At 48.7% G+C, this 57,671-nt stretch carries 53 protein-coding genes (2 of these 53 running past the window's edge); 29 read left to right on the top strand and 24 right to left on the bottom strand.

The genetic code is table 11. The features are described 5' to 3' along the window. From BUF15_RS08325 to BUF15_RS08295, 7 genes are all read right to left on the bottom strand, one after another. Positions 1 to 826, bottom strand: the 5' portion of a protein-coding gene (locus BUF15_RS08325; protein WP_073613003.1) for a bifunctional ADP-dependent NAD(P)H-hydrate dehydratase/NAD(P)H-hydrate epimerase. The gene continues 824 nt to the left of window position 1, outside the view; the window shows 826 of its 1,650 coding nt (coding positions 1–826); its start codon is at positions 824 to 826; its stop codon lies off the left edge, out of view. A 273-nt stretch (positions 827 to 1,099) separates the two neighbouring features. Beyond that, the gene (locus BUF15_RS08320) at positions 1,100 to 2,560 is read right to left on the bottom strand and encodes an LptF/LptG family permease (protein WP_073613002.1); all 1,461 of its coding nucleotides are present in this window, start codon (positions 2,558 to 2,560) and stop codon (positions 1,100 to 1,102) included. Positions 2,561 to 2,632: 72 nt separating this feature from the next. Further along, positions 2,633 to 4,012, bottom strand: a complete 1,380-nt coding sequence (locus BUF15_RS08315) for a M23 family metallopeptidase (RefSeq protein ID WP_073613001.1) — start codon at positions 4,010 to 4,012, stop codon at positions 2,633 to 2,635. A 43-nt stretch (positions 4,013 to 4,055) separates the two neighbouring features. Then, entirely contained in the window at positions 4,056 to 5,588 is a 1,533-nt protein-coding gene (locus BUF15_RS08310) for an Rne/Rng family ribonuclease (protein ID WP_073613000.1), read from the bottom strand. Positions 5,589 to 6,105: 517 nt separating this feature from the next. Further along, positions 6,106 to 7,590, bottom strand: a complete 1,485-nt coding sequence (locus BUF15_RS08305; RefSeq protein WP_073612999.1) for an ArnT family glycosyltransferase — start codon at positions 7,588 to 7,590, stop codon at positions 6,106 to 6,108. Continuing rightward, complete coding sequence (locus tag BUF15_RS08300) at positions 7,587 to 8,231, bottom strand: lipid-A-disaccharide synthase N-terminal domain-containing protein (RefSeq protein WP_073612998.1); 645 nt, start codon at positions 8,229 to 8,231, stop codon at positions 7,587 to 7,589. Before BUF15_RS08300 ends, BUF15_RS08305 begins: the two co-directional genes overlap by 4 nt. Next, positions 8,228 to 8,944 carry a glycosyltransferase family 2 protein gene (locus tag BUF15_RS08295; RefSeq protein WP_073612997.1) on the bottom strand — a complete coding sequence of 239 codons (717 nt, stop codon included), beginning with the start codon at positions 8,942 to 8,944 and terminating at the stop codon, positions 8,228 to 8,230. Before BUF15_RS08295 ends, BUF15_RS08300 begins: the two co-directional genes overlap by 4 nt. A gap of 431 nt (positions 8,945 to 9,375) precedes the next feature. Between BUF15_RS08295 and BUF15_RS08290 the strand changes: the two genes are divergently transcribed. The 12 genes from BUF15_RS08290 (at position 9,376) to der (ending at position 21,498) form a co-directional block, all read left to right on the top strand. Continuing rightward, the gene (locus BUF15_RS08290) at positions 9,376 to 10,242 is read left to right on the top strand and encodes a glycosyltransferase family 2 protein (protein WP_073612996.1); all 867 of its coding nucleotides are present in this window, start codon (positions 9,376 to 9,378) and stop codon (positions 10,240 to 10,242) included. Further along, entirely contained in the window at positions 10,239 to 11,372 is a 1,134-nt protein-coding gene (locus BUF15_RS08285) for an SPL family radical SAM protein (protein ID WP_073612995.1), read from the top strand. The genes BUF15_RS08290 and BUF15_RS08285 overlap by 4 nt, the downstream gene beginning before the upstream one ends. A gap of 135 nt (positions 11,373 to 11,507) precedes the next feature. Next, positions 11,508 to 11,939, top strand: coding sequence for a single-stranded DNA-binding protein (locus BUF15_RS08280; RefSeq protein WP_073612994.1), 432 nt, complete (start codon positions 11,508 to 11,510; stop codon positions 11,937 to 11,939). A gap of 313 nt (positions 11,940 to 12,252) precedes the next feature. Further along, complete coding sequence (locus tag BUF15_RS08275; RefSeq protein WP_073612993.1) at positions 12,253 to 13,191, top strand: DnaJ C-terminal domain-containing protein; 939 nt, start codon at positions 12,253 to 12,255, stop codon at positions 13,189 to 13,191. 202 nt (positions 13,192 to 13,393) lie between these two features. After that, positions 13,394 to 14,563: an exo-beta-N-acetylmuramidase NamZ family protein gene (locus BUF15_RS08270; protein WP_073612992.1), complete on the top strand. Its 1,170-nt coding sequence runs from the start codon at positions 13,394 to 13,396 to the stop codon at positions 14,561 to 14,563. 36 nt (positions 14,564 to 14,599) lie between these two features. Continuing rightward, the gene (gene lpxD, locus BUF15_RS08265; protein ID WP_073612991.1) at positions 14,600 to 15,673 is read left to right on the top strand and encodes a UDP-3-O-(3-hydroxymyristoyl)glucosamine N-acyltransferase; all 1,074 of its coding nucleotides are present in this window, start codon (positions 14,600 to 14,602) and stop codon (positions 15,671 to 15,673) included. Continuing rightward, on the top strand, positions 15,666 to 16,118 hold the full coding sequence (gene fabZ, locus BUF15_RS08260; RefSeq protein WP_073612990.1) for a 3-hydroxyacyl-ACP dehydratase FabZ: 453 nt from the start codon (positions 15,666 to 15,668) through the stop codon (positions 16,116 to 16,118). Before lpxD ends, fabZ begins: the two co-directional genes overlap by 8 nt. 227 nt (positions 16,119 to 16,345) lie before the next feature. Continuing rightward, positions 16,346 to 17,143: an acyl-ACP--UDP-N-acetylglucosamine O-acyltransferase gene (gene lpxA, locus BUF15_RS08255; RefSeq protein ID WP_073612989.1), complete on the top strand. Its 798-nt coding sequence runs from the start codon at positions 16,346 to 16,348 to the stop codon at positions 17,141 to 17,143. A 7-nt stretch (positions 17,144 to 17,150) separates the two neighbouring features. Then, entirely contained in the window at positions 17,151 to 17,993 is an 843-nt protein-coding gene (locus BUF15_RS08250) for an LpxI family protein (protein ID WP_073612988.1), read from the top strand. A 39-nt stretch (positions 17,994 to 18,032) separates the two neighbouring features. Continuing rightward, entirely contained in the window at positions 18,033 to 18,974 is a 942-nt protein-coding gene (locus BUF15_RS08245; protein WP_159441254.1) for a nucleotidyltransferase family protein, read from the top strand. 2 nt (positions 18,975 to 18,976) lie between these two features. Then, positions 18,977 to 20,053 carry an aminoglycoside phosphotransferase family protein gene (locus BUF15_RS08240; RefSeq protein ID WP_084553742.1) on the top strand — a complete coding sequence of 359 codons (1,077 nt, stop codon included), beginning with the start codon at positions 18,977 to 18,979 and terminating at the stop codon, positions 20,051 to 20,053. A 101-nt stretch (positions 20,054 to 20,154) separates the two neighbouring features. After that, positions 20,155 to 21,498: a ribosome biogenesis GTPase Der gene (gene der, locus BUF15_RS08235; protein WP_073612986.1), complete on the top strand. Its 1,344-nt coding sequence runs from the start codon at positions 20,155 to 20,157 to the stop codon at positions 21,496 to 21,498. 55 nt (positions 21,499 to 21,553) lie between these two features. On the opposite strand, the gene BUF15_RS08230 is transcribed toward der, so the two are convergent. The 3 genes from BUF15_RS08230 to ftsY form a co-directional block, all read right to left on the bottom strand. Continuing rightward, on the bottom strand, positions 21,554 to 22,744 hold the full coding sequence (locus BUF15_RS08230; RefSeq protein WP_073612985.1) for a pyridoxal phosphate-dependent aminotransferase: 1,191 nt from the start codon (positions 22,742 to 22,744) through the stop codon (positions 21,554 to 21,556). A gap of 101 nt (positions 22,745 to 22,845) precedes the next feature. Beyond that, positions 22,846 to 23,673, bottom strand: a complete 828-nt coding sequence (locus BUF15_RS28220) for a DnaJ domain-containing protein (protein WP_073612984.1) — start codon at positions 23,671 to 23,673, stop codon at positions 22,846 to 22,848. 12 nt (positions 23,674 to 23,685) lie between these two features. After that, positions 23,686 to 25,410, bottom strand: a complete 1,725-nt coding sequence (gene ftsY / locus BUF15_RS08220; protein ID WP_073612983.1) for a signal recognition particle-docking protein FtsY — start codon at positions 25,408 to 25,410, stop codon at positions 23,686 to 23,688. A gap of 437 nt (positions 25,411 to 25,847) precedes the next feature. On the opposite strand from ftsY, the gene BUF15_RS08215 reads away from it, so the two are divergent. From BUF15_RS08215 to selB, 3 genes are all read left to right on the top strand, one after another. Continuing rightward, positions 25,848 to 26,789, top strand: a complete 942-nt coding sequence (locus tag BUF15_RS08215) for an Mrp/NBP35 family ATP-binding protein (RefSeq protein WP_073612982.1) — start codon at positions 25,848 to 25,850, stop codon at positions 26,787 to 26,789. A gap of 112 nt (positions 26,790 to 26,901) precedes the next feature. After that, a complete protein-coding gene (locus tag BUF15_RS08210; protein ID WP_327021857.1) occupies positions 26,902 to 27,531 on the top strand; it encodes an MBL fold metallo-hydrolase in 630 nt (209 codons plus the stop codon). Positions 27,532 to 27,559: 28 nt separating this feature from the next. After that, complete coding sequence (gene selB, locus BUF15_RS08205) at positions 27,560 to 29,491, top strand: selenocysteine-specific translation elongation factor (protein ID WP_073612981.1); 1,932 nt, start codon at positions 27,560 to 27,562, stop codon at positions 29,489 to 29,491. Positions 29,492 to 29,494: 3 nt separating this feature from the next. On the opposite strand, the gene tilS is transcribed toward selB, so the two are convergent. Continuing rightward, on the bottom strand, positions 29,495 to 30,940 hold the full coding sequence (tilS, locus tag BUF15_RS08200) for a tRNA lysidine(34) synthetase TilS (RefSeq protein WP_073612980.1): 1,446 nt from the start codon (positions 30,938 to 30,940) through the stop codon (positions 29,495 to 29,497). 224 nt (positions 30,941 to 31,164) lie between these two features. On the opposite strand from tilS, the gene BUF15_RS08195 reads away from it, so the two are divergent. Together BUF15_RS08195 and BUF15_RS08190 are read left to right on the top strand one after the other, a co-directional pair. Then, positions 31,165 to 31,575, top strand: coding sequence for a response regulator (locus tag BUF15_RS08195; protein ID WP_159441253.1), 411 nt, complete (start codon positions 31,165 to 31,167; stop codon positions 31,573 to 31,575). Positions 31,576 to 31,627: 52 nt separating this feature from the next. Further along, positions 31,628 to 31,966: an Hpt domain-containing protein gene (locus BUF15_RS08190; RefSeq protein WP_073612979.1), complete on the top strand. Its 339-nt coding sequence runs from the start codon at positions 31,628 to 31,630 to the stop codon at positions 31,964 to 31,966. 112 nt (positions 31,967 to 32,078) lie between these two features. Here the strand turns inward: BUF15_RS08190 and mpl are convergent, their stop codons facing one another. Together mpl and BUF15_RS08180 are read right to left on the bottom strand one after the other, a co-directional pair. Further along, the gene (gene mpl / locus BUF15_RS08185; protein ID WP_073612978.1) at positions 32,079 to 33,533 is read right to left on the bottom strand and encodes a UDP-N-acetylmuramate:L-alanyl-gamma-D-glutamyl-meso-diaminopimelate ligase; all 1,455 of its coding nucleotides are present in this window, start codon (positions 33,531 to 33,533) and stop codon (positions 32,079 to 32,081) included. Further along, on the bottom strand, positions 33,530 to 33,724 hold the full coding sequence (locus tag BUF15_RS08180; RefSeq protein ID WP_073612977.1) for a hypothetical protein: 195 nt from the start codon (positions 33,722 to 33,724) through the stop codon (positions 33,530 to 33,532). The genes mpl and BUF15_RS08180 overlap by 4 nt, the downstream gene beginning before the upstream one ends. Before the next feature lie 473 nt (positions 33,725 to 34,197). Here BUF15_RS08180 and BUF15_RS08175 point away from each other — a divergent pair, with 473 nt between their 5' ends. Then, positions 34,198 to 35,565 carry a methyl-accepting chemotaxis protein gene (locus tag BUF15_RS08175; RefSeq protein ID WP_073612976.1) on the top strand — a complete coding sequence of 456 codons (1,368 nt, stop codon included), beginning with the start codon at positions 34,198 to 34,200 and terminating at the stop codon, positions 35,563 to 35,565. Positions 35,566 to 35,577: 12 nt separating this feature from the next. Here BUF15_RS08175 and BUF15_RS08170 read toward each other — a convergent pair whose 3' ends face one another. After that, entirely contained in the window at positions 35,578 to 36,264 is a 687-nt protein-coding gene (locus BUF15_RS08170) for an MliC family protein (RefSeq protein ID WP_073612975.1), read from the bottom strand. Between the two features lie 92 nt (positions 36,265 to 36,356). Between BUF15_RS08170 and BUF15_RS08165 the strand changes: the two genes are divergently transcribed. Next, complete coding sequence (locus BUF15_RS08165; protein WP_073612974.1) at positions 36,357 to 36,755, top strand: hypothetical protein; 399 nt, start codon at positions 36,357 to 36,359, stop codon at positions 36,753 to 36,755. A 20-nt stretch (positions 36,756 to 36,775) separates the two neighbouring features. On the opposite strand, the gene BUF15_RS08160 is transcribed toward BUF15_RS08165, so the two are convergent. Further along, positions 36,776 to 37,681 (bottom strand): HesA/MoeB/ThiF family protein, encoded by a 906-nt coding sequence (locus BUF15_RS08160; RefSeq protein ID WP_084553736.1) that lies wholly within the window; start codon positions 37,679 to 37,681, stop codon positions 36,776 to 36,778. Positions 37,682 to 37,741: 60 nt separating this feature from the next. Then, the gene (locus tag BUF15_RS08155) at positions 37,742 to 38,305 is read right to left on the bottom strand and encodes a YajG family lipoprotein (protein WP_073612973.1); all 564 of its coding nucleotides are present in this window, start codon (positions 38,303 to 38,305) and stop codon (positions 37,742 to 37,744) included. 338 nt (positions 38,306 to 38,643) lie between these two features. Between BUF15_RS08155 and BUF15_RS08150 the strand changes: the two genes are divergently transcribed. The 10 genes from BUF15_RS08150 (at position 38,644) to BUF15_RS08100 (ending at position 48,124) form a co-directional block, all read left to right on the top strand. After that, entirely contained in the window at positions 38,644 to 39,603 is a 960-nt protein-coding gene (locus BUF15_RS08150) for a DnaJ C-terminal domain-containing protein (protein WP_073612972.1), read from the top strand. A gap of 2 nt (positions 39,604 to 39,605) precedes the next feature. Beyond that, the gene (locus tag BUF15_RS08145; protein ID WP_073612971.1) at positions 39,606 to 39,908 is read left to right on the top strand and encodes a chaperone modulator CbpM; all 303 of its coding nucleotides are present in this window, start codon (positions 39,606 to 39,608) and stop codon (positions 39,906 to 39,908) included. Between the two features lie 1,082 nt (positions 39,909 to 40,990). Then, a complete protein-coding gene (locus tag BUF15_RS08140; RefSeq protein ID WP_073612970.1) occupies positions 40,991 to 41,293 on the top strand; it encodes a YciI family protein in 303 nt (100 codons plus the stop codon). 646 nt (positions 41,294 to 41,939) lie between these two features. Further along, positions 41,940 to 42,272 carry an antibiotic biosynthesis monooxygenase family protein gene (locus BUF15_RS08135; RefSeq protein WP_073612969.1) on the top strand — a complete coding sequence of 111 codons (333 nt, stop codon included), beginning with the start codon at positions 41,940 to 41,942 and terminating at the stop codon, positions 42,270 to 42,272. A 36-nt stretch (positions 42,273 to 42,308) separates the two neighbouring features. After that, positions 42,309 to 42,836, top strand: coding sequence for a hypothetical protein (locus BUF15_RS08130; protein WP_143170662.1), 528 nt, complete (start codon positions 42,309 to 42,311; stop codon positions 42,834 to 42,836). A gap of 142 nt (positions 42,837 to 42,978) precedes the next feature. After that, on the top strand, positions 42,979 to 43,593 hold the full coding sequence (locus BUF15_RS08125) for a GNAT family N-acetyltransferase (RefSeq protein ID WP_073612967.1): 615 nt from the start codon (positions 42,979 to 42,981) through the stop codon (positions 43,591 to 43,593). Positions 43,594 to 44,084: 491 nt separating this feature from the next. Next, on the top strand, positions 44,085 to 44,579 hold the full coding sequence (locus BUF15_RS08115) for a DinB family protein (RefSeq protein WP_200802351.1): 495 nt from the start codon (positions 44,085 to 44,087) through the stop codon (positions 44,577 to 44,579). 219 nt (positions 44,580 to 44,798) lie between these two features. Then, positions 44,799 to 45,671, top strand: coding sequence for an epoxyqueuosine reductase (locus tag BUF15_RS08110; protein WP_073612964.1), 873 nt, complete (start codon positions 44,799 to 44,801; stop codon positions 45,669 to 45,671). 127 nt (positions 45,672 to 45,798) lie between these two features. Further along, positions 45,799 to 46,734 (top strand): DMT family transporter, encoded by a 936-nt coding sequence (locus BUF15_RS08105; RefSeq protein ID WP_073612963.1) that lies wholly within the window; start codon positions 45,799 to 45,801, stop codon positions 46,732 to 46,734. A gap of 301 nt (positions 46,735 to 47,035) precedes the next feature. Then, on the top strand, positions 47,036 to 48,124 hold the full coding sequence (locus BUF15_RS08100) for a transglycosylase SLT domain-containing protein (protein ID WP_073612962.1): 1,089 nt from the start codon (positions 47,036 to 47,038) through the stop codon (positions 48,122 to 48,124). Positions 48,125 to 48,145: 21 nt separating this feature from the next. Here BUF15_RS08100 and BUF15_RS08095 read toward each other — a convergent pair whose 3' ends face one another. The 8 genes from BUF15_RS08095 to BUF15_RS08055 form a co-directional block, all read right to left on the bottom strand. Beyond that, positions 48,146 to 48,727, bottom strand: a complete 582-nt coding sequence (locus tag BUF15_RS08095) for a 5-formyltetrahydrofolate cyclo-ligase (protein ID WP_073612961.1) — start codon at positions 48,725 to 48,727, stop codon at positions 48,146 to 48,148. Between the two features lie 76 nt (positions 48,728 to 48,803). Further along, entirely contained in the window at positions 48,804 to 50,078 is a 1,275-nt protein-coding gene (locus BUF15_RS08090) for a radical SAM protein (RefSeq protein WP_073612960.1), read from the bottom strand. A 590-nt stretch (positions 50,079 to 50,668) separates the two neighbouring features. Further along, positions 50,669 to 51,439, bottom strand: a complete 771-nt coding sequence (locus tag BUF15_RS08080) for a hypothetical protein (RefSeq protein ID WP_073612958.1) — start codon at positions 51,437 to 51,439, stop codon at positions 50,669 to 50,671. A gap of 105 nt (positions 51,440 to 51,544) precedes the next feature. Next, positions 51,545 to 52,498, bottom strand: coding sequence for a calcium/sodium antiporter (locus BUF15_RS08075; protein ID WP_073612957.1), 954 nt, complete (start codon positions 52,496 to 52,498; stop codon positions 51,545 to 51,547). Between the two features lie 87 nt (positions 52,499 to 52,585). Further along, positions 52,586 to 53,119 (bottom strand): ferritin, encoded by a 534-nt coding sequence (locus tag BUF15_RS08070; RefSeq protein ID WP_073612956.1) that lies wholly within the window; start codon positions 53,117 to 53,119, stop codon positions 52,586 to 52,588. Between the two features lie 225 nt (positions 53,120 to 53,344). Beyond that, on the bottom strand, positions 53,345 to 55,615 hold the full coding sequence (locus BUF15_RS08065; protein WP_073612955.1) for a mechanosensitive ion channel domain-containing protein: 2,271 nt from the start codon (positions 55,613 to 55,615) through the stop codon (positions 53,345 to 53,347). A 245-nt stretch (positions 55,616 to 55,860) separates the two neighbouring features. Beyond that, positions 55,861 to 56,535, bottom strand: a complete 675-nt coding sequence (locus BUF15_RS08060; protein ID WP_234981140.1) for a DUF2179 domain-containing protein — start codon at positions 56,533 to 56,535, stop codon at positions 55,861 to 55,863. 98 nt (positions 56,536 to 56,633) lie between these two features. Next, positions 56,634 to 57,671, bottom strand: partial view of an alpha-amylase family glycosyl hydrolase gene (locus BUF15_RS08055; protein WP_084553734.1) — the 3' portion only. 1,017 nt of this gene lie beyond the right edge of the window; only the last 1,038 of its 2,055 coding nucleotides appear in the window; its start codon lies off the right edge, out of view; the stop codon is at positions 56,634 to 56,636.

Genomic DNA, 57,671 nt, shown 5'->3' with positions numbered 1-57,671 from the left:
TTCCAGTTGAGCCGGCGGCAATTAGCAGATGACCGTGATCACCCTTGTGGGAGGAGTGTTTACGCCTAAGAACCGGAGTGAGGTGCTCGATAAGACCCTGATCGAGGAGTTCACAGGAGATTGAAATGCGTTCCTGGGCCTCAAGAGGAATACCAATTTCTATCACCTCGAGTTTGCCGGTGAGTTCACGACTGTCGTGGAGATAGTGGCCAGGTTTGGCGAGTCCATAGGTGGCGGTGAAATCAGCTTTCAGGCAGATACCCATGCTCTTACCGGTATCCGCGTCCATGCCGGATGGACAGTCAACAGCGACTACCGGGACACCGTGGGCAAAATTGCGACGGTTGACGGTTTCAATGGCAGCGGCGAAATGCCCTTCTACTTCACGCTTCAATCCAATGCCGAAGATGGCATCGACAATGGCGTAGCATGGGAGTCCCTGTGATTCGATTTGCTTGAAGAGGACAGGGACTGTCGAGACCCGAACCTCAGAATCGATTACGTGGAATGGCAACTTCAGGTTTTTGATAATGTTCATGTTGACTGCTGCGTCGCCCGTCAGTTTGTCAGGATGAACAAGAAGGAAAAAGAAGGGACGGCACCCTAACTGGTAGAGATGTCTGCCGATCACCAAACCATCTCCTCCATTGTTGCCTGGACCGACAAGGATGCAGGCAAAGGTGTTTATGCAGGGACCGAGTTGCCGCTCCATCATTCTGACAGTCCCGCTTCCGGCATTTTCCATTAATACGACACCCGGGATGCCGAAATCCTTAATTGCGCATCTGTCTAGTGCCTGCATTTCCTGAGCTGTAGGCAGCTTCATGGTATCTCCTTTGGACGCGTGAAAAGAAAATTCCTTTTTCTAGAATACTACTAAGGTAATGCATTCGTAAAGAAAACCCAGTCCGAATAGATCATTAACGATTTTTTTGAACTGGAAAGAACAGTTTATTTAGTGCCCTGATATTATTTGAATAGGGAAAAACCGTAAAACGAAACAAACAATATATGTTAATGGCAAAAAGGATAAGCTGCATGAAATGGTTTTCATGGCTGTAGTCTTAATGCAAAAGAAACGCCTCGATGGAGGCGGGACCTACACACCTTCAGTCTTTTTGCTTGTCCTTCGCAATTGATCAACCAACGTGATGCAATAGTCACATGGCTGAAAACCGGACTCCTGTGCCTCTTTGATAGAGTCGAATATTACTGTAGCGGTTGTACTGTCGCTTTTCTGACAATTTGGAAGGTGAAATAGATTTTTTACAGGATCGGCCACGACGTGTTGTTGGGCTTGATCGTCCGAAGCGGATGGTTTTGCTGGTATCATGCGACGGGACACAGCTTTGGAAATTGATGCATACAGCAGTCCGATTTTTTGAAATAGTGGGGCAAATACTACCAGGTGTGTGCGGCGGGCAAACTCGTGAAAAAATTCCGGAAGGATCGGCTGCTCTTCTGCGACCCGACGGATTGAGTAGATCGCGCCGATGAGAAACATGGTATTGGGCAACCACATTAAGAGTAAAATGGAACCAGCACCTTCTTCGGCCATATTTTTGAAAGTGCTAAAGAGAACGTAATAGAGAATGAATGTGGCAAGGCCAAGAGGAATGCCGATAGCTTTTTTTCCAGGTCCGGCGAGGAGGCCAAGTGGTAAGCCCAGAAGTGACATAATCAGGCAGCCAAACGGCAGGACAAGACGCTTGTGGAATTCGACAAGCATATTCCTGCCTTTTTCGGTATTAGGCCCATATTTTTGGGTGGCAACAAGCAGTTCTGAGAGGGTGTAGGTGTTTTTCTCGTTGACTTTGGCCCTGGCAGGTAGTTGCAGTGGTATGTTGATAACGTATTTTTCGAAATTGACAATTTGGGCATTGGGGCCGTCTGGTCGATGCAGGCTACCGTTTCGCAGCAGGATTGTGACGTTCATTTGACGTATATCACTGACCATGCTTCCTGACGATGCCATGGTAACGGCAGGTGTTTTTTGGCCGCGCATATCTGAAACCCAGACATTTTTCCACTCGCCGGTGGCACGGTCTATTTCACCCACGTGGACGACCAGATCGCCGAGTGCTTCCGTAAATTGGCCTTCTCTGATCCCCCTGTCCATTTTCTCCTTGAGCAGCTGATAGGTGAGCTGTTTCAAAGATGTTTCGCTCTTGGCGATGAGTGAGATTGAGACGTAGGAGGTGGCAATGGCAATTGTAAAGGCGACGATAATCACAGAAGGAAGGATCTGGTAGATACTGATACCGCCTGCCTTTAAAGCAAGTATCTCTGTGTCGTTCGAGAGACGGGAAAAACAGATGATAGTGCCCATCATTGCTGCCATTGGAACGGTGTAGAGCAGCATGTTTGGCAGCATATAGGAAAAAAGCCTGATAAAATCTGCAAATCCAATCCCAAAATCGAGGGCAAAATTGAGAAAGGGGATGAGCTTGACCAGGAAAAAAACCCCGTTCATGATCAGAAAAGCGGCAAAGAACGGGGCTAGCATCTCAGTTGCGAGATAGCTATAGAGGATAAGGGGACTGCGTGAAAATACGTTCATATAAAACGAGGCTCGAAGGTGGGGCCGGTAGCTGATGGCTTAGTCAGGCAGATTGTATAGTATCTGCCTGAATCACTTTGCGTTCAAGGCGGCCAGAGGTCGTTCAATCGTCACCTCAATCCAGTGGGGATCCCACCATTCGAGCGGTGTGGTGAACACGCCGTTGACCAGCATGGAAAAGTGCAGATGATCGCCCCCGGCCATGCCGGAGGTGCCGGACAGGCCGAGAGTGTCGTTGATCGTCACCATATCTCCCACTTTTACATTGATCTGGCTAAGATGGGAATAGAGGCTGAAAACTCCCTGCCCGTGATCGATCATTACCATATTCCCATAGATTCCAAGGTAATCGGCATAAACTACTTTTCCCTTATTGGCGGCGGTGACATTTGCCTGTTGGGTCGAGGCGATATCCATACCGAGATGGACCTGCTTGTCGATTGGCTGATCGTTATAGTAATAGGTGCGGTGATCTGCAAAACCTGCACGATTACTTCCGGGCATACGATGGAAGCGGCCTTCCCAGTACCGTTCATCGGCTGAGCTACTGCACAGTTCCTCTATCTTCTTATTATTTTTGTCGCGGACCGTCGAGTTGGAGTACAAATATTTTTCCACGGAATTTCCTGACATCTCGGGATAGTGCTGCTCGAATTCAGGGATTTTGGCGTTTAGAAAACCGTCGGTAATGTTAATTCTGTCGTGTTTCTGTTGTACTTTCTTGAAGTTGGTGGAAAAGGGCAGCATGGAGCTGTTGCCGGCAACATCCGTTGCCTGTATATACGATTCTGTTAAACTTTCAGCATCAAATGGCAGTGCAAAATAGGCAATATAGCTGTCATGATGGTTCCCACCCAGAGGGTGGCCTGGATTGAATCGGCCGTTAATCATTACTCCATGGCTGCTTTTGACATCATCCACCGCGTAGACCACAATGCCGGCTCCTCCTGGGGAGATATACTGCTCACTGTGCAGAATTTTTATGACAGGCGGTTTGGTGTCGAGGGTGACGTTGATTATGGTCGTTGCGGAATTTCCCTTTAAAAATCCCATCATGGAATAGTCACGAGCAGTGACGGTGATGCTGACCGGTCCCTCGGTAAAACCAAGTTTGTTGGCATCAAAAGTTACTGTCTGTCGGTCGCTCAGCGGACCGATCTGGCCTGTGTAGCCAGTTCGTGGATTGGTTACGTTGTAGAGTTCTTTAGTAACGGTACCCTGAGTGACGTTAACTGTAACCTGGCGAAGGCCACTCCCTGTATCGGTGACCTCAATTTCAAGGGGCTGCGTCTTGCCTATAAATTGAGAAATTTTGGAAACGTTAATGACAGGCTTGCTTCTTTCAAAGAAGAGAAAAAAGCCGGTAGCAACGAGACCGATAAGGATCAGTAGGAAAAGTTTGGATAAGAGATTGCCGAACGAAAATGATCTGCGTCTTCTGGAGAGTGTCATATCTGCAGTTTAACAATAAAAGAGCGGCAGCGGACCGAGAAGGCTATCGCTGCCAGATGATTTCGTATTTTTCTATATGCATGTCTTTGGCAGGCGCAATGACCATGCGTTTGCCTGTATCATGCTCGAGCTGGGCCATTGTCAGCTCTTCTTCCTTCGAGAGCATATCGGCGATGCGGGGATGCACTCTGAGGGTCACCGTATTGCCGCCTGCGGCTTGGGCGTTACGATGGATGTTACGAAAAATTTCGTAGCAGATGGTACGACGGGATTTGAGCATTCCTTCCCCTACACAGTAATGGCAGGGTTCACACATGAGCTGATACAGACTTTCACTGTTACGTTTCCTGGTCATCTGGACAAGGCCGAACTCAGAAAGCTTCAGGATGTTGATGCGGCTCTTATCTTTTTTGACAGCAGCTTTGAAGGTTGCAAAAAGCTCTTCGCGGTGGTTCTCATCTTCCATGTCAATGAAATCGATAATGATGATCCCGCCGATATTCCGCAGACGAAGCTGATAGGCAATCTCAACGGCAGCTTCCATGTTGGTCTTGAAAATGGTTTCGTTGAGATTGTTTTTGCCGACGAAGCGGCCGGTGTTGACATCGATGACCGATAGCGCCTCGGTGCTTTCGATGATGATGTAACCGCCTGACCTGAGCCAGACCTTTTTCTCTATTGCCCTGTTTATTTCAACCTCAATACCGTGGGCTTCAAAGAGGGGGAGATCGCCACGGTACAGGGATAACTTGCTTTGTAGTTCAGGGGCAAAGGTTTTGACGAATTTTTCAATCTTGCGAAAGGATTTTTCTTCATCAATGGTCAGGCGGTCTACGTCTGCGGTGAAAAGATCACGAACGGACCTAAGAGTAATATCCAAGTCTTCGTAAACAAGCGCCGGAACAGGAACGCCTTTTTCAAGGTCCTGGATTTCCTCCCAGAGATGAAGGAGGAACTCCATGTCGGCTTCAAGTTCTTCTAAACGGGCATTTTCCGCTACTGTGCGAACGATGAAGCCAGCTCCTTTAGGCCGGATTGATTCGATCTTCTCCTTCAGCCGGTTGCGTATCTCCTCATCCTCTATTTTCCTGGAAACACCAATATGATCGGTGAGAGGGATATAGACAAGGTTGCGACAGGGCAGAGTGATGTGGCAGGTAAGCCGGGCTCCTTTGGTTCCAATCGGGTCTTTGCTGACCTGGACAAGAATATTCTGCCCTTCTTTAAGCAAATCCTCGATTTGGAAGTTGTGGTTGCGGCGGGAAACCTTTTCATTGATCTCTTTTTCAGGATCACAGGAGTGAACCGGTGGGGATGCCTCTATGGTGTCAACGTCCGGGAGAGATTCCTCAATATAAATGTCGTCTACATAGAGAAAACCTGTACGCTCCAGGCCAATATCCACAAAGGCTGCCTGCATACCTGGCAGGACGCGGACAACCTTTCCCTTGTATATGTTGCCCATGAGCCCTTTTTCAGTGGGGCGCTGAAGATGGTACTCGCTGAGTACGCCATTCTCTACAAGCGCCAGGCGCACTTCATAGCTCCTGGAATTAATAAGAATTTCAGTGGTCATGTTATCTTAAGTAAAACAAATATATGGTGGACTTGTAAGGAAGTCCGAAACCTGTGAAAAATCATATCAATGCAGCAGGATATCACGATTGATGCTGGTTGTCGTGATGAAGTTTGTTTAACCTGCAGAGTATCATTGAAAAAACGATAAAAGTCGATAACTCTTCCCGGTAAGACGTGAGATTACCACATGCGTCGTTTTCTTTCTGGAATTGTTTATGATGATGCCATGGCCTGTGTGTTCCAGAATATGGGGAAGAATGAACTGTCGAAACATTTAATATACAGTAACCATAGGTGAAAAAGCCATACGTAATAATGAATTTCGCCAATAATGTTATTGGAAAGCATCTTCGGGGTTTGGTGACTTTACCGTGGATGGGCCTGGCTTGGCTGGAAGTTGGTCTTGCTGAATACGGCTCCGGCACTACCAGTTTTCGGAACGTTGAGGAATGACAATGAATGAGAAAGAGCGTGATATTTTTTAAAAGCCAATGCTGGCGAGCAATTCCTGCGAGCTATGGCTTCTCAGTCGGTAAATCGAATATCAACGCTCCCAGTGTGATAGTGCTCTTTGTGGCATACAGATAGGGATGTTCGAAATATTGGGCCTGACTCGTTGTTAAATCCAGATTGTATTTCTCCAGGAAAAAGGTCGTCAATTCTTTTGGTGGTTGTTTGGTGCGGTTTGCCAACCAGATAATAGCTGCCTTAGTGGGTGTAGCACCATTTTTTTCAAAGTTATAACCGGGAATTATGGCAGTGCTGTCAGGAAAGGCAAAACTGAAATTGCCGGCGAGAAACCTGTCGTCACTCACGATCAGGCCATGAGTAAAGCCTGAACGGGCGATATCGTTGGCAAAGGAAGAAATAGGATAGTTAAGGCGGCAGAATTTGTCCATTTTTTCTGCAGCAACGGCGCGTAATGTAAAGGCCAGATAGATAGTCAGGGCGGCGGTGCCGACAATGGTGGAATACATCTTAAATCGACGGGTTGTCAGTTCCGTCTCTGCCAGCCTGGAGAAAAGAAAGATGGGGAAGGCAAAAAGTAGAGGCTGCAGCCATCTGTCTTTCACATAGGTGACCTGGAAGAGTAGCACCGTCAGTAAAACTGTAATAAAAACGATTATGATATAGCGGCCAATGAAACGCTGATGAAAATCATGAATGTCTTTCCTGCGATTTTGGAAAATTGTCGGGAAAATGGCCAAAAAAATCACAAGGAGCGGAGCGAGAAAGAGGAAGCTGCTGCGGACCAGACTGAGAGGCCCGAGGAGGTAAAACTGTTCACGACCCTGTTTGAACTTATGGGTAGTGGAAAAAAGAATTTCCTGATGATTGTACATCCACACCAGGTATGGGCTGGTCAAAAGAAGGGTCACTGCCAGCGTCAACAAACTTTTCCGGGAGAACACGACCTTCCTTCCTTCAGGAAAGGTGGCAAGTGTAATCGACAAAATAGCAGCAAATAGCAGGAAATTGGTCTTCGCGAGAATGCCGACGGAGAAGATGATACCGAGAAAGATATACTGCAACCAGCTATTGCGCTGAAGTAGCTTTAATCCCTGCCAGAGCGCAGCTGACGAAGCGCAAACCACGAGCAGGGTGTGGGTCATATCTCGTTGCGATTCCCATCCGATCTGAGGGATGAGCAGGATTGAGGCTGTGGCAAGAATGGCAGACCGATTGTTTTTCAGAATTATCTGAGCTGCCAGGAAGACAAAGAAGTACGTGAGAAAGAGCAGAAGATTTTTCAAGACACTGACAGCCAGAACGTTCCTACCTATAAGTTGAAACAGACCATGCTGTAGCCAGGTGTAAAGGGGCGGTTGTTCGGTGTAGCCGGGCAGCAGCCACTGTGCCAACATTGCTTGTTCGGCTTCGTCGTAATCCAGGGAATTGGAGATAACGACCCTCAGCACTATATGCAGTCCAAAGTAGAGGGCGAGGATGATGAGAAAGATGAAAGCTTGTCTTTTCTGGTTTTCTGTTGCCCTTGTCACTGGTCAGCTTCTCCGGAGATTCTGGCTTGTCGGCGGAGCAGAAGGATATTCCGTGCATAGACGACGCAGCCGAACAACTGACCGATAAAGAGCACAGGATCTCTGCGAATAACTGCATAACTGAGTACCATCAGGGAACCGCTGATACTGAGCAGCCAGAAACCAAGTGGCAGGATCGATTCATGCTTCTTTTCGGCGACAAGGAGCTGATAGATAAACCGGAAGGTGAACACGCACTGGCCCAACAAACCCCAGACCATGAGGGCTGTGGAGATATCGGGATTGTTTAATACCGTATAGAGATTATTACCGGAACCGCAGGCGAGCCAAATGGCGGCAAAGAGTGGGAAGATAATCGCCATGATACGAAGAGGCCAGGGGATGGTTTTCCAGTGACCATGAAAATGGAGATTGCGGATGTAAATGGCGTAGGTGATTGACTGACTGAGGATGATAGCCAGATCGTCACGCATAATTCCATAAACCATCAGCAGAAAAGAGGCGAAAACACTCAACTGCCAGAAGATGAGCGGCGACAGGGTGCGTCCGGCCTTCTCGGAAAGGATCCATTGGGTCAGGAGCCGGGCTGAGAAAAGGATCTGGGCGGAAAAGCCGATTCCGTAAACGAGATAATGATTCATCTATTCCTCTCCGCCACACGATAGCGGATATAACGACTCCGCATCCAGCGGAAAGCGAGTGTATCAAAGAACGGGCCAATGAGGCGGTTCAGCAGATGGTATTTGCTGGTGCCGGCATGACGTGGATAATGGGTGATAGGGACCTGTTTGACTTGCCCCCCCTGTAATTGCACAAGCGCCGGCATAAAACGGTGCATGCCGGTGAAAAACGGCATCTTCCGGGCATACTCGGTCTTCATGATTTTTAAAGGACAGCAGGTGTCGGTGATGCCATCATTGATCATGAATCTGCGATAGGCGTTGGCAAATTTGGAGCTGAGCTTTTTGACAATGCTGTCCTGGCGTTTGCTTCTGATGCCGTTGACCATGTCGTATTCCGGAAAATACGGCAGGTATAGCTGAAAATCTGATGGATGGGTCTGCAGATCGGCATCGATATAGCCAACGAGTGAGGTGGTGCAATGATCAAATCCTGCCTTAATGGCAGCCGAGAGACCATAATTTCGGTCAAACGAGATGTAATCATAGGCGGGAGAATTTGCACATTTCTCCTTGATCATGGCAAGGCTGGTATCACGCGAGCCGTCATTGACCAGCAGTCCCTTGAGTGGCATTTCCGAGGTGGAAATGAGCCGGTCAAATTCCTCAAAGAAAGCAGGAAGGCTCTCTTCTTCGTTGTAGACGGGTATGATGACTGTCAGTTCTTCGTTCATCTATTGGCCTGCTGTTTTTTTTGGGGCTACTGGTGGAAAAAATGCAGGTGGTGACTTTGTCGCGAAGTTCGCCAGAATGCATGATACACAGTCAGGACCCAGGAGTAACGACAGTTGCGTTGTGGCTGGGCTCTTTGTCTCTCTGTGTTGCCAGAAAAACCTTATATTAATACCAGATCTCATGACTGATCTCAAGAAGGAGTTTTTGCCAGGGCCGGTACGGCCTTTGGCAACGACGACATTATCGCTTTTTAGAGAATAAAGAGAGCCGTTTCAAGACAGATCAGTCGGGGCGGCAACAATCCCTGAGCTTCCGTGCCAAGGGTTGAGGGATATCCTTTGGAAAGGTATAGTGTTGCAGATCAATCACCAGTACCTGTTCAAATGAACAGCAGGTCTTAATCAAATGTCTGAAACTCAATTTTCACAGCATGCAGAACTATCCGGTATCCGTCATTATACCCACCTATAATCGTGAGAAGTTTCTTTCGGAATCGATTCAATCCGTTTTAAGCCAGAGTTGCCTTCCAGCAGAAATTATCATCATCGATGATGGTTCTACAGATGCGACCAGGGAATGTGTCCTGTCATTTGTCGAGAGTTCTCCTGTTTCCTTGTCCTATGTTTATCAAGAGAACAGAGGGCCGGCAGCAGCCAGAAATCTCGGTATCATGAATGCGACCCATGATCATATTGCATTTCTCGACTCCGATGATCTCTGGCACCCGAATAAACTGCAAAAACAATATGGATTGATGTTGCAGAATCCGCACTTTAAAATCAGTCATACCCGGGAAAAATGGCTTCGTCGTGGCGAACATCTCAATCAGAAAAAGAAACATTTGCCTCGACATGGAGATATTTATAAGCACTGTCTCAAGCTTTGTGCGGTAGGCATGTCCACTGTCATGATGAAAAAGGAACTCTTTTCCGAAGTGGGGCTTTTAGATGAAACGTTTCTCTGCTGTGAGGACTATGAGTTGTGGTTACGGGTGGCTGCGAGATATCCATTTCTACTGGTAGATGAGCCGATGACGATTAAGCAGGGTGGCCGTGAGGATCAGCTCTCTTTTCTCTATCGTATCGGCATGGACCGGTATCGCATCAAAGCTTTGGAAAAATTATTAACTGAAGTGCCCCTCACTGGTGAGCAGCGAGTGGCTGCCCAAAAAGAGCTGATGAAAAAGCTGACCATATATGGTAACGGCTGTCTCCGGCATGACAAGGCCGAGGAGGGGCAGCGTTGTCTCGACCGGGCAAAAGAACTTCAACAGGTGACCACAGTGAGGCAAAGATGACAGGACGTTCATGGCGGGATCCATCCAAATATATTCAAAAGATCCACGTCGATGCGAGCTGTGTGGATGATCCCTACACTCGAGAGATTCTTGAGCGGGCCAATCTGCCCTGGGATGTTGTCAATGAAGGTGAGCAACCAGTGCTGCTTGACCGGCCATATCCGGAGAGCATGACTGAAGGGAAACGCCATCTGTATCTCACACGTAATCGTGGGCATTTTTTCAAGCCTTGTCCGGCGACCCGTGAGTACCGATGCTGTGACTACCATGTACTGAACACCGGTATGAATTGTCCCATGGACTGTGTCTACTGCATCCTCCAGGCTTACCTCAATAACCCATGGCTTTCGTTCTATGTTAATGTCGATGACTTGCTGTCGGAAATCGGCAATGTTCTCCGCACCAATCCGGACACGCGTTACCGTATTGGCACTGGGGAGTTTACCGATTCATTGGCTATTGACCGGTTGACCCGGCTGAGTACCTATCTTGTGCCATATATGGCGAAGCAGGAAAACGCCATGCTGGAGCTGAAGACCAAGTCTGCGGTGATTGAAAATCTTGAGCATCTCGAACATCGAGGGAGAACCGTTATTTCCTGGTCGCTGAACAGTAGTCAGGCTTTGCAGCAGGAGGAGTTACGGGTGGCCAACCTCGAGGAGCGGCTTGCGGCAGCAGCCCAGTGTGCCCGATGGGGCTACAGGCTCGGTTTTCATTTTGATCCTATCATCGAACATGAAGGTTGGCAGGAGGGGTATCGTGCCACTATTGAGGCGTTATACCGTACTGTACCGGCTGAGGCCATTGTCTGGATCTCCATGGGGGCGCTTCGATATCTGCCGAAACTAAAGGATATCGGTATGCACCGCTTTCCCGGCACCACCATGTACTTTCAGGAGTTTGTTGAAGGACTCGATGGAAAATCACGATATTTCAGGCACAGTCGTACAAAATTGTATTCCTCGATCTACCAAATGCTAAAGCGACATGCCGCAGACTCCACCTGCATCTACTTCTGTATGGAGAGTGACGAGATCTGGCGTGAAGTCATGGGCTACATTCCGGAGGAGAAGGGTGGGGTTCCCGCACTGCTGGAACGTGCATTTTTTGAGGGCATTGGCAACAGGTAAGAGACTGATGCCAGTAGCTGCATGTTTGGGGCGATGATATTCTGCTTGTCCTTTCATTTTTCTATCGTATACTTATGCATTCGATTGTGAACACGCATTCGAGTGACCCGTGCATTCATTCAGGAGAAAAATACAATGATTAATAAGGCTATACTTATCGGCAATTTAGGCGCCGATCCGGAAATACGCTACACCCAGAGCGGAACCCAGGTTGCAACATTTAACGTCGCGACCACTGAGCGGAGAAAAGGACAGGACGGTCAGGTCCAGGAGAGCACCGAGTGGCATCGAATCGTTGCCTGGCAGCGTTTGGCCGAGATTTGCGGGGAGTACCTGCACAAGGGTTCACGGGTTTATATCGAGGGGAAGATTCAGACCAGAAAATGGAAGGATCAGAGTGGTGTAGACCGATACACCACCGAGATCGTCGCCCGGGAGATGAAGATGCTGTCGCCTCGCGGGGGTGAAGCCGGTGGTTCCTCCTTCGGCGGCGGTGGTTATGATAGCTCCTTCCCAGAGCCGCCTGCTGGCTTTATGGGAGACACCGGAGACGACGTACCGTTCTAACTAAGGGAAGATGACGCAATGTAAAAGGGTGACCCTGCGGTATTCGGCGTCACCCTTTTTTTGTGTGTTTTTAAAAGAGTGTCGGTGAAATTTAGGACGTGGGCAGGAAGTATTGCTCTGGCGGAATTTCCCGACATTTGAAGTTGGGGCAAAGAATAACCTCTCTTTGATTTCAACTCCTTTTCACTGGACTGTTTTGACAAGGAAATGCATCTTGACGACCGAACCATCTGTCCATATTGTGATGGTACAGTTTAGAGGCCTTGTGGAAACGTCTGTACCGGACGAATTCAAGTAACGTGAAGCGGCGGGAATGGAATACTACGACATTTTAGGTGTTGCGAAGAGCGCAACAGCAGATGAAATTAAAAAAGCGTATCGCAAACTGGCGCTGAAATATCACCCTGACAAAAATTGCGGTGACAAGGCGGCTGAAGAGAAGTTCAAGGAGATCAACGAGGCATATGCTGTTTTGTCCGATCCGGTGAAAAAACAGCAATATGACACCTACGGTTCCTCCAATTTCCATCAGCGTTACTCCCAGGAGGACATCTTCAGGAATTTCGATCTGAATGACATTCTCAGGCAGTTCGGATTTGGCGGGGTGAACGGTGGCCGGCAAACCGGTGGTTACGGTCACAATATGGGTGGCGGGGTGAATTTTAACTCATTCTTTGGCCAGGGGGGAAACATGCACGGGGGGTGTGGTGGCGGTTGTCAGCAGCCGGAAAAAGGACTGGATATGACCTATCAGCTCACCGTAACGCTGGACGAAGTATTACATGGGGCGGACCGGTCCATCTCTCTTCGGAAAAACGGGCAGCCGCAACAGGTGAGCGTCAAGATTCCCAAAGGTATAGAAGAAGGGAAGAAACTGCGCCTCAAAGGCAAGGGCGGAGAATCACGTAATGGTGGTCCGCCGGGCGATCTCTATTTGAAGGTGGAGATTGCTGAGCATCCGAACTTCAAGCGCGAAGGTGATAACCTGGTACTGGAACAGCTGATGAGTTTCAGTGATGCTTGCCTTGGCGGCAAAGTCGAGGTCGAGACCCTGGACGGCAAAAAATTCTCGGTAACGGTGCCGAGTGGTTCGGTAAATGGCGCGAGGCTCCGGATTCGCGGGCACGGGCTACCGGCTGGTCCACTGGGTGAGCGAGGCGATCTCTACGTAAAGCTGGCCGTCAAAGTTCCCGCTGAACTGAGTGACGAGCAGCGAGAATTGGTGAGCCGTCTTCGCGAGTGTGGGCTGTAGGCTCAGAAAAAAAATTACAATCATTAAAAAGGGGACGGGCTGGCCGCTTGTCCCCTTTTTTCGTGCTATCAAGAGCACTGGCAGGTCGAGACAATCACGGCCGCCCAATACATTTTGACATTTATTATCGCCGCAATTAGTATAAGCCCTTCTGATTGTATCCTTTACCCTCCATTACTGAACTTTCGGATATTACTCTGTCATGCTGCATATCGGTCTTGAATGTCTGCTGCGCACAAACCCCGCGTGGCTGAAAAACAAACGGCTCGCCCTGCTCTCAAACCAGGCCTCTACCGGACGCGACCTCCGCCACACCCGGTTTCACATCGAGGAACATTTCCCGGGGCAGCTTACTTGCCTCTTTTCGCCACAGCATGGGTTCTTTGCCGAGAAACAGGACAACATGATTGAGTCGGCGCATCATACCGATCCGGAAACCGGCTTGATGGTTTACAGTCTCTATGGGGATTCGAGGCGCCCCGAGCGCCATATGTACGATCATTTCGATGTTTTACTCATCGATATCGTCGACGTCGGTACCAGGGTCTATACTTTCCTCTATACCATGGCCTATTGCCTGGAGATGGCGGCGGAGACCGGTAAAAAGGTGGTGGTGCTTGATCGCCCAAATCCAGTTGGTGGCGAGATGGTCGAAGGAAATATCCTTGAGCCGGAATGGACATCTTTCGTAGGCCTCTATCCCTTGCCGATGCGTCATGGCTTGACCTTTGGCGAACTGGCACTTTTTATCAACAGTGAGTTTTGTATTGGTGCCGATCTTGAGGTTATTGCGATGGAAGGCTGGAGTCGTTCCATGCTTTTCCGGGATACGGGTTTTCCTTGGGTTTTTCCGTCACCCAATATGCCAACCCCAGAGACCGCTCTGGTCTATCCGGGGCAGGTGATCTGGGAGGGGACCACGGTCTCGGAAGGTCGAGGCACCACCATGCCGTTTGAGCTTTTCGGTGCGCCATATTGGAATTGTAAAGAGATATTGAATATTCTGGACGCCACGCCGCTGCCGGGATGTTATCTGCGGCCGATCTCTTTTGAGCCGACCTCGGGAAAATATGGGGAAATTACCTGCCGGGGCTTTCAGTTGCATGTCACTGAGCCAGGGAAATTCATGCCGTATAGGACCAGCCTTGCCATATTGCAGGCTGTAATACATCTTTCACCGGACGAGTTCGAGTATAAAAAAACGCCCTACGAATATGAGTTTGAACGGCTTCCCATGGATCTGATTCTCGGTAGTCAACGGGTGCGCACTGAAATCGAAGCCATGAAGCCGATCATGGAGATCGAAGGCAGCTGGCAGCAGGAGTTGCAGGAGTTTAGAGAGATCCGTAAACGGTATCTGCTCTACCAATAACGTTCATTACAGGATGCTTAAAAATAGGAAAAGAGTATGGGCATAACGACAATGGAACTGGGTGAAATAGCCAAGCTGGTGGGTGGGGAGCTTTGTGGCGATCCTGCGGTGAGAATATCAAGCCTCACCTCGATTGAAGCCGCAACCGCAGACGACCTGACTTTTCTTGTCAAAGCAAAAGAGATTGAGCGGCTTGAGAAAAGTTTTGCCGGTGCGGCTCTTGTGCCAATGAATACGAAGAGCGATTTGCCGATGCCGGTTATCAAGGTTCGGGATCCATATCTTGCATCCGCAATTATCCACAATACGCTTCTGGCCAAACCGTTTCAGGCCAGGGGGGTCGACCCCAGAGCATGCGTCGGACGTGATTGTGTGATTTCAGATGAGGTAACTATTGCGCCGCTTGCAGTAATAGGTGATCGAGTGCGTATTGGCAAAAGGGTTACTATAGGTGCCGGTACGGTGGTAGGCGATGATGTGGTGATCGGTGATGATGTTGAACTGAAGGCCAATGTCACGCTCTATGATAAATGTGTGCTGGGTAACAAGGTTATTATTCATTCTGGAACTGTCATCGGCAGCGATGGTTATGGGTATGCTACCGACGGTATGGGCCAACATGTCAAGCGGCCTCATGTCGGTCGGGTGCGGATCGATGACGATGTCGAAATTGGGGCCAATGTCTGCATTGATCGTGGCGCTTTTGGCGATACCTGGATTCAGTCAGGGGTGAAGATCGATAATCAGGTACAGGTTGCCCATAATGTAGTAATCGGTCCCAACTCTCTGCTGGTGGCCCAGGTGGGTATTAGCGGCTCCACCACTCTTGGGAGAAATGTTGTACTTGGTGGGCAGGTTGGGGTTGCTGGACACATCCACCTGGAGGATCAGGTTATGGTGGCGGCTGGCAGTGGCATTCATGCATCTTTACCCAAAGGGGCGAAAGTGGGCGGCATCCCGGCATTTGATGTGCGGGCTTGGGCAAGATCAGCAGCCGTCTATGCAAAATTGCCAGAAATGCGTAGTGAAATGAGAAAATTACAGAAAAAAGTGGCCGAGTTGGAAGCTCTGCTTGCAGAACCATATACTACAGGAGAAACACATGAGTGAAGTACCTGCTCCGGAATATATCGATGTCGTTGGAATCATGAATCTTCTGCCGCATAGATATCCTTTTGTGCTGGTGGACAGAATATTACACATTGAAGTGGGCCAAGAAATTACCGGTCTGAAAAATGTGACCTATAACGAACAGTTTTTTCAAGGCCACTTTCCCGGTAAACCCGTAATGCCAGGGGTGTTAATCCTGGAAGGGCTTGCTCAGGTTGGGGCTGTCATGGCCTACTACGCCCATAAGGATGCTGTCGGTGAGAAAATCATGTTTTTCGCCGGGATCGATAAAGCCCGTTTTCGAAAACCTGTGGTCCCCGGAGATCAGCTTATCTATAAGCTGAAACTCTTGAAGCAGAAGCGGACCATATGGATGATGGAGGCAAAGGCGTTTGTCGATGATGTACTGGTTGCAGAAGCAGAACTGATGGCCTCTTTCTCCTGATTTTTCCTACGTGAAAATATCCGGATGAAATGAACGGAGTTGTCTCCCTGAGCGGAAAACACTCTGGCAAAATAATACGGAAAGATCTTGCGATTGGTTTGGATTGACGGTATGAGTCCTCTTCTTGTCGTGCGGCTTTCGAATAAAAGCAACATCGAAAATTACTGCATAGACTTTTATAAAATGCGGTTTTAAACAAACATACATCACATTTGGTGGCACATAATATGGCGATACATTCATCAGCGGTTGTCGACCCTAAAGCTGAGCTGGACAGTTCGGTTGTCGTTGGCCCGTATGCAGTAATTGAAGCAGGAGTGCGCATTGACGCCGGTACCAGGGTCGAACCCCATGCCGTTATCTCAGGCCCCACCACCATTGGCAAGCGGAACCTGATTGGTTCCTTCGCCAGTGTTGGCGGCGCACCGCAGGATCTCAGCTATAAGGGCGAGCCGACTGAACTTATTATCGGTGATGATAACCAGATCCGCGAATATGCTTCTATCCATCGCGGTACACCCCATGGCAATGCCAAGACCGTTATCGGCAACTCCAACCTGCTCATGGCCTATACCCATGTTGCCCATGATTGCAAAATCGGCAACCATGTAATTCTGGCTAACGTGGCAACGTTGGCTGGACACGTGGAGGTTGGAGATCGGGCCTCGATTGGAGGCTTGGTGGCTGTACATCAGTTCTGTCGTATTGGCACCCTGAGCTATATCGGCGGCCTGTCCGGTATCGGGCTCGATGTGCCGCCCTATGTCATTCTTGCAGGGACCAGAAATCGCACCCGGATCTCCGGTATCAATAAGATCGGGTTGAAGCGTAACGGTTTTTCAAGGGAGAGTATTAATAGTCTGGAAAATGCCTTCAAGATTATCTTCAGGTCACCGAACTTGCTGCTGAAAGATGCTCTTGAGCAGGCACGGTTAGAAGTTACCGACTGTCAGGAAGTAGAAAACCTTATCACCTTCTTTGAAAATTCCAAGCGGGGTGTAATTAAACGAACGATCGAAGACTGAGTTTCTGATGTCGATAGATCACGAAAACATAGGTATCATTGCCGGTGGCGGGCAGTTTCCGCTGCTGTTTATTGACGCAGCTCACAAGGCTGGCAGAAAGGTTATGGTCATCGCCCATAAGGGTGAAACTGATGAGCGGGTAGCGTCAGCCGCCGACGATGTCTGCTGGGTCAAGCTCGGTCAGCTCGGTAAGGTGATCTCCTGGTTTAAGGCGAAGGGGGTTGGCGAAACCGTTTTCCTTGGCGCCATTACCAAGACCAAGATCTTTCGTGATGTCATGCCGGACCTGAAGGCGCTTACCTTGTGGAATAAGATCGACTCCAAGCAGGACGATGCCATTCTCAGGGCAGTGGCAACTGCCCTTGAGAAGGAAAACATCGCGGTACGGGAATCGACCATGTATTTGCAGCACCTGCTCTTCCCTGAAGGGGTGCTCTCGAAAAAGAAGCCTTCGAAAGAGCAGAGGCGCGACATTGAATTCGGCTGGCAACATGCCAGGGCCATTGGCCGGCTTGATATCGGTCAATGTGTGGTTGTTCGTAACTGTACTGTGGTTGCCGTCGAAGCGATCGAGGGTACAGATGCCGCAATCAGACGAGGTGGAAAACTGGCCCGTGAGAAGGCAGTGGTTGTGAAGGTCAAGAAACCCGGCCAGGACTTTCGCTTTGATCTGCCGGCCACAGGTGTTATCACTATTCAGACCCTTGCCGAAGTGAAAGGTGCGGTACTGGCTGTTGAGGCTGGACAGGCACTGATCTTCGATCGTGAGGAGATGATGCGGGCCGCTGACCGAGCTGGTATCGTTGTGGTCGGCGTCACCGAAAACCCTGACGGCACGCTTACATATTGATTGCCTCGGCGGCGATCAATGCCGGACAGATGCCAATCAATGAAGGAATGTACTGTGCAGGCGATGATTCTGGCGGCAGGGTTTGGCACCCGGCTTCTCCCCCATACCCGATTGAGACCGAAGCCTCTCTTTCCTCTTTTAAATGAACCGCTGCTGCTCCTGACCATCCGTCGGTTGCAGCGGTTTGGCTTTGGCCATATCATTGTGAACTGCCATCATCTGCGGGGGCAGATCGTAGATTGTTTGCATGGTATGGCCGGGGTAGTGGTCCAGGAGGAAGAGACGATCCTCGGTACCGGTGGCGGCTTACGCCAAGCCCTCAGTTTGATGCGGGATGAACCACTGCTGGTAACCAACGGTGACATCTATCATACTATCGATTTTCGTACTTTGTATGATGCCCATTGTAGTACACAGTTTCCGGTTACCCTGGCGATGCATGATTATCCACGTTTCAACACGGTACAGGTGACAGATGACAAGGTCGTTGCTTTTCGCCCTGAAGATGAAAACAGTCAACCTCTTGCTTTTACCGGCCTTTCCGTTATCGAACCAGATATTCTTCATGGGATAGAGGTTGGTCGTGAATCCTGCATCATTGATCATTACCGTCGGAAGCTTAATGATGGTGTACAGTTTGGGGTTTTCCGGGTGGATAAGTGCTTCTGGACCGATATGGGAACACCGGAAGATTATCTGGAGTTGCATGCTGGACTATTAAATGGGTCAATTCCGCGCTGGCAGGAGTTCGCATGTGGCACTGCAGAGAAAAGAATCCTGATTGACGATAAGGCTCGATTGACCGGGAAGAGCTGCATCACAGACTGGTGTGCCATTGGTGCGGCAACAGGTCGTGATATTTCCCTTGCCAGATGCGTAGTATGGGACGGGGTCCAGTTCCCGGATGGTTATTGCAGTGCGGATTTACTTGTTTCAGAAAGCCCGCACGAGACGGCAGCTGGAATCGCTGAAGGTAATTGAACATGACATGTAATATTTTGCCTGAAGATGTTAATCCCAAGGTGCGTGATCTGCTGAAAGCGGCGGGATTTACGACCGGCCCGGAAACATGTGCCAACTTCGCTATAGAGACTCTTGGCGGTGATGGTTCCAACCGCCGTTTCTGGCGGCTTGTTTTCGAAGATGGTCGGAAGGCAATCGTTGTTGCACCCGAAAAGCATGAAGAGAAATGTCTGCAGGAGGCGAGATCCGTCTATTCTATCGGCTCACATCTCAGATCTTGCGAAGTACCGGTGCCAGAACTATATGGCTACGATCAGGATGACGGTATTCTCCTTTGCGAAGATCTGGGTCAGGTTCACCTGCACAGCTTTGCCATTGCCACAGATTGGCATGATGCCGAATCGGTGAAACGATTGCGGCAACTCTATCACCAGACTCTTGATGTGCTGGTTGGGATGCAGGTGAAGGGCGGGGAACGATTCAACCCTGACTGGTGTTGGGATACCACGTCCTATGACCGACAGTTGATGCTTGAGCGTGAGTCCGGATATTTTTTACGAGCCTTTTGGCAAGGGCTATTGGAGCAACCGGTTCCGGACGGTTTGGCTGAGGAATTCTCGCAGTTGGCTGATGCTGCAGCATTGGCACCAGGCGGTTTTTTTCTTCATCGTGATTTTCAGTCCCGCAACGTGATGATCATAAACGACAGGGTGCGTGTGATCGATTTTCAAGGCGGCAGGCTGGGGCCACTTGGATATGATCTGGCATCGTTATTGCTCGATCCTTACGCTGCGTTGCCTGAATCGTTTCAAAAGGAGCTTTACACCTATTATCTGGATAGGCTGACTGATTATCTCCAGACGGATATTGAAAGATTTCATGACTGGTATCAGGTTCTGGCGCTTCAACGCAATCTACAGATTCTTGGTGCTTTTTCCTATCTGAGTGCGGTTGTCGGCAAACAATTTTTTCGTGCCTATATCGTTCCAGCACTGGTGTCGCTTAACCGGCTCAGTGCGGAATGTCGTCATCCGCATCTACCGATACTTGCATCTGTTACCCAGAACGCCTTGAAACTGGTAGGGTCCCTCGGGTAAATATCGCTCTTTCGTCCATGTCGAGGCGGAAAGAGGTGCAAAATATCTCAACTTCGGTTACATACACCCTTTGCTTTAACAAAGGATGAAAAGAAAAAAATATGAAACAAACATCTTGTCCCATTGTCGTCCTTGTCGGGCGACCCAACGTGGGAAAATCAACCCTGTTCAATAGAATTACCAAATCTCGAAACGCCTTGGTCGATCCAACCCCAGGCGTTACCAGGGATCGTCATTATGAACGCGTGACCTGGGAAGACAGGGTATTTATGCTGGTCGATACCGGCGGCATTGACGATAATCCCGAAGATCTCATGGTCAATCACATTCGTGAACAGGCCATGGCTGCAATCGAAGAGGCGGACATTATCTTCTTTCTCATGGATGGCAAGCACGGGGTAACTCCGGCTGACCACCAGGTTGTCGAAATCCTGCGTCGCACTGAAAAGCCGATCTTCTATGTGGTAAATAAAGTAGACAGTCCTGAACAAGAGATAGAACGCCTCTCTCCCTTTTGGGAACTCGGGGTGGAGAAGCTGTGGGCAGTGTCCGCCGAACATAATTACGGTTTTAACAGCTTGATGGATGGGTTGTCGGAACAAATTGACAGCGGTGATCCAGGCCCTGAACTCCCGGAAGGCACTGTCAGGGTCGCGTTCTTCGGCCGCCCCAATGTTGGTAAATCGTCAATGATCAACCGTATTGTTGGCGAGGAGCGTATGGTGGTATCCGAGATTTCCGGGACTACCCGCGATTCGGTTGACACTCTGCTCACCCATGGTAACTACAGCTATCTTCTGATCGATACCGCTGGTATCAGGAGGCGAGGCAAAACCACAGATAAGCTTGAGAAATTCAGTATTTTGAAATCACTTGCATCACTAGAAAAATGCGATGTGGCGGTCATACTACTGGATGCAGGGGAAGGATTAACTGAACAGGACACCAAGGTTATCGGTTATGCCCTCGATCACGGCCGCGGTCTGATCATCATGGTGAACAAATGGGACCTGGTGGAACACGATAAGAAACAACAGGAGCACATTCTTGCGGAGATCGGCAGGCAGTTGCCTTTTGTTGGTTTTGCCCCGCTCTTGAAGGTGTCCGCTAAGACTGGGTACGGGGTTAAGCGTCTGTTCCCGGTTATTGGCGCAGTAGATCGCCAGTATCGTGCAAAATTTCCGACAGCGGCATTGAACAATCTGTTACGAGACGCCATTGAGGCTCATCACCCGCCGATATATAAAAACAAGCGTCTCAAGTTTTTCTACACCTCCCAGATCGGAACCTGTCCACCGATGTTTGTGGTTATGACCAACAGTGCCAAGGGTGTGCATTTTTCCTATCAGCGCTACCTGAGTAACAAGTACCGTGAAGGTCTTGGGCTTGATAAGGTGCCGATTAAACTCATTTTCAAAGAAAAATCAAACCCGAAGAAACGATAAAAAAAGGGAGCCGAAAGGCTCCCTTTTTTATTTCGATCGAATGTGACTCTTATCCTTATGCCTTATCTTTTACCTTCCCCATTGCTCTGGCAAAGCCCTTCGCTGAGCCACTGATGACTGATTCAGGCACGCAGAAAGCCAGCCGGAAGTAACCAGGTGCCCCAAAGCCTTTACCCGGAACGGCAAGGATTTTTTCTTCCTGTAGAATGGCGCAGAACTCTACATCGTCGGGGATTGGGGTTTTAACAAAGATGTAGAATGCTCCTTTGGGCGGATTGAAGGTGTAGCCGGCATCCCGAAGGATTTTACAGAAAATCTCTCGTCTTCTTTCGTAAATACTGTTGTCCACTGAAGCCTGCTGTAATTCCGCTACGACTCGTTGCATGAGTGCTGGAGCGTTGATAAATCCTAGAATGCGGTTGGCCATAATCATGGCCGTGAGCAAGGGCTTTTTGTCGGTAATTTCAGGATGCACTGCCAGGTAACCAATCCGTTCGCCTGGCAGAGAGAGGTCTTTCGAATAGCTCGAGACGATAATGGAGTTGACGTAGGCTGCGAAAATTGATGGAACGGTAAGACCATCGAAAATGATCTTTCGATACGGTTCGTCAGAAACAAGATAGATTGTGGTTCCAAACTTTTTGCCGGCTTTCAACAGCAGGTTGCCAAGTGCCTTTAAAGACTCCTGAGAGTACACCTGGCCCGTCGGGTTATTCGGACTGTTGATGATGATAGCCTTGGTTTTGGCCGTTATTGCGGCTTCAATGGCGGCCAGATCGAGATTGAAATCCTCATCGGTGTTGACCAGCACTGGGATCCCGCCGTGATTGTCCACGTAGAACTGGTAGTCGACAAAATAGGGCAGGAGCAGAATGACCTCTTCGCCCGGGTTCAGGATAGACTTCATTGCCACATTGATGCCGCCGGCAGCACCGCAGGTCATCAACATATCGTCAGCGTCAACGGTAACCTGCTGCTCCTCGCTCATTCTGGCTGCAATGGCCTGACGGACAAACGGGTAACCACTATTGGGCATATAGGCGTGAACACCGGGACTGCGGTCGTTGGCCCTCTTTTGCATCACCTCGTAAAACTGGGGTGGGGGCGGTATATCAGGGTTGCCAATGCTGAAGTCAAAGACGTTTTCGGCGCCATGCAGCGCTTTCATCCGTATTCCTTCCTCAAACATTTTGCGAATGAGTGAAGATTTTTCAGCAAATGATTGCATCTTCAATGAAATTGACATGTATGTTCTCCTTGTTTCTGCTGTAACTGGCTATCTTTATAAAATATGGTAATTGATGATCTGTTGAACTGGAAACGGTCGATCGTTAGCCTGTCTCCCGGTTATTTCTTTTTAAAGAAGTCGTAAGCTATGTTGATTTCTTTCATCTTTTCTTCGGCAACCTTTCTAAACTCGTCTCCAAGATGTCGAACCTTGTCCGGGTGGTACTGCATACTGAGCTTGCGGTATGCTTTTTTAATTTCCTCATCGTTGGCACCGGGCTCAAGGCCGAGCACAGCATAATACTGGGCAGCCCGATCGACAGTCCTGGCGGTTTCCTGACGGTTGCGATATTGATAACGGGCCTCAATGGTCCGTTGGTCGTAAGCAGTGATATCAAGATAACTGGCAATATTACGGGCAATGCGCAGTTCATTTTCCGGTACGGTTGTTTTGGTATAGAGCACCTGGTAGACGAGTTCCAGGAGAATTAACCGTGGTTCGTAGGCAAAGGTGTTCTTAAACTCCATCAACAGTGATTCCAGGGTGACGGTGGAGTTTGTTGCTTCCTTGATCAGCTCCTTGACCCACATCATCTGGGTTTGAGAGTAGCGCAGGTTATGCTGGAAAAACCTCTGGATGGTCTGAACCTCATCGCGGGTGACTTCGCCATCGATTCTGGCGATATGCATGAGGATCTGGACCAGCAACCAGACAAAACGGTTATGACTCTCTGACTGTGACTGCTCGTAGGTGGCAACCCGTTTCTGGATCCAGTAGGAAAAACCCCAGAACATTGCCATCAACAGCAGTATTCCTGCAAAGCCGGAGAAGATGAGCGCACCCATAAAGTTGATAAGGGCCGGGGCGCCACCGGTGACAAAAATGATAAGGAGCACTACAAGCAGACAGCCGCCGCATCCCGGTTGTTCCTGACGTCGATATTGCATGGAAAAATTCCTCTATTGCTGGGTTGCATCAGCACTGTGGAACAGTGCCTCGATGAACTCGTCCGGATCGAAGTCGCGCAGGTCATCAAGCTGCTCGCCAACCCCGATGAAGCGGATGGGGAGTTTCAACTCCCTGCAGATGTTGATGACGATACCACCCTTGGCAGTGCCGTCAAGTTTGGTTAGGGTGATGCCGGAAAGCGTCACCGCCTCGTTGAAAAGTTTGGCCTGAGATATGCCGTTCTGACCGGTGGTGGCGTCGATAACGAGCATCACCTCGTGCGGCGCGCCATCCAGTTGCTTGGCCATGACCCGTTTGATCTTCTTGAGCTCTTCCATCAGGTTGGCCTGGGTGTGGAGCCTGCCTGCGGTGTCGACCAACACCACGTCATAGCCTTTGGCTTTTGCGTGGGCGATACCATCATAGACCACGGCTGAGGGATCTGCCCCTTCTTCTTTAGAGATGACCTGGACATTGTTGCGCTCACCCCAGATTTTCAACTGAGACACGGCAGCAGCCCGGAAGGTGTCGGCAGCAACGAGGAGTACCGACTGGTCGGCGCGAAGAAATTTATGGGCGATCTTGCCGATAGTCGTTGTTTTGCCGACTCCGTTCACCCCTACCACCATGATCACAAAAGGACCTTCATCCGGCATGACCAGAGTCGCGTCTTCCTGATATTCGAGAATAAAAGATTTGAGCTTTTCTTTTAAGGCAAGCTTTAGTGAGTTTGGATCTGAGAGTTCCTTGCGTTTCAGCTTTCTTCTGGCGTGATCGAGAACTTCCTGAGTGACGTTAAGCCCAAGATCTGCGGTGATAAGCAGCTCTTCAAGGTCGTCGAGGAGTTTCGCATCAATCTCTTTTTTGCCTAAGAAGAGCGTGTCAAGTTGATAGGTAAAGGTTTCTCTGGTGCGGGAGAGTCTTTCAGCGAGTCGAGTGAGAAACGATTTCTTCTTCTGGGCACTTTTCTTTTCTGCAACCAGTGCTGCTGCTGTTGCTTCCTGTGGCGATGGGGTGGCTACAGCCTCTTCCTCTGTCGCTGTTTCTGAAAGGAGTGACAGGTCTTCCAGGTCGTCAATATCTTCTTCGAGATTCTCTACAATAGCAGAGCCATCCATCTCGTCGACTTCGTCTTCGATGGCGGGTTCAGGAGAACTCGACTCGATTACCTCTTCTTCAATGTCAAGTTCAGGAGATAAAGACTCGACAGCCTCTTCTTCAATGATTGATATTGTCTCTGAAGGCTCTGTTCTTTCTACTGCATCCGTTTCTTCAACAGTTTCTTCAATCGCAGTATCAGTGAATTCGATAACTTCGTCCTGTTCTGGTTCCTCTAAAGGCAGTTCAGGTTCGGAAACCTCTTCTATTACATCGGCGATGACAGGGGAGGGCTTTTCTTCGAGTTCAGCCGTTTCAGGTTCTTCTTCGAGCGCAACAGGTTCTGGCTCCTGAACTGTTTCTTCGACGATGATTTCCTCAGCTGGAAAAGCATCATGTTCGTCATCTTGAACCGGAAGTGCCGTGGGCGACTCAACGGTGGTGACATCCAGTGCTGGCTCGGGTTGCTGCGCCTCTGGAGGCAGAACTGGTTCCTCCTGTGAGACTATATCCTCTTCCTCAGGTGGTTGAGGTTGAGTGGGTATGGGCCGAGGGGCTACCGGGATCTTCAGGTCGGCGGGATCCTGGGGCTCGTCAGCGTCCTTTTTTCCGAATTTCTTTTTAAACCAGCCTAGCATGGATGCTCCTGCAGGATTGTGGGAATGGATTCGTGAATGGATCGTAAATTGTTCGCGTAAAGCAACCTTGCATAATACGGAGTGCACTCGATTTACGCAACAAAAAGAGGCCCCGCCGACAGCTGGCCAGATCCGGCAGTATCAAAATGGAGGTTGTTGAACATGACAGGGGTGCAGGAATTCATTTGCATTTCCGGTCAACGGCATTACTGTAGAGGTGGCCTTAAGAACGGGGCCGGAATAAACGTTTTTGTGATCCGGCATTATATCAATATACAATTGCAGGCTGCTTGAAACACACGCGTTTTTTTATCTTTCCCCGAAGTGAACATTCCACTTTGAAATGTGCGTCGACACAATCCTATTGTCCCCGCCTTTCATGAAAGATGATACAAACAAAGGTAATAGGCGGTCCTGACATATTCGGAGGAAGTGCAATGGCAGATTCATGTGGAAGTTCATGTTCCAGTAGTGCAAAAAGTAGCTGCTCCACCAAGGAAGCGCAGCAGGCGGCTGCTGCCCAGCAGCAGAACGCTATCACCATGTCTCTTGGGAAGATTAAAAACAAGATCCTGGTGATGAGCGGTAAGGGTGGTGTTGGTAAATCGACGGTGGCGGTGAATCTTGCACTGGCACTTGCCAATCGCGGCCATAAGGTCGGCCTGATGGATGTTGACCTGCATGGGCCCGATGTTATCAGGATGCTGAACCTCAAAGGCAACCTTACCCCGCCACAGAGTAAAAACTCGTTGATACCGCCGCTTGAATACAGCGATAACCTGAAGGTGGTGTCGCTCGAATATATGATGAAAGATCGTGATGAAGCCGTTATTTGGCGCGGACCCTTGAAAATTCAGGCCATTCGTCAGTTCGTTTCAGACATGGATTGGGGGGAGCTCGATTATCTCGTGATCGACGCGCCTCCAGGGACCGGCGACGAACCGCTTTCTGTGGCCCAGACCATTCCCAACGTCAAGGCCGTGGTGGTGACTACACCTCAGAAAGTAGCACTTGCCGATGTCCGCAAGTCGATCAATTTCTGCCGGGTAGTGAAGGTGGATATCGTTGGGGTTGTTGAAAATATGGCAGGGTTTGTTTGTCCGAACTGTAATGAGACTGTTGAGATCTTCAAGTCCGGCGGTGGTGAAGAGGTGGCCCGTGAATTCGAATTGCCGTTTCTTGGCCGGGTACCCATGGACCCGAAGATTGTTATGGCCGGCGATGAAGGTATTCCGTATCTTTCCTCAGAAGGCGACAGTCCAGCAATCCTGGCATTCTCCAAGGTTGTGAGCTCTATTGAGAAGCGACTGCCTCCTGTGGCTGCGCCAATCACTTTACCGATGGCCAGCACCGGTGGCTGTGCTTGCTCCTCTAAATAAGAAAGAATTTGTCCGGTTGCATACTAACCGGCCTTTTCAAAGAGAAAACATCCTGAGCGGAGATCCGGGCAGGATGTTAGAGATAAACCATAGTACAACGAGGTAGGAGAGCGTGATACAGGTACAGCAGATTACGGTAGGTTCTATGGGGGTATGTTGCTATATCGTCAGCTGCCCGGAAACAAAGAAGGCCGCAGTTGTCGATCCTGGTGGTGATGTGCGTCGCATTCTCGCCGCCGTTGAACAGAGTGGTTTAGAGGTCGAATATATCATTGCCACCCACGGTCACCCGGATCATGTCTGTGGTAACCGGGAGCTGCAAGAGGCCACAGGTGCCAAGATCATCATGCATCAGGCTGATGCAGACTTTTTCGGCAGAACAGAAGTGGCTAAATATTTCTCGATGCTCGGTCTTGAGGCTTCTCCGCCTGCCGATATAAAGGTCGAGGACAACGACCTGATCAAAATTGGCAATGAGGAGCTGCAGGTTATCCATACTCCCGGGCATACACCGGGTGGTGTCTGTCTGTTGAATGGCATGCATCTTATAACCGGTGATACGCTCTTTGCCGGTGGACTGGGCCGCACCGATTTCCCGGGTGGGTCGCAAAAAGAGTTGATTGCTTCAATTCATAATCGTTTGCTGGTGCTCCCCGACGACACTGTGGTCTGGCCCGGTCACGGCTATGGCGGAAACCGATCGACAATCGGTGAAGAGAAACGCACCAATCCGTTTCTGTAATGAATGAACCTTTTCCTGTTACTACCACATGCGTGAAATAGTTCTTGGCACAGCCGGCCATGTAGATCATGGCAAAACCAGCCTGATCCGTGCCCTGACCGGTATTGAGACAGACCGCCTCAAAGAGGAAAAAAAACGCGGGATTACCATTGAACTTGGTTTTGCCCACCTCGATCTGCCCTGCGGGCATCGACTCGGTATCGTCGATGTTCCCGGCCATGAGAAGTTTGTGAAAAACATGGTAGCAGGTGTCACCGGTATGGACATGGTGGCGTTTATTATTGCCGCTGACGAAGGTATCATGCCCCAGACCGTCGAGCATTTTGAGATCTGCCGTTTGTTGGGGGTCAAGCAGGGAATGGTTGTCCTCACCAAAAAGGATATGGTGGATGAGGACTGGCTGGAAATGGTGCAGGACGAGATCCATGAATTCTGTGAAGGCTCATTTCTTGAGGAAGCACCGATTATTCCCGTCTCCTCCATTACCGGGGAGGGGATAGACGAGGTACGGAAAACCCTTGATGAATTTGTGCGTCAGCACAATTTCCAAGAGGCGTTTGGGCCGTTTCGCTTGCCGGTGGATCGGGTTTTTGCCATGAAAGGATTTGGCGCAGTCGTTACAGGCACCTCGATTTCCGGTCGCACAACCATCGGGGAAGAACTGCAGTTCTATCCTGGCGATACCGTGGCCAAGGTACGTGGCATTCAGGTCCATTCCCAGTCGGTAGAGACTGTTGAGGCGGGACATCGTACCGCCATCAATATGCAGGGCGTTGACACGCATGATATCGAACGAGGTATGGTGCTGGCCACTCCCAATTCATTGCAGCCCAACTACATGCTGGATTGCCAGCTCCTCTACCTGGGCTCCAATGCCAAAGCGTTGGCACATCGTAAGCGAGTTCGGGTTCACCTGGGTACTGCTGAAATCATCGGCAGGGTGTCCCTGCTGGACCGTGATGAGCTCGAACCTGGCCAGGAGGCAGGTGTACAGTTGCTTCTGGAAAGCCCGGTGGCGGTGTGGCCAGATGATCATTTTGTTATCCGCAGTTATTCGCCGGTGGCAACCATTGGTGGCGGGCGGGTGCTTGGTAATGTCTCGCCTAGGAAACGTAAACGGCTGACCGAGTCAGACCGCGCCTACAATAGTAAGATATTCCAGGTCTTTCTCGAGGGATCCATCGAGGAACGGACTCTCGCCTTTTTAAAAGAGAGTGGTGCCCGGGGGCTGACGTTCGATGATCTCGCCATTCGGCTTGGGCTGTTCGGTAAGCACCTGAAAAAGGCTCTCAACGATCCGCTTTCAACCAAGAAGATGGTCGTGGTCGATTCGGCTTCTCAACGCTATGTGGATGTCGAGATAGCAGAAAAGACGAAAAAGGAGATGCTCAATTACCTGGCAAAGTACCATAAGAGTAATCCGCTTCTGACGGGTCTCGTTCGCGAGGAGCTCCGGCTTTCCATCGGCAAGGTTATCGACCAGAAGGTGTTTGCCTACTGCCTCAATGAGCTGCTGCGAAAAGGCGAGGTCGTGCAGGAAGAGTCGATGCTCCGTCTTGCTTCACACGAAGTAGCGTTGAAAGCCGATGAAGAGGAACTGCAGCGGGAGCTGCTAAGCTGGTACGAGAGCAAAGGGCTGTCAACTCCCACTGTACGTGAGACCATGGATCACTTCAGCGAGTATTCCGAAAAGATGTTGAAAGGGGTGCTTGATCTGCTGCTGCGTGAGGCGAAGCTGGTGAAAATCAGTGAAACGCTTTACTACGAGCGGAAATTGATAGATGACCTGGTGGCAAAGGTTGTGGCTGAAATGCAGAGCAAGGGCGAGATAGATGCGCCCGGCTTTAAAAACTTGACTGGCCTGACCCGGAAATTCTCTATCCCTATTCTCGAATACCTGGATAGGATAAAGCTCACCATCAGGGTTGGTGATGCAAGGGTTCTGCGAAAGAAAGGCTGAAGTTTATTCCGTTTTTGTTTCGATCCTTTTCCAAGTGAGCAACAGCACGGCTGTTGTCTCGTCGGTTATCTTGTACCGGTCGGCGATTTTCAGGCCGAGAATTGCCGCCGGCTCATTGTCTTTCAAAACTAGCGGGTAATGTTGGCGGCTGTCAGCTGGTATTTTCAGGTCACTGAAGATACGAGCGATTTTTTTCTTCCCTGGTGCGCCAAGCGGGCACATGGTTTCACCGGGCAGCGGTGGGCGCGCCAATAGTGGGAAATGGGCGAGATCGGCGTCGACAGCGATTGTCCCTTCTGGCTGATCGTCAAGGTCGTGGGAGAGGTTCTTTCTGGCGATTCTCTTCACGTCCAACTCGTAGTGCAATTCCCGAAATTCATAGATTCCGGTTGTGGCGATAACCTTTTCAAACTGTTGCGGCCCAGGTTTTTCACCCCGGATTGGCTTTCGGCCCTGAGGGTGGGAAAAGTGAGCGGTCTCTCCATCAAGCAGCAGGCGGAGCCCTGATTGCAAATGAAATTTTGAACCGGGTCTACCCGTTGCGACGAGCTTGACCATCTGCAGGATTTGTCGAAAAGATGGCCTGCTTCCCATTTTCCAGCAGATTGATTCAATCATCCGGCGCTGCATGGCCGGGTGGAGATCATGAAACGGGACTCGCTGGCAGCTGATGGATGTTGGTAGTTCGCCAGGCGTGGTTGCGGCAATGATGGTACAGAGATTATTCAAGTGGTCACGGGCTATATCTTCCAGAAAGGCTTCTTCCTGGGCAAGGATAGCAGTGGTTTGTAAAATGTTTGTACGGATAGCCGGATTATATCGTGCTTCCAGTTCGGGTAGTAGATCGAGCCGTATCCGGTTGCGCAAAAACCTTCTGTCGTCGTTTGAGGAATCGTGGCAGGAGTCCAGGTTGTGTTGGTGAAGGTACTCGAGCAGACTGTCCCGCGATATATCCAGAAGTGGTCGAATGATATGACCTTGTCTGTAGCGCATGCCACTTAGCCCTTTTAATCCGGAACCGCGAATCATGCGAATGAGAAACTCTTCGACCTGGTCGCCAGCGGTGTGTGCGACTGCAATCTCCTCAGCTTTGAGCTCGTCGCGGATCTTTTCGAGTGCCCGGTAGCGAAGGATTCTGGCAGCCTCCTCAAGAGAGAAGCTCTGTTTTTTTTGTAATCCGTATACATCAACAGCGACAGAACGGTGGGAAACACCAAGTTTTCTGGCGATATCCAGGGTGAAGTGCTTCTCGTTATTCGCTTCCTCTGGCCGCAGGCCGTGATCGACATAGACTGCGGTGATATTCAGGTCAAGCTCACTGCTTGCCAGGATATGCAGGAGAGCCGTCGAGTCGACGCCCCCTGAAGTTGCAATGATAACCTTATCTCCACGTTGTAGGAGTTGGTGAGTGTGGATGTTCCTGACTATTTTGTGGACTAGATCGTGCACCGGAATCCCTGAGTGACGTTGAGCAAAAAAAGGATGCGCTTTTTCTTTGATTCTGTAAAATGAATTGTATATCTATACGCAGCACAACGTGGAATTGCAACCATCGCATCATCCAAGATTTTCTGTTGTACAATCATGAAGGTTGTTTCTATTTATAGCGGTGCTGTCGACTCTTTGGAGTTGTGCGATACTGCGATCAATTTATCGAATAAAGAAGGACTCTGGTGGAAAAAAAATTGAAAGCTCTCATTGTTGAAGACGATTTTTTAAGCCGCAATCTCCTATCGGAGTTCATTTCGCCTTATGCAACATGTGATCTTGCAGTCAATGGCAGGGAGGCGATAGAGAAGCTGGAGCGTTCATTTGATAAAAATGAACGATACGATCTGGTGTGTCTGGATATCATGATGCCGGAGGCGGACGGACATACAGTACTGAACACCCTAAGACGGATGGAACATGACCGGAAGATTGCCAAGGATAAAAGCACAATTGTCTTCATGACCACCGCCCTTGATGATGCACAGAATATCATGAATGCCTTTACCTGCGGTCAGTGTCAAGCATACCTGATCAAGCCGATTCTGCGGGAACGGGTAGAAGCGCATTTGCGTGAATTTTTGATGCCGAACTGACCTGTGAGTGGGGCGGGATTTTATGGCAACAGCTGAATGGAACACAGGTTGTATGGCAATACCAAAAGAAGAGCGGATAGAGCAGATTCAAGAATATCTGGTGGAAAAATTTCATTTACCACGGGAACAGATATCTGAAATGCTGCCGAATTTTATCGGTGCTCTTGTGTCGCATATGGATAAACTCGATGTGGCTTTTCGGTCAGGAGATTTGATCGCGCTTGGTCGTGCGGGTCATACAATGAAAGGGGCTTTATTGAACCTTGGCATCAACGACTGTGTCGATATCGCGTTTGAGCTTGAGCAGAAAGGGAAGGCGATGGACACAACAACAGATTATAGCGCGCTGCTTGGTGAATTGCGGGAGAGGCTTGGCGGGCTGATACGGTAGAAGCGCCGCGCCACGTGTTGATTGCAAAGAGAATGCAAAAGAGGGGTAATCCTGCTTAAGGATTACCCCTCTTTTCGTTGTAAAGCTGGTGCTTTTCACCTTTTAAGCGTACTCAAGTGAAAGGGGAGTGCGTTTTCAGTTGAGCCAGTAACCGGGTGTGGATGTTGTCAAAGCCGCCGTTGGAGAGGATGGCGACGACATCGCCACTTTTCAGCTCCATGTCGAGATGAGCGAGAATCTCATCGGTATCTTTGAAGGCGTACGCCTTCAGATTACGCTGCACTTTCAGGTCTTCGGCCAGTCTTAAGGACGAAAATTGGTTGTCCTCTTCCACGTTGGCCAGCGGCACCGGTTCGCGTAGAACGATATGGTCGCCCTGATCGAATACACGAGTGTATTCTTCTTGAAAGACAGATCTGCGCGAGGTGTTGGTGCGAGGTTCAAATACCACAACCAGCCTCTGATCCGGATAAGCCATGCGCAGTGCATCCAGAGTTTCTTTGACGGCGGTAGGATGGTGGGCAAAGTCGTCGATGACGGTGACGCCATTTTCGATGCCGCGCACTTCCTGACGCCGTTTTACCCCGCCAAAAGTCGAAAGGCCTTCGCTGATCGTACTCACCGCAACACCAAGATGGTGCATAATCGCTGTGACTGCCAGGCTATTGAGACAGTTATGACGCCCCGGCAGTCTAACTGACAGGCGCCCCAGCTCTTTGCCTTGAAAATGCGCAGTAAACAAGGTGAGGCCATCTTTCATGGCGATATCAGTGATAGTCCAGTCGCAGGAAGATGACAACCCGTAGCTCTGGACGCGACATACCGCTGCTGCGGCGAGCTCACGGACATTGGCGTCGTCAAAGTTCGCGATTAAGAGACCGTCTTCAGGGATGAGGGCGATAAATTTTCGAAATGAACGTTTGATGGCATCGAGATCGGCAAAGATATCTGCATGGTCAAATTCTATCGAAGTTATTACGGCAATTTTTGGCTGGTAGTGGAGAAATTTGGAACCCTTGTCAAAAAAGGCAGTGTCGTATTCGTCGCCTTCAGCGACAAAATATTTGCCTTCTCCTATCGTGAAATTACCACCGAACTCCCTAATGATACCTCCGATCATGAAGGTTGGATCGAGGCCTGCACGAAAAAGAGCGGTCGCCAGCAAAGAGCAGGTTGTGGTCTTGCCGTGGGTGCCGGCAACCACCAGCGAGCTGCGAGAGGAGATAAAAAATTGTGCGAGCGCCTGGGGGAATGACAGATAGGGCAGTCCCAGTTCTGCCAGTGCTACAGCTTCAGGGTTTACCCGGGTGATCACATTGCCGACGATGACGAGATCGGGGTGTGGGGTGAGGTTGTGTGCCCCATATCCGTCACTGACCGCAATACCGAGTTCGGCAAGAAAATCTGACATTGGCGGGTAGACGTGATTGTCGCTGCCGGTAATAGTGTATCCCTGTTGCTGCAGCATACCGGCGAGTGCTGCCATGCCTGTGCCGCAGATACCCATGATATGGATGTGGTTCAGTTCTTCTGGGGCAAAATTGCGTTCTGGATCAAGTTCGATCATTGTTGTTCTTTCCCGACAGCTGCTTCGATGGTGGTGTGAATGTTTTTGAAGTCCCGGTCAAACGATGCCGGGGTAATGCGGCCGACTTCTATGAATTTCACGGCGATTTCCTTGGCGATTTTCAGAATCGACTCGTTGGAGACGGTCTGTTCGTTGCCAGTGGCTCTGTCTTTTGCTGCTGGTGAGGACATGGTAACCCTTCAAAAGCGTGGTGTGAATAAAATGGCGCCTCTGCCGAATGAAGAAGGCCAATTCGTCATGAGAGCGGCAGAGGCGCATCCTGTGGAGAAATAACCGGTCAGGCCATCTCTTTCCTGGCGACACTATAACGGTAAAGCCGTTTTTTTTGCCATAGTTTGTTCGACTGCTACTCCGTGCGCAACATTTTCAGGGACTGCCACTGAGTGGTGTCGTTGATGTGATTTACAGCATGATTTTGTCGGCTGATAATCGTTGAAAGGTAAAATAATACTTGTCTTTTTTGATATTTTCTTCTAAGTCAAATCCTGCTTTTCCAATTTGAAACAATGTTTCCGTGCAAGCGAGATCGCTATTGGAGAGCTGATCATTTTCGTAATTATAAAGAGATAGAGGCTGATCCTATTAATATAAAGGATGTTGCCAGTTAAGGTTGGCGGTATCCGGAACCGGGGTGTTATCAACAATGTTTCATGTATTGAAAGATCTTTCCATCAGGGCGAAAATATCAGGTTTTGTTATTCCTTCAACCTTCTGTTTTGGTCTCGTCATGACCTGTTTGAGCGTCTATTTCCTCTATGATTTTAAAGCGGAAAGCCTGAACGAATTTACCAGAACCATCCAGGATTTACAGGTCGAAAATGTGCAGGGCGCTGCCGGTGGACAGGTTGAAAAACTCCTGGCCGAGATGTCTGCCAACGCAGAACGACTCATCACCAATATTACCTATATCCTGGTTTCGATAGTAGCCGTAGTACTTGTTATGGCCGCGATCGGTGCCATGATCATATCCGGGCTCATCGGTAAGCCCGTTCAGGCAGTTGCTGCACGCCTTGAAAATATTAGTTCCGGTGATGCGGATTTGACGCAACGACTCAATGTTACCGCAAATGATGAGACTGGTAGGGTTGCACGGTATTTCAATATCTTTCTTGAAAAACTTCAGGCCATAATTAAAGATATGCAAGGAGATGCTGCCCAGTTTCAGGCTGCAACTGAATCGATCCACTCGCAGATAACCATCATTCAGGAAAAATCAGATTCTGCCAAAAAGCTCTCCCAGACAGTATTTCGTTCAGCTGGCTATATGAGCAGGGATATGAAAGAGATATCTTCCATCCTCGAGGACTCGACCGGTAACATCTCGGTGATATCTATGGCGGTTGGAGAATTGACCACCACGGTAGCTGAGATTTCCGAGACATCTGGCAGGGCGCACCAGAATACCGAAGAGGCCCGGAAAAGAATGGAGCGGTTGGAAAGAGAGGTACATGAGCTGGGGCGGGCTGGAGAAGATATCAGTAACGTTACCGAAACCATATCGGAGATCTCCGAGCAGGTGAATCTGCTCGCATTGAATGCTACCATTGAAGCTGCCCGAGCCGGTGAAGCAGGCAAAGGTTTCGCAGTGGTTGCCAATGAGATTAAGGAACTGGCCAGGCAAACCGCCAGCGCCGCGGGAGAGATAAAAAAACGGATCGAGCAAGTACAGATTGTCACCAATGCGACCATTGTTGGTATCAATGAAGCCACGAAAATCGTGTTAGCCAACTCCGATGTGGTGGCAACCATTGCCAGTGCTGTTGAGGAGCAGAATGCTACGGTAAGTGAGGTGGCAAATTCTCTATCAAGTGCCTCCGGCAAACTCGACTACTCAAACGAGAAGGTGTCAAAATCTGTTGAGTATGCCGAGAATATGGCGCAGATGGCAAATGAGGTGACAGACGCAGTGTTGGAAGTGGATAGTGCCGTACTTTCAATTCGTGAGAGCTCGGAGACGTTAAAAAATTCAGCAGAGCGATCTTCGAAAACCGCGGGACAATTCCGTACCTGATGTGGAAGTCGTTCAGTGCAGGGCTTTGCCGCAGCCCTGCAGGCGATTACCGTACTGCCGGATAATAACCGTTGTTTCATATTTCTCCCCGCTCATCGTGTCGAAACATTCCTTCCCTTTAAGGATGATAGTCATGCGGTCGGAGCCGTTATCAACACGAAAGACAGTCTGTCGTTCTTCTCTGTCACTCTCCGGTTCGGGGCGAACGAATGTCTGGCGTGTTTCACCATAATCACCCATATAGTTGATATAATATGGGCGAAGCTCAAGCATCCAGCCTGGTTCATTTCCCACTGCGCGAAAATCGACACCGGTGAGTTTGGCATGTTCCCATATTGCCAGTCGACGATTATTGCGGCAGTTGGGAATCTTCCCAGTCTCAGTTTGAAAATAGGCTTCTTCGCCTTTACTCCAGAATGTATTTATACCATCACTGTATTTTGCTCCTGAACCCGATCGGACATGGGGAAGATTGATGGTCTTTCCGGGGAGAAAGATCCATGCAACGTCGTCTTTAATGCTGACCGGTATGTCTGGTGATCCCGGACAATTGTAATAATATGTCTGTTGGGTAATTACGCTGCTGTCTGGCGATGAAGGTTGCAGGGCCGGATTTTGGTGTTGTGTTGAGCAGGATGGCAGGGACAAGATAACGAGAGACCAGAAAACAATTGGTGGTGTAGTGAGCAAAAGACGCATGATCCGCTCCTGTTGTGTGTTGTAAATCTCCAAGTGGTGGCTATTGTTGCCTCGAGTATCTGAAAATTCAGTGAAACCGAAAAGGAGAAACTATGGCCTCGCCTGATAAGATGATGAAACGTATCGTTCTCTACGTGGAGGCCGGTACGTCACCTGACAATTATACATTGACTCCTGAGGCGGTGCCCCTGGAATTTATCTACGGTACGAATTCTGGCGGCCTGACCCAGCTTGAAATATTCCTGGACGACATACAGGTCGGCATGAGCAGAGTTTTGCAGCTTCCCGGTACTGATGTTGAATCGTTTTTTGGTTGTCATTACTCTCGACTGCAGCAGGGATTCAAGATGTACCTGCGGCCGGATACGCTTTTTCTGCGGATGCGGCTTCAAAGCTGTGTTGAGGTCGATCCACGCGAAATTGTTAAAGCCATTTCACAGGCCCTGACCCATGGCGGTTGTGGCGGCAGCTGTGGCTGTGGCTGTGGTTGAAACGTGAAGAAACTCTGCCGTTATTCGAAAGAGATTATCTCCATGCTATGGTAGCTGAAATCTGCCATAAGAAGTTTATTCCGCAGCTGTGCCGGACGGCCGGCAGCGAGTGCCACGATTTCGGCGCACTCGATTGCCGCCATGGCCGTGGCGGCAAAGGGCAGGGTGCCAAGGGTTGCCTCTACGCCTTTTTGGGGCGCCTTTGAAGGATCACCATAAATGAGCTGCAGGCCTGGATCTCCCGGCTGGATCACGGTTGCTTGACCTGAAGTTCCACCAATCGCTGCCGACACCATGGGGATGTCATGTGTTCTACAGCATTCTTCCAGGACGAAACGGGCTGTGATGGTGTCGAGGCAATCCACGCCGATATTGACACCAGAGAGGATTTCGCTACCGTTATCTTGAGTGAAAAACTCGGTAAAAATCCGGGTTTCGACCGCCGGGTTGATGCTTGCGACTCGGTCTGCCGCCACCTCTGCTTTCTTTCTTCCCAGCATATCGGTGCTGCTCAGCAACTGACGATTGAGGTTGCTGTCCTCGAAATGGTCTCCATCGACCAGGGTAAGCATGCCAATACCTATTCTCGCCAGGATCTCCGTCACTGCACCTCCCAATCCTCCAAGCCCGATGATGGCTACATGGGTCTGCAGCAACCGGATCTGTTCCTCATTTGATATCGAGCGCTGATTGCGGGCGTACCGTTCCGGGATAATCTGATTGTTGAGAGCGGTGACCTGAACCTCCCGGTGAGAGTAGCCGGTCAGCTGGACAATCTGCATCTCGTCTTGATACAAAAGACCGAGATATTCACTGGAGTCCGGCCGGTTGCATTTGATAGCCTTCCGGCTAATTTCAGTCAAGAGGCCGGAATCTGTGGCGGCGGTGCTTGTTGAATGTGGTTCCTTTTTGTTCGGCGTATTCATGTCACGCTATTCCTCATCTTTTGTCCTGACTGTTGTGGCCTGGTGCTCGCTGGTGTCATGCTATCGGGTGCCGAGTGCCTTGCGGATGTCCTGATCCGCAAGGATCTGGGCAATAATCTCAGAAAGCTGGTCATTCAGCATATTTTCAAGTTGGTCGACAGCCGGCCGTTGTGGCGATTCTTTGGTGGCAACACGATCATACTTTTTGGCAAGCGAAGTCGACTCCTTCACCACCTTCAGGGTGATATTTGTCTTTGCTTCAGCTGTGTAGAGAAATTTAGGTCGTGAAACGGCTACCTGCAACTCGTTAATCTCGAGAAAAATGCGGGTGTCGGCACTGTTCTCAAATGACAGCCCCTGTTCACGAAGTGCTGCGGCAAGTCGTTCGGTGACAAGAAGATGTGGTGGGCTCATATTGTCCACCTCGATGGGTTGTTGTTCATTTGAAAGATAAATTATTACTGCTTCGCTCGTCCGTGCATCGTGTCCCTGAATAAAGGCTGAGGTGTCAGAATAAATAGGTGGCTGCGCCATGATCTGAAGATTGAGGTTCGCCTGTGTCGGATATTGAGGAGTGCATCCGCAAAGTAAAAGTGCGGCAGCTACCAGGATGGGTCGATACATATTTTGTCCTTAAGGAGAAAGGGGTAATTTAAAAGCATAGGTCTCTCATGGCGTGAGGCCATGTCCGGCGAAGATATAGCGCAAAAAAGCGAGGAGCACCAGAGGGATCTTGCTCGCTTTTTGGCGGTACTGCAATATCTGGAACGAGGTATGAGATAATTGTAGCTAGATTGAAAAAAGTTGCATTTCAACCACGCCTCGACAGGTTGTGAGCCAGCAGAAAAAGCACTATACTTACAGAAGGATGAGCGTAACCTGTTGAATAGAAAACGGTCTTTTTAGTCATGCCGCTTACGCGGTATCGGCCCTGAACAATGATTTCAGGGAGGGAAAAGCACATGGAATATAAGGACTATTATAAGATTCTAGGGGTTGCAAAGGATGCAAGCCAAGAGGATATTAAACGGGCCTATCGGAAACTGGCCAGGAAATATCATCCCGACGTCAGTAAAGATCCGGAAGCAGAACTACGGTTCAAAGAGATCGGCGAGGCTTATGAGGTTTTAAAAGATGCTGAGAAGCGGTCGGCCTATGATCAGTTTGGCAGTAACTGGAGAAATGGACAGGATTTTAAACCTCCTCCAGGCTGGGATTTTCGCGAATTCACGGGTTCGCATCGCTCTACCGGGGCGAGTCAGCATGGTTTCAGCGATTTTTTCGAGGCGCTGTTTGGGCAGAGTAGGCCACGTACTACATCTTCTCCGTTCTCTTTTTTCGATTCTGAAATTATCGATCGGGGAAGGGATATCCGTGCCAAACTCACCATCACTCTCGAAGAGAGTTTTAGAGGTGCCAGAAGGACCATCTCGCTTGCGCGTAACGTTGTGCATGGGTCGATGTTGAACACTGAGACCACCTCGCTCCAGGTAACCATTCCTCAGGGGATTCTCGAAGGTCAGCAGATCCGTCTTGAAGGCCAGGGAGACGTTGCGATGGAGGCCGGGAGAAGGGGTGATCTGTTTCTTGAAATCGTCTTTGACTCTCATCCACTCTTCACGGTAAGTCAAAGAGACGTGACCATGACTCTTCCGGTCACACCATGGGAGGCAGCCCTCGGTGCCAATCTCAAAGTTCCGACCCTCGGAGGGCCGGTCGATTTGAAACTGCCGGCAGGTTCACAGACCGGCAAGAAGCTACGCCTTAAAGGCAAGGGGCTTTCCTCTAAAAACCATACCGGCGATCAGTATGTCATTATTTCCGTACACACGCCCAAGGCGGAGACGGATCGCCAGAAGGAATTGTATAAGGAAATGGCGAAAATTATGCCGTTTAATCCACGCACAAAGTTGGGAGTATAGCTATGAAAGAAAAAGAAACCGGCGTTGTGCTGGATGACAATGTTTCCTACGATTTGAAGGAACTATGCAAGGTCTGCAAAGTAAAAGACGATCTTGTCTTTGATATGATCAACGAAGGGATGTTGACCCCTTTAGGCGACTCTCCCAAAAGCTGGAAATTCTCGGCCACCTCTATCAAGAAGATTCAAGTGGCGGTTCGTCTGCAGGAAGATCTTGGCGTCAATCTGCCGGGGGCAGCGCTCGCACTTGACCTGATGGAAGAGTTGGAGATATTGCGAGCAAAAATTGGGGGCGAAAGAGAGTGAAACGTAAAAGAAGGATGAGTCGGGACCTGATGGTATCTCGACTCGCCTCGTAACGCAGATGTAATTTGTCTGCTGCAATTCTGTGAAAGCTTATCTGGCAGATTTTCAGGATCTTTACGGGCCAGGAAAAGGGCCGTTGGTTTCTCACATAAAGTGTTCTTGTTTTTCAAATACGTTCTGGCATCACAATTTCATATAGACAGTATATCCGTTTTTCTGACGTAATTTTGCTCTTATCGGCAATTGGTTGGCTGCAAATCGGGCGGTTAAAAACGTCATGATCGGATGGTTTTTTTACCAATAACAGGTTGCCACGATCGTGGGCCTGCCTTCCTGTAACTAATCTGAGAATGTGAAGATGGCTGCCTATCTGACTATATTCACAATAGCAAAGTAACGGTCTGATCGTTCAATATGACTCCAGTTTCGTTGTACGTTCTCGCAATGAAGTACAAAAAAAATCGGCCTATCTGATTTTTCATATATCCAATAGTTGCACTATATAAGAAAGGCTCCAGACTCGGAAAAATTGCCTGAGCGGCTTGGGTAACGAGAGTCGGAATTGAAGAATTTTGTTCATTATTTGAATTGGAGGGAATGCCTTGTCACCTTGTCAAAGTGAGAGGTCTTGGTATATTCGCCCCGAAATATGTACCAGGTAAGTATTTGTTAATGCATAAAATAATTTATTATTATGACTTATTTTGCGATTATTGCGGCGCGGTATAACACGGGATATTTTGCATTATATGGAATTTTTTAACAGTAAAACGCAGCGGATAAGAGGTTTTGCACCGTGATCCTATAATAAATTTGCGTATTATATGGATTCCACATAAGACGCAAATAACCAGCAAATGCAGCTCGGGGGCATGACAGTTATTTTGCTTGCCCGAAAGAAGATGTTAAGCTATCATTTGCTTTTGTTAAGGTATTTCTGATACATGGACAATCGTGGCGGTAGGATCGAGAGGGCTTGTCGTGTTTAGGTTATAAAAAACTGGCGTGCTCCTTTTGGAGGAATAAGGGTAAATACTCCCAAAAAGTGGATTCCACATATTAAACGTTATGAATTAAAAAAAATGCCCTATATCATCTATGCAATAGATAAAGAAGGCCAAGATATCCTTAGAGAAGAAATACGCGATGAACACCGCAAACACTTAGGCTCTCTTGGGCCAAAATTACTTTACTCCGGCGCACTTCTTGATGAAGATAATCAAACTATTATTGGTGGCGTATCTGTAGTTGATGTTGAAAACATTGGAGAGGCTGAGGCATTTGCAAACAATGATCCATATTCAAAATACGGTATACGTAAAGAAGTTAGGATTGAAAAATGGAGAATACGCTGGGTGAAAGGTAAGTTTATGAGTGATGCCTGAGTGTAAACCTAAGAAATAATAATATTTTCATAACAAATCATTCAAGAGGGACTGCGTAAGGCTCGGCGCTTAAAAGTCACCGCGGCAGACCAAAAGGTAAATCAAATCTAAAAAGTGATTACTAGAGGCCCCGCAGCCCCTTAATTCCACGTTATGTGTAAAAGAAATCAATTTAGATAAATGGGTAAATATGAAGAAAATCTTTTGCGTTGTCCTGTCTGCAATAGTCATGCTTCAACTACTTTGTTTGGTGCTATATTCACAAGAAAATGTTATTCATGTAAAACAGAAATAAAACCAAGCATATACGGGTGCATTTCATATTATATTTACACCATATTTGCTAGCGTCCCAATAATCTTGTTTTGTTGTGTAATTGCTCTTTATCTTTTTAATTTAAAAATTGTTAATTCCCAAACATTTAACCTCTTCATTGTTTCTATAATTTGGTTTACGGCATCAGTGTATTTTTCCTACCAATGGATGAAATTATCGAAATATCTGGCAATAAAGTCAAAGATCAAAATATTTATAAAGTAAATAAAAACATTCACATAACCAGTCGTTCAACATCGCTCCTTCGTCGCTTGGACGTGGCAAACAACGCCGCGCCAGTTAACTCATCGTTATGTGAAGATAAAATCTCATGAGTAAAGTAGAAATAATCGATATTATCTGGGAGTATACAGTAAAAGAAAAGTACCTTGATCAATTTCTCAGGATTTATTCACCAGATGGAGAATGGGCCAAGCTTTTTAGAGAATATCCTGGTTTTATAAGAACAGATTTAAAGCAAGATATATCAGATCAATTCAGATTTATTACAATCGACTCTTGGGTATCTTATTCTTCGTTTTCAGAAATGAAAGAAAGAGGTAAAAAAGAGTATGAATACCTTGATAAGATGTGTGAACCATTCACCAATGAAGAAAAACACATTGGTGTGTTTAGAAATATAAATGAAATATCAGACACATAACCAGTCATTCCACTGGACCCACAACAGCGTGGGCCAGTGAATTCCACGTTATTAAAAAAAATGATAAAAATATCTGAACTACCAATACCAACAGACAATCTCTATAAATTCATCGCAATTTCAGGTTTGATAATTTTATTATTATCTATCGTTTTACCACTTTACTGGTCGAATGATTTGCAATCAAAGGCTATAGAATTGGGCACTGAAATAGCAGTCCTCCAGATGAAAAATGACTTGTTAGGAGAAGATGTGAGAAAAGTTGAGAAACAACTTTCAACAACTGAAAATAGCAATGGTGTCATTGGAAAGGAGACAAAACAACTTCATGAAAAATCAAAAAACGACCTCAGAAGTATTCAATTTTCAACAATAGAGATTAAAGGGAAAATCAATCTGCAAGAATACTACCTAAAAATGCTTAAAAAAATATCTATCTATGCATTTTTAGGGATAGTTATAGGCTTAATATTGTCAATATATGGTTTTAAATTCTGGTATATCAAATTGCAACAACCATTAGATTTGCAACTCTATAGCATTATCAATAAAAACGATAGATAAGATAACCAGGCGTTCAATAGGGACTGCGTAAGGCTTGGCGATCATAAAGTCCCATGTAAATTTAAAGTTAGTTCCAAAATACAAAAATAAATACTAGAGGCCCCGCAGCCCCTTAGCTTCATGTTACCACTGAAATAATTGAATGAAGATAGAACAGGCTACCTTACAGAATCTCTCTGAGGTTCATGAATATATGAGTGGTATCTTTGAATTAAAACTGAATGGTTTGTCAATTAGACCAAATGGATTTACAAAAGAAGAAACAAAGCAATATCTACCGGAAGCATCAGGCTCTAAAGAAAAATTATGCGCAATAGTAAGATATAATGACAAAATAGTTGGTCAACTTTCATTCTCAAGATATTCAAAGCCAGAATATGTGCACGGTGGAAAATTCGGAATGTCCGTTAGTCCAGACCATTGGCGCAATGGAATTGGATCGAGATTGCTTGAATATTTAGAATCTTGGGCGATTGAGAATGAAGTTGAAAAGCTTGAATTAGAAGTATGGTCAAATAACGAAAATGCCATCTGCCTGTATAAAAAGAAAGGATATGAGGTTGAAGGTTCAAGAAAAAATGCTATCAAGGCAAATGGTCAGGTGCTTGATGTAATATTAATGGGAAAAATATTGGCTAACAAAACATCTCACCGGACTCATGCTGGAGGTGAAATGCTCTTGTGCGAAGCGAACAATATTGAAGAGCCTTGTGCAGGAAAACCGCACGCAGGGATCGTCCCTGGGGCGACAGGGTAACTGGTCGTCCTGCCTTGATTGTCAAAGATATGTATGATTTCAGCATACTAAAAATGAAAACGATTATATGTACCGAATGCAAAGAGCAAATTAAGAAGCGAAAGGAACTTGCTATAGCTGGAAAACTTTTACAACCCTATCATAACCAGTGCCTAGAAAAACCAAAGAGTAATCTTGGCAAATTGCACAAATTTACCGGTCGGTATCCGCTTTGTATTAGGTTTTGGTTTCTACTAATTGTTGGAAACGCTTTTTTAGGTGGAATTTTGAGTAGAACCCCCGAATCTTTCTTTGTGTTGCTATTCTTTCTTATACTATTCAACATTGTATTTGTCGGTGCCCGTATTGGTATATATTATATTTATGAGCAACATTTAAGATAATATTAGAGGTATAGTCCTCTGTTCAACATCGTTTCGCTGCGCTTCATTAGGATGTGGCAAACAAGGCCGTGCTAGTTTAGCATACTTGAACAGGGCAAAAGGATAGAGATGATGCAAGAAATTCCATACCTGTTGGAAGCATTAAGTCGGTCGCCCAAAATACTATCAGAGTTTGTCAAAACCATTCCGGAGAATAAACTGGATTCCCGAAGGGGTGAAAGCTTCTGGACGATTGCAGAACACTACAGCCATCTGGCTCAAGTACAGCCCATGCTTTTAAAACGTTTTGAGCGGTTTATGAACGAGGATAAACCCGAGTTTTTCCCGTATGTTCCAGGTGGTGGCGAGAAAGAGCCTGAAACTCCACTGTGCATGAGCATTGACGCTGCACTCGATCAGTTCGCCTCCTATAGAACTCGTCAACTCCAGCTACTTGAAAATGCAGATGATAGCTCTTGGGGAAAGACTGGGATACATCCGGAATATGAAGAGTATTCCCTTTATATACTCACCAGGCATGTCCTGATGCATGACCACTGGCATATGTATCGAATGGAAGAACTTTGGCTGACAAGGGATGCGTATCTTACAAGACTAGAATAGAATGATTTGTCTTTCTCGATAAGCTTTCCGTTTTCAACAAAGATAAAACGTGGTTAATAATGTAATCCTTCAGGTGATGTGGTCGTTTGTAGCGCTGCCGCGGCAGGTTCTTCTGCACAACGCTGATACCTACGTTCTCATTGTATTGTCCTGCTCACTGCGTTTAACCCTCGAAAGAGCTGACAACGAATAAACCGACTCTAAGGTCTCTGTAGTAATATGGTTTCAAATTCGGAATTGACTGAAAAAATAATTAAGAAAGCAAAATCCCTCGGTGCATCAATAGCCGGGGTAGCAAGCGTCGAGTCTTTGAAGAACTCTCCATCCCATATGATTTATCCAAAAATAGGCCTGAACCTCAATGAAAACTTTCATGATTCGAAAGAAGGTTCTCATGCTCAAGATGTTTTTTGGCCTGAGTCCGCCGTATCAGTAGTAGTTATAGGAATTGAGCACAATCCCAAAGAACCGGAACTTGACTGGTGGGATGGCAAAGGAACGCCTGGTAACCGTATTTTAATAAAAGTAAATAATGCATTGTCCGATTGGATTGAGAATACGCTTTTGATTACAACCCATAAGCTGCCATATTTTGTTGAAAAAGGAGGGATCTTTTTAAAAGATGCTGCCGTGCATGCTGGCTTGGGATGTATTGGAAAAAACAACCTCGTGGTTACACCTGAATATGGCCCCCGCATCCGGTTCCGGGCATTGTTGCTCGACAAGGAAGCGTCACCAACTGTTTCAACTCAGTTCAATCCATGTGAGAAATGCGAGCAACCTTGCCGTAAAGCGTGTCCCGTGAAGGCTTTTCAACATACTCTTTATTCTCCTGATACATTAGGCCAACATATATTGCCTGGCATTAACGGTACCTATGACCGAGTTCGTTGCAACATCAAGATGGAAAAAGATATTGATGAAGCTGCAAGAACGATGTCAACTGATGACGAGAGTCGACAGGAAAACAGGCAATTAATTATGCAGTTTGAAAAAAGTCATATCAGTAAGCCAAACGTTGAAATGTCCTTTAGTTATTGTGTCAAATACTGCAGAAAGTGTGAGTTGAGTTGTCCAGTTGGATCGGCATAACGTGATATTACGATTTTAAAATAATCTCAATGATTGAATTGTTAATCGTAAGCGATAGTTGAACAAGCAATCTGGAATGTGAAATTTCCGGATATGTCAAAAGAAATGGCTAGCCTTTGGAAGCCCTATGTTAAAGCTTATTCTCCTCGGCATTCTTTCAGGGGCTTTTTTCAGCTCTACCTTTGTCATCAACGAAATGATGAGGGTGCAGGGCGGCCACTGGCTTTGGTCCGCATCGCTTCGCTATCTGTTCATGATAGTTTTTCTCTCAATTGTTGTACTGGCAAGCGGAGGAATCAGGCAGATGGCCGGCGTACTTCGTCTGTTTGCTGATCATTGGCGATTCTGGATGGTGTCTGGCGGAATAGGCTTTGGTGCGTTTTATGCGCTGGTCTGTTTTGCCGCCGATTTTTCGCCAGGATGGGTGATTGCCGCTACCTGGCAGTTCACCATTGTCGCAAGTCTCTTCGCGCTTCTGCTATTTGGCAGGTCTTTTCCCAGGCGGGTGTGGTTCTTCTCGCTTATTATCTTTATCGGTGTGGTGATGGTCAATCTGGCTGAGGCTGATGGTTTTGACTTGCGCAAACTTCTGATGGGCGGAATTCCGGTTATTATCGCTTCGTTTTGTTATCCACTGGGGAACCAGCTGGTATGGGAGGCGAGCAATGGTAATAACGGGCGATTGCCAAAAATCGCCTCGCCGTTTCTTCATAATCCCTTCAATAAAGTGCTCTTGATGTCCCTCGGGTCTTTGCCGCTCTGGGCGGTGCTGGTGGTATTTATTCATCCAGCAGCGCCAAGTGTCTCCCAGGTGATGAATACTGCTCTGGTCGCGCTCTTTTCAGGGCTTATCGCTACCACTATTTTTCTCTTTGCCAGGAACCGGGCAGAAAACTCCAGCGAACTGGCAGGCGTTGATGCAACCCAGTCCAGCGAAGTCGTTTTTGCCCTGTTAGGGGGGATGCTTTTTCTCCATACACCTTTGCCCGGTATGCTGCCGGTTCTTGGTATTGTGCTGATTATGTTTGGCCTGATACTGTTCGTGAGGTATCAAAAAATGTGAGTGGCACGGAGGGTCTGCTATAAGGTTCATGAGATCTTGGAGCCGGAAAAGCTTGATGATCTCGTAAAAAGTCACCCTCTCCGGTCAGATCGGGCTTTTTGCAAGCCCATCAAGTGCGCGAGATAGTCATTGACCTGACGGGAATGGTCGAATACCATGGGCCAGCCGAGAGGGGAGGGAGTTGAAAATAACGAAACCCTGATGGCGGCTTGCGCTCAGCAGGTTCAACCGAATCTATATCCTGTTTTTCATTTACGTTCCCATATCGCCAGTAACGGGAACACTTTCAACGTGTTTTTAGATGGGTAGGTCAATTCCAGCAAAACAATCTCCGGCCAGACCGAAAACGACCGCAAAGCGTGGCCCAAACAAGAGTGGCAGCCGAAAGAAAAAGAGCAACGGGAAAGGCGGGAAAAATGAGCCGAAAAACCTGCTGCGCGACGCGTTGCTATTATTGCTGGAGTGGGGCGGTTTGTCCGTTATCGGAATGGGAGCCATGGTTCTGCTGCTCGGTCATTTCGGTAACCGCTTTTCCGGTACCGATGTCTTCGGTAGCCTCTTGCCCTTTGGTATCGGTATATTTGGTTTCATTATTGCGGCAACGCTTCTGTTGAGTGGCTGGAAGCGGTTGCGGCGATTGTTGAAACTCTGGTCCCCGATACTGCCCGCCGGATTAGTTGCAGCCGTGACTCTTACGCTGCTCTGTATGATTCCCGGTAACACTTTCACCAAAGCCTTCGGGTATTATCGCACCTTGGTAGGCGGCAAGGAGGAGGCGAGCCGGATGACTCTGGCCCACCAGGTCTATGCTGCCTATCGCCGGCTTGGCAATGGCCAGGTGGAGAAGATGATCGAAAGGGCGAAACCTTTTGACGCAGATATCGAAGATGCCGCCAAAGTGTATGATGTCGATCCCGATTTGCTGAAAGGCCTCGCGGCAACTGAATCATCCTATCTGCCGAGAAAGAGCGAGGATGGCGGTCATGGGCTTTTTCAGATAACCCAGGTTCCAAAACAGGTACAAAGAGAGGTGGACGGCCGGTTCGACGTGAAGTCGCGTGATCTTGGCAGTTCACGTTATAACGCCTTTCTCGGTGCGGCCACGTTGCAACATTACCTTGAAGAGATGAACAACGATCTTTTTCTTGGTCTGCTTGCCTATAATATCGGCCCGGCCAACGGTGGCCTCCGCTTTATCATGCAGCAGTATGGCGCCACCGATTTTGTGACTATTCAACCCTATCTGCTCAAACTCCCTCGAGATTATCCCATCCGAGTTCTCTCATACAGCCTTGCTTTTCGCATCGCCCGAGAAGAAGGAAAAGTACTGGCTTATGAGGAAGGGGATAACGCCATGACTATCCAGTCACTCGGTATCCCCGGTCTGTAATATCCTCCTGCCATAATCTTTCTAGCGATCGCCGCGGATGATCCTGCTTTCGGTAATCACCATGTCGAGCAGTTCGTCATGATCCTGCAAGGGAGCACGTTCAACAATTTGCAGATCAAAGGCCAGTCCGATCCGCACTGCGGATGGTGCCGATGAAACAAAACGATCGTAAAAGCCACCACCATATCCAAAACGGCCACAGCGGAGATCGAATACCGAGCCGGGAAGAATAATGGCGTCGATGGATTCAGGCGCTACATAGTTGCTAGCCAGGATTTCCTGACGTGGTTCTGGGATGTCGCAATAGCCTGGTACTAGATCCCTGGCTGGATTGGTGATACGGATGGCATCAATACGTGGGGCTTTGACGTAGGTGATAGGAACCGAAACTGTCTTGCCAGCAGCAAGAAGTCGTTCCAGAAGGTCGGTGGTTGCCACTTCACTGCGAAAACTTACATACAGGAAGATATTTGTGCTCCGTTGAATCTCCGGCAGGGCAAGCAACTGCTTACAGATAACCCCACTTTTTTCGCGAATTTCCTCGGCTGAAAGACCATCTCGGGACTTGAGAATATCTTTTCGTAACTGTTTGGGATGTATCATGTGATGTAGCCTCCGCGGTCGGTGATCAATATTGACGGTCGTGTCGAAAATGGCACAACCGGACGGTATTGCGGTACTAAAGTCGTTGAATGATATAGAGAAACGTGGGCACTCGGCTCAACACCTTGAGTCGGTTAAAACCAAAAGTCTGGGAACGTGACGGCTGTCCGAATCGAAGCGGCGAGAGATACACACAACCTTTTGGTTTTACTCGCGTCAGACTCTCCCGTACCAGGTCGAGAAAGGCAGGCAGATGGCCATCGGGCAGGTCGTCATCAAGGACAAAATTGGCGGTTATCTCTGTTTTAGACCAGCGGTCATTGATTTCCTGGATGCGTGTGAAGGCTTCCCGTACCATTGCCGAGGTGAGCGGTTTTCCGAGACGATCGAGGGTTTCCTGGTCTGCTGATTCGAGCCCGATGTTGATGTAGATGGTGTACGGACGCTGCTCCAGCTCCTGAAAGAACGATTCTGGCGTGTTCATGAGTGAGGTTACTGAACCGAACAGAAAAGCGCTGCACCCCTGGAGATAGCTCTGGTCAAACGAAAATGCCCCATACGCCTCATCAAGGGTAGCGAGAATGTTCGCCGCTCCCGCCTGAAGGGCATCATGCTCACCAAGAAAGAGGGCATTGTAATTTGGTAAATCCCGATCATAGATCGATGTGAGCCGGTTGATCTGGTGACGTACCTCGGCGGTAGGAATGGCGGCGAAAGGGTGTTTGTTTTTTACCTCGCAGAACCGGCACTTGTAGAGACAACCGCTGGCGATGGTAATGGGGATCACATTGTAATCGACGTGGCGCGCATCCGGCGGGAGAACGGTCGATCTGCCGCCGCAAATGGAAAACAGACGATCCGCTTTGGTTGAGAGATTATCCGGGGTGTTGGCGAGCGCGTTTTGAAGAAAAGAGGAGACTTCAACCGGCAGGTGGCTTTCCGACTTAAGGATATTGCTGAGTATCGTTGGCCAGCCGTTAATCAGTTCACCTACGCTTTCATCATCGAAGGGGTTGCCGCCGAGAAGACCATTGGTTTTGTAGGGAAGGTTGGGCAGGTAATATTCACCGGTTGCTTCGAATACCCCGGTGTAGCCCCCGGTGGAATAGTAGATCCAGTCGTTGCCCATGTTACGCTTGAGCCACTCGTGGGGATGTGGCCAGCTTCTGGTCTTGCCTTTGGCGCGGATAATTTCATTGTTGAGGTTGAAATGCAGCAGCCAGTTGCGGGTCTCCACTTCGGAAAAGATGCCGCAGTGGATGGGGAAACTCATGCGGGTATAGTGACGCGCGCCCTCTTTGTTGAGGGTGATACGGAGATCACTGGAGATATGGGTCGGGGCGGACGTCATGGTATCGTCTGTGGCGAAAATCTAATTCCGTGCGTATTATCTCAGCTTATGTTGGCAAGTCACTGAATTCCGACTTCGGGTAGCTTGGGCACGGAAGAACACTATAGCAGATTCATACCAAAGATACAGGGGTAATTCTCATGGGTAGGTGCAGGAATCATCCGGAACGCGAAACGAACCATCATTGTCTGAAGCATAATGTTTTTCTCTGTGAAGAATGCCTCAGTTGCCTCGATCCGGAGTTGTACTGCAAGTTCAGGACATCCTGCACCATCTGGTTTGTGCATAAGGAAAAGGTGCGGGAAGAGCGGATGAAAAGTGAAAAATAAGTGCGGACAAATGGCTTAGGGGAAATGCATAATAAAAAAACCCCTGCCGTCAGGGAGGGGGGCGACAGGGGTGTTTAACCTGCTCCTGGGAGATGGCTGAGCAAGTTAAATTTTAGAGAATTGAGCTGGTAATGAAACAACTTCATACAAGTCTTATCTGTTAAACGATCTATTGAGGTTGCGGTTACAGAATAAAAGAAAAACCTAGAGTCGTATGCTTAGCGGAGTTTGTGTTGTCGGTGCAGGCAATCTGCCTTAGGATCAACCGCCTGAGATAACCGCATCGGGTATCTCGTATCGCTCATTACCAATGGTAATGACGTTGAGGTCCGATTCTTTTCTTGCATTGAATTCGCCGGGATCAGCCTGGTTGGTGTCGGCTCCGATGGCCTTGCCGTTTTCAAAAAAGATGGCTCTGGTGCGACCATCCGGCCTGGTGATAGTGACGATTCCGCTGCCGTTGCCTTCACGTGTTACCCCGAAGGCGCAGGAACCGGTCGGCTGGCCTTTCTCGATCTTGCAGGGGATGTTGCCGGTGGCGTTGTAGTGTGTTCCGGCGACCTTGGCATCATTGCTCTCTGCCGGGACGGAAGCGTTCTGTTGTGAAGGCTTCCCGTTGGTGATGGAGATTTCGAGGCTGTAGTTGGCCACCTCATTACGACGGGCCGCACTCCGCATCTGGTAGACCCGAATCGTATATTCGCCATTGGCCGGCAGGGTGCCTTCATACTGGTTTCCGCTGGTGGAGCCGATGAAAAAAGCGACATCTTTTTCGCCTGGTGCCATAATGTTGAAGTAGTTGGCATTGTTGTTGGTCACCATGCTGACGTTCATATATTGTCCTTTTCTGGCGCCAAGGAGGTAATCTACAGTTGTATAGCCTTTGATCGATCCTTTGATGACCGCGCTGCTGGTTCCTTTTTTGAAGTGGACTTTTTCGGTACTGATATCGCCGGCAGCAAAACCAGTAGAAACAACAAGAGTAAAGAATAGAACAGCAATAATTGATTGGCAGGATATACGTTTGGTCATGGTATCACTCCTTTTTCAATTCTTGTATTCAGCAATAGGACCAGTTCAGAAATGTCGCTTTCTTGTTCTGTCATTCTATTGTACAAGCTACCTTGAAAATATGTATCACGGCCAGAGCCACCAGAGATATCCACCATAACCGAGAAGCAGGAGCAGACCTTCCCAACGGCTCAGGATTTTGCCGGAAATGGCTAAGGGCAGAAGCATGAGAGTGGCAAGGAGCATGACAGCGAGGTCAACGGAACGAACACCTGGAGCGGAAAGAGGGGTGACCAGGGCGGTTGTTCCCAGGATGCCAAGGATGTTGAAAATATTTGAACCAACGACGTTTCCTACTGCTACTTCTGGTGATTTTCGGTAGGTGGCGACTATAGAGGTGGCGAGTTCGGGGAGACTGGTACCGGTTGCTACCAGTGTCAGGCCGATTACCGCCTCGCTGACTCCCAGAAGAGAAGCTATACTGACCGCACTATCAACCAGCAGGTTTGACCCTTCCACCATCAAGGCCACTCCACCGCCAACAAACAGCAGGTCGAGCAGCACCGATCTGCTGGACTGCGGATGGACCTCGGTTACGGCTATTACCTCACATCTTTGCTGCTCCCGTCGAGCCATAATGTAGGTGAAACTCATATAGGCGATCAGGAGTGAAACAAGGAGCAGGCCGTGAATGACGGTCAGCGGTCCCGAAGCGATACAACCAATCCCGAGCAGTGAGATACCGATCATAATGGGGATATCGATTTTTATCACCTGCAGATGGATCCTTATCGGCATGAGTAGAGCTGTAATGCCGAGGATTACCGAAATGTTGAAGATATTCGAACCTACCACATTGGCGATGCTGATATCCCCTTTTCCTTTGAGGGCTGCGGAGATACTGACCACTAACTCCGGGGCGCTGGTACCGCAGGCAACAATGGTCAGGCCGATAAAGAGCGGAGTAAGGCCAAATCGCAGGCCAATGGAGCTGCCGCCGCGCACAAGTGCTTCAGCCCCGGCGACAAGAATAGCAAGGCCACAGAGAGTAAAAGCCGCAAGACTAAAAAACTGAGCCACGATGTACACCTGAACGGTGAAGAATGAAAAAAGGGGGCTTCAGGATGAAGCCCCCAAACACTACATTGTGCTGTGGAATTATTGAGCTTAAGCAGCTGCTTCAACACCTTTACTGAAATCGACAGTGACGGTGGTCATCCGTGTAGCGAGTTCGCGGTCAAGCATGAGCAGAGCGTGCGGGTTGTCGCCAATGAGTTTCAGCTGCAAAATGATGTCGTTGTCGTTTTCCTCTTCTTCAATCTGTTCGGTTATATACCATTCAAGAAAAATCTGGGTGGCGTGATCTTTGAGCTTTATTGCCAGTTCCATCAGTTCGTTGATGGAGCTGGTGATAAACTGTTCATGGGTAAGGGTCTGGGTGTACATATCGAGCGGTGAGGCAAAGGTGTCGGGCGGGGTTGCAATTGTTTCCAGTTTGACAGATTCACCCTGGCGCTGAATGTACTCATACAGTTTCATCGCATGGAACATTTCCTCATGGTACTGAACCATAAACCAGTTGGCAAAGCCTTTGAGACCGAGCTGAGCGGAGTGGTTGGACATGGACATGTACAGATATGCCGAATACATTTCCTTGTTGATCTGCTTATTGAGCGCCTGGACCATTTTTTTATGCAGCATGATTTTCTCCTTGTGATATTCGTTGTTTCAGCTGATGTTCCCTGTGATTAACGATTTGCGCTTATGACAGAGAACGAGCCGTTGCGTGTATGGCTATCGCGTAAGGTTGTTGCCGTTAAACAACGTCTGAAAAAGAATTTTCCATGTGAAACTTCACTTTAATGCTGTCGTCAATAAACACAAGTGATGATGGAAATTATATACTACTCTTAGTTTCTATACCTTTCAGACGCCAGGATTTCCCGTTTCTGCCTGAATAGCCAGTTTACCCGATGGCGCGTTGCCCTCTTTGTCCACACCAAAGTAAATTGTCTGATGTGGGAAGGGGATCTCGATATCGAGTTCATCGAATTTATGCTTCATTCGGCGGTTGAATTCCCTGCCTACCCACCACTGTTTGGTGGGGATGGTTTTAATCCTGGCCTTGATGACCACCGCGGAATCAGCGAAGGAATCGACACCGAGAATATCGAGTGGCTCGAGAATTTTCAGTCCGTATTCGGGATCATTCTGTAGATCGGCTCCGATACCCCTTAGCACCTCCATAACCTCATCCACGTTTTCCCGGTAACCGATGCCAATATCCATCACATAAAAGGAATAGTCTTTTGTTTTATTGCTGACGGTACTGATGGCGCTAAACGGGATGGTGTGTACGGTCCCCGAGACGTCTCGAAGTTTGACGGTACGGATGGAGACTGCTTCGACCACTCCGGCGAGTCCACCCAGATCGACCACATCGCCAACGGCCATCTGGTCTTCAAGGAGGATAAAGATGCCGGTTATGACATCCTGTACCAGTTTTTGCGAACCAAAACCAATGGCCAGACCGAGCACACCGGCACCGGCAAGAAGCGGAGCGATGTTGATGCCAAGCTGGGCCAGCACCATAAGTGAGCTGACTACGGTGAGGACAATGGCAAGCGCCTTGCGAGCCACTGTGAGCAGTGTCACGGTACGTGGGTTGATCTCCAGTCCATTGGCTGTAGCACGGGGGGTGAGATTGCTTTCGATAAGACTGTTGGCGATTTCCCAGATAACAAAAGTGGTCAGCAGGATACCGGCAACTGAGGTAATGGTTGAGCCGATGATTTTACCGGGTTCGCTGGTCAGCCAGTCGAAGGTATTGATGCCCCAGGCCTGCATGATGACGATGAGGCCAAAAATATAGCAGCCGATCCTGAGCACCTTGTGCAGGGTTGAAATATACTGATTCGCGCGTTTCTCGAGACCGGGAAATTGGCGCTTCAGTTCATCACTTATGCGAAAACCTCTGTGGAAAAGTGTGTTCAGCAAACTCAGGACTATACGCATGACAATGAGGGTGACAACGGTCAGCGATGTGGACTTAAAGAGAAAGAAGAAACCGCCGGGAATGCGCAGGGCCCAGACCCCATACAGCAGGATCACATAGAGAGTGGCGAGCAGGTGCCAGACGGTAGCAATACGGGCAAGGATTCCATGGGCTCGCAATTTCCCTGAAGAAACATGGTCAGCACCTGATTCTGCTGTCTCGTCTGTACCGGTTTTCTTTTCAAGGGTGAGCTGGGCGACATATCCGGCCACAGCTTCGCGATTCTGCATGATCATAACCAGCAGCAGCAGGGTGACAAGCAGCCCGAGCAGTCGAAGAAGTGCATCATAGGGAGCTGAAGGCAGACCAAGGAGCAGTGCGGCCTGGAGAGCAAAATAGCCATAGATGATGGAGTAGGTGAGGCGTTTTACCCAAATGATAAGATAGGTGGCGCTTTCATCTGTGAGTTTCAACAAGCGCAGCTTCGGCATCTGAGGCACAAAGAGGACATGGAACAAAGCGATGATGCTGTGGGATATGATAAAGGCGTTGACCCAGGCCAGGGCCACCAGTCGCGTCTTTTCACGGGGACTGATGACCCCCAAGGTCAGGTAGGCTGCAATTCCATAGGCAATGATCGGCAGGAGTTCAATGATCAGCAGAAACAGGAGGCCGAGTGAGTGGGCAAGGATATTGCGGTTTTCTCGTTCGGCGACTGCTCGACGAAGTCGGCTGAGAGCCAACCGGACAAGATAAAAAGCGAGATAGCCAAGACCAAGGGTGAGGATAAGATTGAACCCGACGTCGGTCCACATTTGCCGTGATTTCGGGGTGACCATTTCAGATTTGACCCATGCCGCAACCGTGGGAACTTCATTGATGGTGCCTGCTACATCGACGATGGACTCTGTAACGTCGTCGACCTTTTCTGATATGTCACTCAGCATCTGGGCAGCAACGCTTTTGAGCTGATTATTGGCGACGGCATCCTGTTCAGCATGGGCCATGACTTTCAAGGTTTTCAGCAGTGCGTCACGTTGGGCCGGGTCCTCAAGAATCCTTATGACCTTGTTGATTTCGTCCTTACTAGGTGCAGATTCGGCCTGCCCTTTCTCAGCGGCGAGGGTCTGGCCGCTGAACGTCACCATCAGAAATGTGATGAGAAGAAAAAGGCGAAATGATTGAGCAGCAGATGATAGCATTTTGTCTCTCAAGCGGGTTTATGGGTAAAAAACGGGATATGTAAAGTTTGTAAAATGTTGTCATTTGGGGAAAAGCAAGACCATGTCATGAACGGACAAACATGTTGAAAAATTATATTACCATAGATTTCAACATTTTTCGAACAGGATAGCTGACAGATAGGAAAGGCCTCCAATGAGACCGCGCGGCATGTTGAGGTTGTCAGGTGTCAGTCCCGTCCGAAAATTTGAGGCAGGTGTATCGGTTATTTGCGGTTATTCCGCTGCCGCCAGCCGCCAAGTGGTGTGCAGACGGGTTTTAACACTTTACTGACATCGCGGGCTTGCTCGACGACGTAAAAGGCCTCGCTGTCAAGTTCGTAGACCTTGGGGATCATCCATCTCAGATCGCGACGGCGACAGACGATATAGAGTTCCAGCACAGGGCCCTGTAGTCCTTCGCCTTCAAAGACGGTGACCGGCTGGCCAAGTTGACGGAAGTATTCTGCCATCGATTTCCCATGAAAATGACTGAAAACCTTGAGAATGATAAAGCCAAAAGCAAGTTTTTTCTCAACCATAATGCCGACGACATTGCCTGTAGCGTATCCCAGGGAGTAAAAGACTACAAGGATAGGAACATCTTTTACCTGGGTTATGACAGTGCTTATGACCGTGATCCAGATGGTGACTTCAAAGACGGCAAGGCTGAAGGCCAGAACGGAGCGGCCTTGGACAGTGACAATGGTCCGCACCGTGCCGATAGAGACATCACAGATCCGGGCACAGAAAACGGCAAGGCCGGTCATGAAGACGACCGGGTCAAAAATGGCAATAAAATCTGTATAGTTCGGCAGATTCATGGAAAGTACCCTACGGATAAAGAGATTGGGCGAAGTCCTGGAAATTGTGACGGGCTGTGGTGCTTCTTTACGGCTCATATAGCCGAAGTAAAGTGCGAAGGAAAGGGGTTTTCCTCCTGCCGGACAAAAAGTTCGGCAGGGGGATAACGTAGAGAGTATCCGGACCTAAAGAATTGTCAGGCGGGTGCGGCAGGTATATATACTTTTGCCTCCCAGGGAAAGAGTGGTTCACGTCCGGCCCATTCGCCTGGTACATCGCGCTCCTGGGTTACTTCCCGCCAATGCATTCCCTTTGGAAGAAACGGCCAGTTGGGTACTGCATATTCAGCCTCGATAGTGCCGGGACCTGGTGACGAGGCCCAGTCAGAGAAGTTTGCAACAACTACTAGCTGTTCAGCAGTGCCTCGCACACCCCGTAACCAGGCTATGACGCGTCTGTTATCTGTGAAATCCTCATGGAAAAATTCTGTTTCGTTCTGAGCAAGTGCCGGATGAGAAGTACGGAGTTGCACAAGCCGTGCAACATATCTGAAGAGATCGGCTCGCCAGGGGATGGCCATACGTTCAAAGTTTACGGCATCCATCTGTTTTTCAGGATGGAGCACCTTCAGGTCGTGTTTGTCAGCAAATTCGTCGCCAGCGAGAATCATGGGTATGCCAACTGCTGTCAGCAGGCAGGTAAAGGCGAGTTGGATCCGTTCCTGCTTCTGCCAGATTCCGTTATTATCAAGAAAGTCATAGAGCCGCTCATTCTGATACCCTTCGACATCATGACTGCCGACATAGTTCACGACCTGGCTGAGATCACTATAGCCGAGCCGGCGGCTGTCGATCATTTTTCGGATCATATCGCCAAAGCCATCATCTTCATTAAGGTTGCAGCCAAGAATGGCGTGCCTGATTCGACGTTTGAAACTGTCGTTCCAGATGCCGTCTGTACGCTTTTGCCGTACCATCTCTTTTTCTTCCTGGTCATCAAGGATTTCCGCAACAACAAGGAAACGGCTGTTGGCTGTCTCGCTCGTCATTTCTGTTTCTGAACACCTTAGCAGCCACCTGCTCCGGCCTGCTGCTGTGAAGTCCTCAATAAAGTCCCAATTGCTGACGGTTTTGACACTGTCAATTCTGACCCCATCAATATGATAATGGTTTATCCAGTGATACAGTTGCGTTTTCATGAATTCGCGAGCGGGGTAGATGTCGCCTGGCATACC

The sequence above is a fragment of the Desulfopila aestuarii DSM 18488 genome (assembly GCF_900143695.1).
GTDB classification, from domain to species: Bacteria; Desulfobacterota; Desulfobulbia; order Desulfobulbales; family Desulfocapsaceae; genus Desulfopila; species Desulfopila aestuarii.
The sequence above is the reverse complement of the archived record's forward strand: the minus strand, read 5'-3'. Positions and strand labels throughout refer to the sequence as shown.

Bases quoted from the DNA above. Each gene is read 5' to 3' on its own strand.
- BUF15_RS08270 (WP_073612992.1), top strand. From the start codon at position 13,394: ATGCTGCATATCGGTCTTGAATGTCTGCTGCGCACAAACCCCGCGTGG.
- lpxA (WP_073612989.1), top strand. From the start codon at position 16,346: ATGGCGATACATTCATCAGCGGTTGTCGACCCTAAAGCTGAGCTGGAC.
- BUF15_RS08315 (WP_073613001.1), bottom strand. From the start codon at position 4,012: ATGACACTCTCCAGAAGACGCAGATCATTTTCGTTCGGCAATCTCTTA.
- BUF15_RS08070 (WP_073612956.1), bottom strand. From the start codon at position 53,119: ATGCTGCATAAAAAAATGGTCCAGGCGCTCAATAAGCAGATCAACAAG.
- BUF15_RS08320 (WP_073613002.1), bottom strand. From the start codon at position 2,560: ATGAACGTATTTTCACGCAGTCCCCTTATCCTCTATAGCTATCTCGCA.
- BUF15_RS08250 (WP_073612988.1), top strand. From the start codon at position 17,151: ATGTCGATAGATCACGAAAACATAGGTATCATTGCCGGTGGCGGGCAG.
- BUF15_RS08180 (WP_073612977.1), bottom strand. From the start codon at position 33,724: ATGTCCTCACCAGCAGCAAAAGACAGAGCCACTGGCAACGAACAGACC.
- lpxD (WP_073612991.1), top strand. From the start codon at position 14,600: ATGGGCATAACGACAATGGAACTGGGTGAAATAGCCAAGCTGGTGGGT.
- BUF15_RS08110 (WP_073612964.1), top strand. From the start codon at position 44,799: ATGGTTTCAAATTCGGAATTGACTGAAAAAATAATTAAGAAAGCAAAA.
- BUF15_RS08230 (WP_073612985.1), bottom strand. From the start codon at position 22,744: ATGTCAATTTCATTGAAGATGCAATCATTTGCTGAAAAATCTTCACTC.
- der (WP_073612986.1), top strand. From the start codon at position 20,155: ATGAAACAAACATCTTGTCCCATTGTCGTCCTTGTCGGGCGACCCAAC.
- BUF15_RS08275 (WP_073612993.1), top strand. From the start codon at position 12,253: ATGGAATACTACGACATTTTAGGTGTTGCGAAGAGCGCAACAGCAGAT.
- BUF15_RS08285 (WP_073612995.1), top strand. From the start codon at position 10,239: ATGACAGGACGTTCATGGCGGGATCCATCCAAATATATTCAAAAGATC.
- BUF15_RS08105 (WP_073612963.1), top strand. From the start codon at position 45,799: ATGTTAAAGCTTATTCTCCTCGGCATTCTTTCAGGGGCTTTTTTCAGC.
- BUF15_RS08245 (WP_159441254.1), top strand. From the start codon at position 18,033: ATGAAGGAATGTACTGTGCAGGCGATGATTCTGGCGGCAGGGTTTGGC.
- BUF15_RS08065 (WP_073612955.1), bottom strand. From the start codon at position 55,615: ATGCTATCATCTGCTGCTCAATCATTTCGCCTTTTTCTTCTCATCACA.
- BUF15_RS08300 (WP_073612998.1), bottom strand. From the start codon at position 8,231: ATGAATCATTATCTCGTTTACGGAATCGGCTTTTCCGCCCAGATCCTT.
- BUF15_RS08280 (WP_073612994.1), top strand. From the start codon at position 11,508: ATGATTAATAAGGCTATACTTATCGGCAATTTAGGCGCCGATCCGGAA.
- BUF15_RS08100 (WP_073612962.1), top strand. From the start codon at position 47,036: ATGGGTAGGTCAATTCCAGCAAAACAATCTCCGGCCAGACCGAAAACG.
- BUF15_RS08090 (WP_073612960.1), bottom strand. From the start codon at position 50,078: ATGACGTCCGCCCCGACCCATATCTCCAGTGATCTCCGTATCACCCTC.
- BUF15_RS08060 (WP_234981140.1), bottom strand. From the start codon at position 56,535: ATGAGCCGTAAAGAAGCACCACAGCCCGTCACAATTTCCAGGACTTCG.
- BUF15_RS08215 (WP_073612982.1), top strand. From the start codon at position 25,848: ATGGCAGATTCATGTGGAAGTTCATGTTCCAGTAGTGCAAAAAGTAGC.
- BUF15_RS08190 (WP_073612979.1), top strand. From the start codon at position 31,628: ATGGCAATACCAAAAGAAGAGCGGATAGAGCAGATTCAAGAATATCTG.
- BUF15_RS08080 (WP_073612958.1), bottom strand. From the start codon at position 51,439: ATGACCAAACGTATATCCTGCCAATCAATTATTGCTGTTCTATTCTTT.
- BUF15_RS08125 (WP_073612967.1), top strand. From the start codon at position 42,979: ATGAAGATAGAACAGGCTACCTTACAGAATCTCTCTGAGGTTCATGAA.
- BUF15_RS08115 (WP_200802351.1), top strand. From the start codon at position 44,085: ATGATGCAAGAAATTCCATACCTGTTGGAAGCATTAAGTCGGTCGCCC.
- BUF15_RS08310 (WP_073613000.1), bottom strand. From the start codon at position 5,588: ATGACCACTGAAATTCTTATTAATTCCAGGAGCTATGAAGTGCGCCTG.
- BUF15_RS08155 (WP_073612973.1), bottom strand. From the start codon at position 38,305: ATGTATCGACCCATCCTGGTAGCTGCCGCACTTTTACTTTGCGGATGC.
- BUF15_RS08175 (WP_073612976.1), top strand. From the start codon at position 34,198: ATGTTTCATGTATTGAAAGATCTTTCCATCAGGGCGAAAATATCAGGT.
- BUF15_RS08135 (WP_073612969.1), top strand. From the start codon at position 41,940: ATGAGTAAAGTAGAAATAATCGATATTATCTGGGAGTATACAGTAAAA.
- BUF15_RS28220 (WP_073612984.1), bottom strand. From the start codon at position 23,673: ATGCAATATCGACGTCAGGAACAACCGGGATGCGGCGGCTGTCTGCTT.
- BUF15_RS08295 (WP_073612997.1), bottom strand. From the start codon at position 8,944: ATGAACGAAGAACTGACAGTCATCATACCCGTCTACAACGAAGAAGAG.
- BUF15_RS08165 (WP_073612974.1), top strand. From the start codon at position 36,357: ATGGCCTCGCCTGATAAGATGATGAAACGTATCGTTCTCTACGTGGAG.
- selB (WP_073612981.1), top strand. From the start codon at position 27,560: ATGCGTGAAATAGTTCTTGGCACAGCCGGCCATGTAGATCATGGCAAA.
- BUF15_RS08145 (WP_073612971.1), top strand. From the start codon at position 39,606: ATGAAAGAAAAAGAAACCGGCGTTGTGCTGGATGACAATGTTTCCTAC.
- BUF15_RS08150 (WP_073612972.1), top strand. From the start codon at position 38,644: ATGGAATATAAGGACTATTATAAGATTCTAGGGGTTGCAAAGGATGCA.
- BUF15_RS08160 (WP_084553736.1), bottom strand. From the start codon at position 37,681: ATGAATACGCCGAACAAAAAGGAACCACATTCAACAAGCACCGCCGCC.
- ftsY (WP_073612983.1), bottom strand. From the start codon at position 25,410: ATGCTAGGCTGGTTTAAAAAGAAATTCGGAAAAAAGGACGCTGACGAG.
- BUF15_RS08240 (WP_084553742.1), top strand. From the start codon at position 18,977: ATGACATGTAATATTTTGCCTGAAGATGTTAATCCCAAGGTGCGTGAT.
- mpl (WP_073612978.1), bottom strand. From the start codon at position 33,533: ATGATCGAACTTGATCCAGAACGCAATTTTGCCCCAGAAGAACTGAAC.
- BUF15_RS08290 (WP_073612996.1), top strand. From the start codon at position 9,376: ATGCAGAACTATCCGGTATCCGTCATTATACCCACCTATAATCGTGAG.
- BUF15_RS08095 (WP_073612961.1), bottom strand. From the start codon at position 48,727: ATGATACATCCCAAACAGTTACGAAAAGATATTCTCAAGTCCCGAGAT.
- fabZ (WP_073612990.1), top strand. From the start codon at position 15,666: ATGAGTGAAGTACCTGCTCCGGAATATATCGATGTCGTTGGAATCATG.
- BUF15_RS08140 (WP_073612970.1), top strand. From the start codon at position 40,991: ATGCCCTATATCATCTATGCAATAGATAAAGAAGGCCAAGATATCCTT.
- BUF15_RS08170 (WP_073612975.1), bottom strand. From the start codon at position 36,264: ATGCGTCTTTTGCTCACTACACCACCAATTGTTTTCTGGTCTCTCGTT.